The sequence below is a fragment of the Sporolactobacillus terrae DSM 11697 genome, assembly GCF_000648615.1.
Classification (GTDB): Bacteria; Bacillota; Bacilli; order Bacillales; family Sporolactobacillaceae; genus Sporolactobacillus; species Sporolactobacillus terrae.
On the sequence record NZ_JFZC01000063.1, the window covers coordinates 1 to 57,671 of the forward strand.

Annotated in this window: 58 protein-coding genes (1 of these 58 running past the window's edge); 49 read left to right on the forward strand and 9 right to left on the reverse strand. The window is 46.8% G+C overall.

All coding sequences use genetic code 11. The annotated features are described in order from the left end of the window. Positions 1–254: 254 nt before the first annotated feature. The gene (locus AA84_RS0112295; RefSeq protein ID WP_028977448.1) at positions 255–1,802 is read left to right on the forward strand and encodes a glycoside hydrolase family 32 protein; all 1,548 of its coding nucleotides are present in this window, start codon (positions 255–257) and stop codon (positions 1,800–1,802) included. Between the two features lie 123 nt (positions 1,803–1,925). Here AA84_RS0112295 and AA84_RS0112300 read toward each other — a convergent pair whose 3' ends face one another. After that, a complete protein-coding gene (locus AA84_RS0112300) occupies positions 1,926–4,859 on the reverse strand; it encodes an insulinase family protein (RefSeq protein WP_028977449.1) in 2,934 nt (977 codons plus the stop codon). A 213-nt stretch (positions 4,860–5,072) separates the two neighbouring features. On the opposite strand from AA84_RS0112300, the gene AA84_RS0112305 reads away from it, so the two are divergent. The 3 genes from AA84_RS0112305 (at position 5,073) to AA84_RS0112315 (ending at position 7,098) form a co-directional block, all read left to right on the forward strand. Beyond that, on the forward strand, positions 5,073–5,483 hold the full coding sequence (locus tag AA84_RS0112305; RefSeq protein WP_037563621.1) for a DUF1801 domain-containing protein: 411 nt from the start codon (positions 5,073–5,075) through the stop codon (positions 5,481–5,483). A gap of 135 nt (positions 5,484–5,618) precedes the next feature. Then, positions 5,619–6,452 carry an aldo/keto reductase gene (locus AA84_RS0112310; RefSeq protein WP_028977451.1) on the forward strand — a complete coding sequence of 278 codons (834 nt, stop codon included), beginning with the start codon at positions 5,619–5,621 and terminating at the stop codon, positions 6,450–6,452. Between the two features lie 259 nt (positions 6,453–6,711). Next, positions 6,712–7,098, forward strand: coding sequence for a hypothetical protein (locus AA84_RS0112315; protein WP_028977452.1), 387 nt, complete (start codon positions 6,712–6,714; stop codon positions 7,096–7,098). A gap of 319 nt (positions 7,099–7,417) precedes the next feature. Here the strand turns inward: AA84_RS0112315 and hemH are convergent, their stop codons facing one another. Next, positions 7,418–8,404: a ferrochelatase gene (gene hemH / locus AA84_RS0112320; protein WP_028977453.1), complete on the reverse strand. Its 987-nt coding sequence runs from the start codon at positions 8,402–8,404 to the stop codon at positions 7,418–7,420. A gap of 288 nt (positions 8,405–8,692) precedes the next feature. Between hemH and AA84_RS0112325 the strand changes: the two genes are divergently transcribed. From AA84_RS0112325 to AA84_RS0112355, 7 genes are all read left to right on the forward strand, one after another. Beyond that, positions 8,693–8,902, forward strand: a complete 210-nt coding sequence (locus tag AA84_RS0112325; protein WP_028977454.1) for a helix-turn-helix transcriptional regulator — start codon at positions 8,693–8,695, stop codon at positions 8,900–8,902. Then, positions 8,899–9,300, forward strand: coding sequence for a hypothetical protein (locus AA84_RS0112330; RefSeq protein ID WP_028977455.1), 402 nt, complete (start codon positions 8,899–8,901; stop codon positions 9,298–9,300). The genes AA84_RS0112325 and AA84_RS0112330 overlap by 4 nt, the downstream gene beginning before the upstream one ends. A 159-nt stretch (positions 9,301–9,459) precedes the next feature. Further along, complete coding sequence (locus tag AA84_RS0112335) at positions 9,460–9,795, forward strand: winged helix-turn-helix transcriptional regulator (protein ID WP_028977456.1); 336 nt, start codon at positions 9,460–9,462, stop codon at positions 9,793–9,795. Positions 9,796–9,877: 82 nt separating this feature from the next. After that, the gene (locus AA84_RS0112340) at positions 9,878–10,489 is read left to right on the forward strand and encodes a nitroreductase family protein (RefSeq protein ID WP_028977457.1); all 612 of its coding nucleotides are present in this window, start codon (positions 9,878–9,880) and stop codon (positions 10,487–10,489) included. A 687-nt stretch (positions 10,490–11,176) separates the two neighbouring features. Then, a complete protein-coding gene (locus AA84_RS0112345) occupies positions 11,177–11,992 on the forward strand; it encodes a basic amino acid ABC transporter substrate-binding protein (protein ID WP_028977458.1) in 816 nt (271 codons plus the stop codon). A 78-nt stretch (positions 11,993–12,070) separates the two neighbouring features. After that, positions 12,071–12,730 carry an amino acid ABC transporter permease gene (locus tag AA84_RS0112350; RefSeq protein ID WP_028977459.1) on the forward strand — a complete coding sequence of 220 codons (660 nt, stop codon included), beginning with the start codon at positions 12,071–12,073 and terminating at the stop codon, positions 12,728–12,730. Next, positions 12,730–13,452, forward strand: coding sequence for an amino acid ABC transporter ATP-binding protein (locus AA84_RS0112355; protein ID WP_028977460.1), 723 nt, complete (start codon positions 12,730–12,732; stop codon positions 13,450–13,452). The genes AA84_RS0112350 and AA84_RS0112355 overlap by 1 nt, the downstream gene beginning before the upstream one ends. A gap of 71 nt (positions 13,453–13,523) precedes the next feature. On the opposite strand, the gene AA84_RS0112360 is transcribed toward AA84_RS0112355, so the two are convergent. Continuing rightward, complete coding sequence (locus tag AA84_RS0112360) at positions 13,524–14,252, reverse strand: EcsC family protein (RefSeq protein ID WP_028977461.1); 729 nt, start codon at positions 14,250–14,252, stop codon at positions 13,524–13,526. A 408-nt stretch (positions 14,253–14,660) separates the two neighbouring features. Here AA84_RS0112360 and AA84_RS0112370 point away from each other — a divergent pair, with 408 nt between their 5' ends. Further along, on the forward strand, positions 14,661–15,113 hold the full coding sequence (locus tag AA84_RS0112370) for a hypothetical protein (RefSeq protein WP_028977463.1): 453 nt from the start codon (positions 14,661–14,663) through the stop codon (positions 15,111–15,113). 88 nt (positions 15,114–15,201) lie between these two features. Next, the gene (locus AA84_RS0112375) at positions 15,202–15,534 is read left to right on the forward strand and encodes a hypothetical protein (RefSeq protein ID WP_028977464.1); all 333 of its coding nucleotides are present in this window, start codon (positions 15,202–15,204) and stop codon (positions 15,532–15,534) included. Between the two features lie 159 nt (positions 15,535–15,693). Here the strand turns inward: AA84_RS0112375 and AA84_RS0112385 are convergent, their stop codons facing one another. Continuing rightward, a complete protein-coding gene (locus tag AA84_RS0112385; protein ID WP_010026491.1) occupies positions 15,694–16,065 on the reverse strand; it encodes a ParB N-terminal domain-containing protein in 372 nt (123 codons plus the stop codon). Between the two features lie 171 nt (positions 16,066–16,236). On the opposite strand from AA84_RS0112385, the gene AA84_RS0112390 reads away from it, so the two are divergent. The 4 genes from AA84_RS0112390 to AA84_RS17800 all read left to right on the forward strand — a co-directional run bounded on the left by AA84_RS0112390 (position 16,237) and on the right by AA84_RS17800 (position 20,926). Continuing rightward, the gene (locus AA84_RS0112390; RefSeq protein ID WP_028977465.1) at positions 16,237–16,728 is read left to right on the forward strand and encodes a YbaK/EbsC family protein; all 492 of its coding nucleotides are present in this window, start codon (positions 16,237–16,239) and stop codon (positions 16,726–16,728) included. Between the two features lie 156 nt (positions 16,729–16,884). Continuing rightward, on the forward strand, positions 16,885–17,724 hold the full coding sequence (locus AA84_RS0112395; protein ID WP_028977466.1) for a DUF4097 family beta strand repeat-containing protein: 840 nt from the start codon (positions 16,885–16,887) through the stop codon (positions 17,722–17,724). A gap of 269 nt (positions 17,725–17,993) precedes the next feature. Beyond that, positions 17,994–19,406 carry a DHA2 family efflux MFS transporter permease subunit gene (locus AA84_RS0112400; protein ID WP_028977467.1) on the forward strand — a complete coding sequence of 471 codons (1,413 nt, stop codon included), beginning with the start codon at positions 17,994–17,996 and terminating at the stop codon, positions 19,404–19,406. A 293-nt stretch (positions 19,407–19,699) separates the two neighbouring features. Then, positions 19,700–20,926: an AGE family epimerase/isomerase gene (locus AA84_RS17800; protein ID WP_081791782.1), complete on the forward strand. Its 1,227-nt coding sequence runs from the start codon at positions 19,700–19,702 to the stop codon at positions 20,924–20,926. On the opposite strand, the gene AA84_RS0112410 is transcribed toward AA84_RS17800, so the two are convergent. Continuing rightward, complete coding sequence (locus AA84_RS0112410; RefSeq protein ID WP_028977468.1) at positions 20,906–22,252, reverse strand: glycosyltransferase family 2 protein; 1,347 nt, start codon at positions 22,250–22,252, stop codon at positions 20,906–20,908. The genes AA84_RS17800 and AA84_RS0112410 overlap by 21 nt on opposite strands. 410 nt (positions 22,253–22,662) lie before the next feature. Here AA84_RS0112410 and AA84_RS0112415 point away from each other — a divergent pair, with 410 nt between their 5' ends. Both AA84_RS0112415 and AA84_RS0112420 read left to right on the forward strand, forming a co-directional pair. After that, a complete protein-coding gene (locus AA84_RS0112415) occupies positions 22,663–23,109 on the forward strand; it encodes an Rrf2 family transcriptional regulator (protein ID WP_010023362.1) in 447 nt (148 codons plus the stop codon). Positions 23,110–23,136: 27 nt separating this feature from the next. Continuing rightward, the gene (locus AA84_RS0112420) at positions 23,137–23,502 is read left to right on the forward strand and encodes a hypothetical protein (protein WP_028977469.1); all 366 of its coding nucleotides are present in this window, start codon (positions 23,137–23,139) and stop codon (positions 23,500–23,502) included. Positions 23,503–23,690: 188 nt separating this feature from the next. On the opposite strand, the gene AA84_RS18420 is transcribed toward AA84_RS0112420, so the two are convergent. Beyond that, a complete protein-coding gene (locus AA84_RS18420) occupies positions 23,691–24,146 on the reverse strand; it encodes a hypothetical protein (RefSeq protein ID WP_051577991.1) in 456 nt (151 codons plus the stop codon). Then, the gene (locus tag AA84_RS0112430; RefSeq protein ID WP_028977470.1) at positions 24,143–24,448 is read right to left on the reverse strand and encodes a PadR family transcriptional regulator; all 306 of its coding nucleotides are present in this window, start codon (positions 24,446–24,448) and stop codon (positions 24,143–24,145) included. The genes AA84_RS18420 and AA84_RS0112430 overlap by 4 nt, the downstream gene beginning before the upstream one ends. Before the next feature lie 232 nt (positions 24,449–24,680). Here AA84_RS0112430 and AA84_RS0112435 point away from each other — a divergent pair, with 232 nt between their 5' ends. The 19 genes from AA84_RS0112435 to AA84_RS0112535 all read left to right on the forward strand — a co-directional run bounded on the left by AA84_RS0112435 (position 24,681) and on the right by AA84_RS0112535 (position 42,854). After that, positions 24,681–25,508 (forward strand): aldo/keto reductase, encoded by an 828-nt coding sequence (locus AA84_RS0112435; RefSeq protein ID WP_028977471.1) that lies wholly within the window; start codon positions 24,681–24,683, stop codon positions 25,506–25,508. A 104-nt stretch (positions 25,509–25,612) separates the two neighbouring features. After that, positions 25,613–27,031, forward strand: coding sequence for an MDR family MFS transporter (locus AA84_RS0112440; protein WP_152540372.1), 1,419 nt, complete (start codon positions 25,613–25,615; stop codon positions 27,029–27,031). 181 nt (positions 27,032–27,212) lie between these two features. Continuing rightward, complete coding sequence (locus AA84_RS17810; RefSeq protein ID WP_051577998.1) at positions 27,213–27,884, forward strand: YwaF family protein; 672 nt, start codon at positions 27,213–27,215, stop codon at positions 27,882–27,884. 29 nt (positions 27,885–27,913) lie between these two features. Further along, entirely contained in the window at positions 27,914–28,834 is a 921-nt protein-coding gene (locus AA84_RS17815; RefSeq protein ID WP_051577999.1) for an NERD domain-containing protein, read from the forward strand. Positions 28,835–29,096: 262 nt separating this feature from the next. Beyond that, on the forward strand, positions 29,097–29,369 hold the full coding sequence (gene spoIIID / locus AA84_RS0112455) for a sporulation transcriptional regulator SpoIIID (RefSeq protein ID WP_028977473.1): 273 nt from the start codon (positions 29,097–29,099) through the stop codon (positions 29,367–29,369). A gap of 148 nt (positions 29,370–29,517) precedes the next feature. Then, entirely contained in the window at positions 29,518–30,519 is a 1,002-nt protein-coding gene (mreB, locus tag AA84_RS0112460; RefSeq protein ID WP_028977474.1) for a rod shape-determining protein, read from the forward strand. 126 nt (positions 30,520–30,645) lie between these two features. Further along, positions 30,646–31,458 (forward strand): flagellar hook-basal body protein, encoded by an 813-nt coding sequence (locus AA84_RS0112465; protein WP_028977475.1) that lies wholly within the window; start codon positions 30,646–30,648, stop codon positions 31,456–31,458. 22 nt (positions 31,459–31,480) lie between these two features. Further along, complete coding sequence (locus AA84_RS0112470; RefSeq protein WP_028977476.1) at positions 31,481–32,314, forward strand: flagellar hook-basal body protein; 834 nt, start codon at positions 31,481–31,483, stop codon at positions 32,312–32,314. Positions 32,315–32,328: 14 nt separating this feature from the next. Then, entirely contained in the window at positions 32,329–32,661 is a 333-nt protein-coding gene (locus AA84_RS0112475; protein WP_028977477.1) for a DNA-directed RNA polymerase subunit beta, read from the forward strand. Positions 32,662–32,694: 33 nt separating this feature from the next. Beyond that, the gene (gene fabZ / locus AA84_RS0112480; protein WP_028977478.1) at positions 32,695–33,126 is read left to right on the forward strand and encodes a 3-hydroxyacyl-ACP dehydratase FabZ; all 432 of its coding nucleotides are present in this window, start codon (positions 32,695–32,697) and stop codon (positions 33,124–33,126) included. A 168-nt stretch (positions 33,127–33,294) separates the two neighbouring features. Next, entirely contained in the window at positions 33,295–33,801 is a 507-nt protein-coding gene (locus tag AA84_RS0112485) for a thioredoxin domain-containing protein (RefSeq protein ID WP_028977479.1), read from the forward strand. Positions 33,802–33,845: 44 nt separating this feature from the next. Continuing rightward, positions 33,846–34,382 carry a Ger(x)C family spore germination C-terminal domain-containing protein gene (locus AA84_RS0112490; RefSeq protein ID WP_028977480.1) on the forward strand — a complete coding sequence of 179 codons (537 nt, stop codon included), beginning with the start codon at positions 33,846–33,848 and terminating at the stop codon, positions 34,380–34,382. Between the two features lie 216 nt (positions 34,383–34,598). Continuing rightward, a complete protein-coding gene (locus tag AA84_RS0112495) occupies positions 34,599–35,828 on the forward strand; it encodes an MFS transporter (RefSeq protein ID WP_051578000.1) in 1,230 nt (409 codons plus the stop codon). 11 nt (positions 35,829–35,839) lie between these two features. Further along, complete coding sequence (locus AA84_RS0112500) at positions 35,840–36,616, forward strand: IclR family transcriptional regulator (RefSeq protein WP_028977482.1); 777 nt, start codon at positions 35,840–35,842, stop codon at positions 36,614–36,616. 298 nt (positions 36,617–36,914) lie between these two features. Next, positions 36,915–38,183 carry a Zn-dependent hydrolase gene (locus AA84_RS0112510; RefSeq protein ID WP_028977484.1) on the forward strand — a complete coding sequence of 423 codons (1,269 nt, stop codon included), beginning with the start codon at positions 36,915–36,917 and terminating at the stop codon, positions 38,181–38,183. Beyond that, positions 38,180–38,962 (forward strand): dihydroorotate dehydrogenase electron transfer subunit, encoded by a 783-nt coding sequence (locus AA84_RS0112515; RefSeq protein WP_028977485.1) that lies wholly within the window; start codon positions 38,180–38,182, stop codon positions 38,960–38,962. Before AA84_RS0112510 ends, AA84_RS0112515 begins: the two co-directional genes overlap by 4 nt. After that, positions 38,959–39,867, forward strand: a complete 909-nt coding sequence (locus AA84_RS0112520) for a dihydroorotate dehydrogenase (protein ID WP_028977486.1) — start codon at positions 38,959–38,961, stop codon at positions 39,865–39,867. The genes AA84_RS0112515 and AA84_RS0112520 overlap by 4 nt, the downstream gene beginning before the upstream one ends. A gap of 247 nt (positions 39,868–40,114) precedes the next feature. Beyond that, positions 40,115–41,509 (forward strand): allantoinase AllB, encoded by a 1,395-nt coding sequence (gene allB, locus AA84_RS0112530; RefSeq protein WP_028977487.1) that lies wholly within the window; start codon positions 40,115–40,117, stop codon positions 41,507–41,509. Between the two features lie 349 nt (positions 41,510–41,858). After that, complete coding sequence (locus tag AA84_RS0112535; RefSeq protein WP_028977488.1) at positions 41,859–42,854, forward strand: hypothetical protein; 996 nt, start codon at positions 41,859–41,861, stop codon at positions 42,852–42,854. A gap of 309 nt (positions 42,855–43,163) precedes the next feature. Here the strand turns inward: AA84_RS0112535 and AA84_RS0112545 are convergent, their stop codons facing one another. Next, positions 43,164–44,513 (reverse strand): TrkH family potassium uptake protein, encoded by a 1,350-nt coding sequence (locus AA84_RS0112545; protein ID WP_081791784.1) that lies wholly within the window; start codon positions 44,511–44,513, stop codon positions 43,164–43,166. Between the two features lie 58 nt (positions 44,514–44,571). After that, positions 44,572–45,228 carry a potassium channel family protein gene (locus tag AA84_RS0112550; protein ID WP_028977491.1) on the reverse strand — a complete coding sequence of 219 codons (657 nt, stop codon included), beginning with the start codon at positions 45,226–45,228 and terminating at the stop codon, positions 44,572–44,574. Between the two features lie 596 nt (positions 45,229–45,824). Between AA84_RS0112550 and galU the strand changes: the two genes are divergently transcribed. The 11 genes from galU to AA84_RS0112605 all read left to right on the forward strand — a co-directional run. Further along, a complete protein-coding gene (gene galU / locus AA84_RS0112555; protein ID WP_028977492.1) occupies positions 45,825–46,706 on the forward strand; it encodes a UTP--glucose-1-phosphate uridylyltransferase GalU in 882 nt (293 codons plus the stop codon). Positions 46,707–46,780: 74 nt separating this feature from the next. Further along, on the forward strand, positions 46,781–47,422 hold the full coding sequence (locus AA84_RS0112560) for a sugar transferase (protein WP_236628093.1): 642 nt from the start codon (positions 46,781–46,783) through the stop codon (positions 47,420–47,422). Positions 47,423–47,476: 54 nt separating this feature from the next. Then, complete coding sequence (locus tag AA84_RS0112565; RefSeq protein ID WP_028977494.1) at positions 47,477–48,250, forward strand: DUF4422 domain-containing protein; 774 nt, start codon at positions 47,477–47,479, stop codon at positions 48,248–48,250. 12 nt (positions 48,251–48,262) lie between these two features. Beyond that, on the forward strand, positions 48,263–49,219 hold the full coding sequence (locus AA84_RS0112570; RefSeq protein WP_028977495.1) for a glycosyltransferase family 2 protein: 957 nt from the start codon (positions 48,263–48,265) through the stop codon (positions 49,217–49,219). 63 nt (positions 49,220–49,282) lie between these two features. After that, positions 49,283–50,050 (forward strand): glycosyltransferase family 32 protein, encoded by a 768-nt coding sequence (locus tag AA84_RS17820; protein ID WP_051578001.1) that lies wholly within the window; start codon positions 49,283–49,285, stop codon positions 50,048–50,050. A gap of 70 nt (positions 50,051–50,120) precedes the next feature. Next, positions 50,121–51,521, forward strand: coding sequence for an O-antigen ligase family protein (locus tag AA84_RS0112580; protein WP_028977496.1), 1,401 nt, complete (start codon positions 50,121–50,123; stop codon positions 51,519–51,521). A gap of 40 nt (positions 51,522–51,561) precedes the next feature. Next, positions 51,562–52,629, forward strand: coding sequence for a glycosyltransferase (locus AA84_RS17825; RefSeq protein ID WP_051578003.1), 1,068 nt, complete (start codon positions 51,562–51,564; stop codon positions 52,627–52,629). Between the two features lie 35 nt (positions 52,630–52,664). Next, on the forward strand, positions 52,665–53,690 hold the full coding sequence (locus tag AA84_RS0112590) for a sugar transferase (RefSeq protein WP_028977497.1): 1,026 nt from the start codon (positions 52,665–52,667) through the stop codon (positions 53,688–53,690). A 2-nt stretch (positions 53,691–53,692) separates the two neighbouring features. Next, entirely contained in the window at positions 53,693–54,796 is a 1,104-nt protein-coding gene (glf, locus tag AA84_RS0112595; RefSeq protein ID WP_028977498.1) for a UDP-galactopyranose mutase, read from the forward strand. 13 nt (positions 54,797–54,809) lie between these two features. Beyond that, the gene (locus AA84_RS0112600; RefSeq protein ID WP_028977499.1) at positions 54,810–56,249 is read left to right on the forward strand and encodes a flippase; all 1,440 of its coding nucleotides are present in this window, start codon (positions 54,810–54,812) and stop codon (positions 56,247–56,249) included. A 72-nt stretch (positions 56,250–56,321) separates the two neighbouring features. Continuing rightward, positions 56,322–57,671, forward strand: partial view of a GW domain-containing glycosaminoglycan-binding protein gene (locus tag AA84_RS0112605; protein WP_028977500.1) — the 5' portion only. The gene runs 1,656 nt beyond the window's last position; the window shows 1,350 of its 3,006 coding nt (coding positions 1–1,350); it begins with the start codon at positions 56,322–56,324; the stop codon falls past the right edge of the window.

The following is a 57,671-nucleotide window of genomic DNA, read 5'->3' on the forward strand; positions in this document are numbered from 1 at the left end:
TGTCTGAGGAGGCTCGCGGTGCGCCCGCGGCAAGCGAGTAACCGAAGCGGCGATTCAGCACCGAAAAGACAGGAGACCATCATACATGTATGAAGAAACTTTCCTAAAGGAACTTTCGCTAAGTGCGCATACGTCCTGTATGCAACGCGAAAGCCACCGCATCCTGCGGAAGTAAGGACCGGGCGCTTTTTGCCCGGTTTTTCTCATTTTCGGGAAAAATAGACGAGAATAGAAAGCCATAAGGAGCATTATATATGAAAAATTTAAGAACCCGACGGCTCATCATTGCAGGCGCGCTGGTCATGATCGGTTTGCTGCTCCTACAAGTCCTCGCGCCGCTGCAACCGGAAAAGAAGCCGACCGTTGAGACAGAGGAGCATTCCTATCGTCCCGTGTATCACTTTTCCGTACCGGACAAATGGATGAATGATCCACAGCGGCCGCTCTATTTTGATGGAACTTTTCATTATTATTATTTGTACAACCGTGATTACCCGAAAGGGAACGGAACAGAGTGGCGCCAAGCAACGTCAAAAGATCTGGTTCACTGGACGGACAAGGGCGTTGCAATACCGAAATACACGAACAAAAATGGCGACATTTGGACTGGCTCGGTTGTGCGTGATTCGCAGAATACGGCAGGATTTGGGAAAAATGCACTTGTCGCGATCGTGACGCAACCGCCCGATGGCCGCAGCCAGGAACAATTTCTCTGGTACAGCACCGATGGCGGCAAGACTTTTAAACAGGATCACGAACAGCCGGTTCTGCCCAATCCTGGGGTCAAGGACTTCCGTGATCCAAAGGTCATTTGGGATACCGCCCGCAAAAAATGGGTGTTGCTGCTTGCCGAAGGAGCGAAAATCGGTTTCTATGAATCGGAAAATTTGAAGGATTGGCGCTATACGAGCGGGTTTACGTCAGAGAACATCGGTCTGATTGAATGCCCGGATCTGTTTCAGCTGCGCGCCGCCGATGGTACAGTTAAATGGGTACTCGGTGCGAGCGCCAATGGACGAGTGTCGGGCCAACCGAACACCTATGCTTACTGGGTCGGCAATTTTGATGGTGAACAATTTACGGCCGATCAGGCAGCGCCGCAATGGCTCGATTATGGCTTCGATTGGTATGCCGCTGTTACCTTCGAAAACGAGAATCCGACGCACCGTCTAGATTCTCGCTATGCAATTGCCTGGATGAACAACTGGGATTATCCGAACGCCACGCCAACCATGGACGAGGATTTCAATGGCGTTAACTCCATTGTGCGCACGATTCACTTAGCGAAACATGGGCAACAGCATAGCCTCATCTCGAAACCGATTGGCGCGCTCAATGAACGGACAACAGCGACGCAGCAACCGAGAACCATCCGCGTGAACGGAAACAAATCGCTGGGCGCAAGCGGTACCGCCTATCAGATTGAGACCGATATCTCTTGGACGGATGCACGCAACATTGGCTTACGACTGCGCGAATCAAGCAATAAGAAACGGCATATCGACGTCGGCATTCTCACAGAAGACCATGCCCTCTACGTCAATCGCCGCCTCACAAACCATCCGGATGACAAAAAACAGAGCGTCGAAAGCCGCGCGCCCATTTCGCCGAAAGCAAAGAAAATCCATCTAAAAATACTCGTCGACAAAACGAGCATTGAAGTCTTCACCGGCGACGGGCGCACCGTCCTGACCAACGAAGCATTTCCACCGCTCACTGATCAAGGCATCAGCCTGTACGCAGAAGGAGGAACCGCCGTCTTCAGCCATTTCAAGATCGAACAATTCAGACCGATCCAATGAAAAAATGCAGCAAGGACCGCCGCGAGTTAAAGCGAAACGCCGAGAAGTTAAAGCAAAATGCGAATCGACGCGAAAAAAGAGCAGCCCGTTGAAATGGGACTGCTCTTTTCACCTCTTTTTTATTCAGTCAAAGACATTGACGCATTCTTTGAACAAGGCTTGGTTTTCTTTGATCTTTGTTTCACTGCCGAGTACGCAGACGAGTCCTTGATCGGTGACTGCTTTAAGCAGTTTGCCAAAGGCTTGGATGTCGCTTTGGTTCGTATCAAGCACGTTGTCGCGTGTTTCTTGAATATCGGCTTGTGTAATCTTTTTGAAGTACTGCGCGTCTGCAAGGCTGCCTTTGGCTCGCGGCGTCTGCGGTGTCTCCAAATCCGAAAGTGTACCGATGATGTATTTGGTCATTTCGAAATCATCGGCATCGAAGGACTCAGCAAAGGCTGCTGCTTGATCGTAAACGGCTAGTGTTTCCTGCAAGTTCGGATCGCGGTAGGACCAGAATACCATGTTCCCGGCCGACTCAAGCGCAAGCCCGCAGCCGTAGGCACCACCCATGACGCGCACCTGATTCCACAGATAGTCCAGTGACAAGATTTTTTTCAGCACTTGCAGTTTGCCGCTGTAGTCATAGCCGAGCGCTTTGAAGTTTGCACCTTTGGCAGCATATTGGACTTTGCTTGAGGTCATCAAGCCTTCGTTTTTGGCTTCGGGTTCCGGTAGCTTCTGCGCGCTGCGTTCCGGAGCCGCCGCTTGTTCCTGCAAGTCGAGCACTGGGAACGCTTTTTCAACGGCACTGAAAATGGAGCTGTCGCCGGTGACGCTTATAACCAGCCCCGCTTTATTGAACAGCAGCTGGGCGAGTGATGCCAAGCTTTGCGAGAACTCACTGAAGCGGGCGTCCCAGTTCTTGTCCAGATCGGTAATGAAACGGTAAAAATCAAGTCCGCGCAGCCTCTCGCCATAAGCGGCTGCCTGCGAGAAATAGGAGCCGAGCCGGCGAACAACCACCGACTGACCATTTTGGTTGAACGACATTTCAATTCGCGACTTGATTTCTTTGACAATTTCACGAATACGCGCACCATTGTCAAACTTGGTATGGTAGATGATCTCGTGAATCAAACCAAATGCTTGTGCCAGTTTTTCCGTCAGTACTTTGGTCTTCACCGAGAATTTCGGCGCATAGGCATCATCATCGGCCTTGTCGCCAAACGTTTGGTTGTCGAAGTCGATGCCGCCGCTCTGAATGTTGATCTCGCTGACTAGGTCTGCGTATTTGTAGTTTTCCGTATCGACCTTGCCCAGAATTTCCTGAAGCAGCGTCAAGGTTGAGATCTGATCGGCAGGTACGTCCGATGCATCAAAGTACAGGTTCACGTAGGCAATTTTATTGGTCTCCAGTTCGTGTTTGAGCGTTTTGACGCCATCAATCTCCACTTCCTCAATCGGCAGTTCTTCTGCTTTGCGGTCAATATCCGAAAGCGACAGCATCGGAATTTTGCGCAAGTCTTCCGGCTTGTCGGCGCTAGACTGGCGTTCCTTTAGTTTAGTCGTTTCTTCAATAATCTGTTTGACGCCGTCCGCGCTCAGATTTTCTTTGACATCGGCAAGCTTCTTCTCCACCAGCTTCGCTTCTTTGTCCGCGATCGTTTTCGATGGGGCGATGGTGACAAAGGTCTGGTGATTGCTGCGCAGCAAGTACTGATCGATCAACGTTTCGAAATAGTTGCTTGTTAATGCCTGCTTGATTTTTGTCAAGGTGTCTTCGAATTTTAGGTGCATGAATGGGTCTTCATCGTAGAGCCAGCTGTCCATAGCCATGATGCTGTAGATGAGCCCTTTCGGCATCGAGCCATAATCGGCCTCACGTAGCTGGAACTCTTTGACGTTGATCGCCGCTTCGATCTGTTTTTTATCGAGACCATCTTTTACGTATTGGTGCAGCGTGTCGAAGACGACTTTTTTAAAGGCTTCTTTTTGATCTTCATTCGCATTTTTTACATTAATGGAGAAAAACGGCTGGCGGATGCTGTTGTCGTAGGCACCGAACACATCCTGACCGATGCCGGCATCGAGAATCGCTTTTTTGAGCGGCGCTGCCGGACTATCAAGCAGAATATAGTCGAGAATGTCGAAGGCCAGATAGGTTTCCGGGTTCGTCGATTCAGAAACCGCGAAGTTCATGCTCAGGTAGGTTTTGTCCTTCAAGTCGGAGTCAGGCAGAACCGGATACTCCTTGATCGTTTCATTGATTTTGCCGATCGGTTGCTGAACAGCAATCGATGAATCCACGTCAATTCGCTCATACGTACTGAGGTATTCCTTATCGAGAAAGGCAAGCTTTTCTTCAAGATCAAGATTACCGTATAAAAAGATGTAGCTGTTGGCCGGGCTGTAATACTTTTTATGGCAGTCGACAAAGTACGCGTAGGTCAACTCGGGAATGTAGAGCGGATCACCGCCCGATTCGAATCCATAGGCTGTATCCGGGAACAGTGAACTCTGGTTGGCGCGCATCAGCAACCCCTCCGGCGAAGAGAAGGCGCCCTTCATTTCGTTGTAGACAACGCCTTTGTAATGGAGCGGATCGTCGGCATTTTCCAGCTCGTAATGCCAGCCTTCCTGCTGCAGGATTTCCTTGTATTTATAAATGTTCGGATGAAAAACGGCATCGAGATAGACGTCCATCAGATTTTTAAAATCTTTGTCATTTTTACTAGCGACCGGATACATCGTTTTATCGCTGAACGTGAATGCATTCAAAAAGGTATTGAGCGAACCTTTGAGCAGCTCAACGAACGGTTCTTTTACCGGATATTTATCCGATCCGCACAGAACCGAGTGCTCAAGAATGTGAAAAACACCGGTGTTATTTTCCGGAGGCGTACGGAAACTGATCGAGAAAACCTTATTGTCATCGTCATTTTTCAAAAACAATAACCGTGCGCCGCTTTTCTCGTGCTCGAACACATACGCATCAGAGTGAATGTCCTGAATGCTGTCCTTGTGGAGCAGACGAAAACCATGGACAACCTTGTTTTGAGTGAGTGCTTCCATTAAATAACCTCCCGTTTTAACCTGTTTCGTCCCCAAGCTCATTATGCTGAGCGCAAAAAGACAATAGTTTTATTATACAATACGAACTAGAAAAAAATGCCTGTGACAAACTGAAGCTTTTGCAGGCGAGCATCTTTGTTTAAAATGTACAGAAAGACACATTTTCATACGACAAACGAGTTGAGGTGAGCCGAATTGGCTGATGAGGCAAAAATGAAAGAAAATGAAAACAGCGTCATTGCATTTATTGAACACGTGGAACATCCGCGTAAAAAGGCGGATGCCTACAAGCTGCTTGAGTTGTTTACAGAAACCGTCGGTGTTCAAGCGAAAATGTGGGGACCAAGCATCATCGGCTTTGGATCGTATCACTACAAATATGCTTCCGGACACGAAGGAGACGCACCACTGACCGGATTTTCGCCGCGCAAAGCGAAGATCAGCTTGTACCTTATGATGACCGATGAAGCATACGAAAAATTCGCTGCTGATTTTGGAAAACATACACGTGGCAAAGCCTGCATCTATGTGAACAAGCTCGCCGACATCAACTGCGATGTCCTGCAGGAAATGATCCGCACGTCTGTTGCGTTTGCCAAAAAAATGGATCGGCCGAGGGAATGAGCACTAATCGAGCGCGAATCATGAAAACATAAGCAAGGGAACTTTTTGGTAACTACCGCACAATAAGGTGCGTACTGTTCGTCAAAGGCGACATCCGTTACACTGAGTAAAGCATGTATCAGAGGAGGATGATCGATGACACAGACCACGGTTACATTAAATAATGATGTCGAGATGCCGCTTGAAGGACTCGGCGTATTCCGGGTGGAAGACCAAGCGGTTGCGGCTCAATCGGTACAAGCCGCAATACGCGCAGGCTATCGATTGATCGACACGGCTGCGATTTATCAAAATGAACAAGGCGTTGGCGAAGGGATTAAAGCCGCATGCAAAGAAACCGGCTTAAAACGCAAAGACCTGTTCATCACCTCAAAAGTATGGAACGCGGATCAAGGCTACGCATCAACCCTAAAGGCATACCAGGACAGCCTCGACCGGCTCGGTCTTGACTACCTGGATCTGTATCTGATTCACTGGCCGGTTGAAGGAAGGTACAAGGAAACATGGCGCGCCATGGAACATCTCTATAAGGAAGGAAAAGTCCGTGCGATCGGCGTCAGCAACTTCCAGATCCATCATCTCGAAGATTTGCTAGACGGCGCCGAGGTCGTGCCGGTTGTCAATCAAGTTGAACGCCATCCACGCCTGACTCAGCAACCGCTCAAAGACTTCAGCGAGGCGCATGGCATCCGTCTTGAAGCTTGGGCACCGTTGATGGTCGGCGAGCTGCTTCAAGATAAAACGATCGGTGCGATCGCAGAGAAATACGGAAAATCCGCCGCACAAGTCATCCTCAGATGGCATGTCCAAGGCGGGGTCATCGCCATTCCGAAGTCCGTCAACGAAGGCCGCATCAAAGAAAACTTTGCGATCTTCGACTTCGAACTGACCGAGGCAGACATGGCAGCAATCAACGCCCTGAACCAAGACCACCGCACCGGCGCTGACCCGGATAATTTTGATTTCTAATGAATGAGACAGAAACAACGAAAAACGCGAGAGGATTCTTTTCCTCCCGCGTTTTTTATAGATAAAGAATCAAAGTACTCGATAAATCAGTACCAATCACATTGGACGCATGTGGTCAAGTTGAAGCAGTGGGTCTGAGGCAAATTGACAAATTTTTTTCACACATTTTAAAAGAATCGAGAAATCCTTTGTTATACTAGACTTACAAAAATGAACAGGCATCATGACCTGATCAAACGAGATGAAAGGAGGTGAATACATGAGTGAAAAAGTACTCGAGTTAATTCTCGATAAACTGACAAGTATGGACGACCGCATGGGTAACATGGAGATGCGCATGGGTAACATGGAGATGCGCATGGATCATATGGAAGAAAAGCAGGATCTGATGCAGACACAGCTCGATGAAACCAGCCGTATTCTTAAAGCGGTTTATGATCGACAAGAGGTGTCGGATGCGAAACTGACGGCGCTGAGCAGTGATGTCGATAAGCTGCATGGCGACGTGAAAAATATCGATGAGAAAGTCGATCACAATCAGCAATCCATAGACAAAATGATCGAAAATCAAGCAGCAATTTTTGAAATGCTCGGCGAACATGATGTCTCCATTCGCGCGCTGAAAAAGAAAGCAAGATCATCGTAAGCTGCTGCAGCAATAGGTAAAGATCAACCGCGTCAAAGAATTCCTCAAAACACATCCACCGGCAGCGGTGACTCAACTCCAAAGTCAAATAAAGTCAAAAATGCCGGTGCCGCGCAAAGGTTCCGGCCATTTTTATACCTATCTCAAGGTTTCAATTATACTCTTTATCGCCAATTCGGCATTGCGGTTGGATCACCCTTGGGCGGATGGACCGTCGACTTCTTGATCTTTTTTAACATAAATAAGGATAAAAGGTTTAGTGCAATTTAGTGTAAGCGCGACTAAGGTCTCGCCTTCTCCGAAAGTTTAGCGAAGCTAACTAACAGTTGCTCTTTATTTTGACAGGCATTCGCAGCCTTTGCCTCACCAGATCTTCCAGACAATCGATAAAAAACGGATGGTCATTGACGGCCGGAATATAGTCGAACTGCTGTCCGCCGGCTTCATAGAAAGCGCGGGCGTTTTCCTGCTTGAGTTCTTGCAAGGTTTCCAAACAGTCCGCACTAAAACCCGGAGCAATGACGGCAACGTGGCGCACGCCTTGTCGCCCCAGCTGACGCACGGTATCAATCGTTGCCGGCGTCAGCCATTCCTCGCGACCAAACTTGGACTGAAACGCTTGCGTGATCGCCAAATCCGGCAGCCGGCGCTTCAACTGTTCCGTTGTCAAACGGCAGCGCTCCGGGTAGTCGTCGCCAGCTTCGGCATAGCGCACCGGAATGCCATGATAGGAGAGGAGCAGACGGTCAGGCTTGCCGTGGTTGGCAACATAGTGCCGAACACGCGCTACCAAGGCGGCGATGTAATCGGGATGTACCGGGTAGTCGCGAATAAATAGCAGCTCCGGTACATCGCGCCATCTGGTAAGTGACCGCTGCACACCATCCCAAACAGAACCAACCGTTGTCGACGAATACTGCGGATAGAGCGGCAGCACAAGCAGGCGACGGACCTTTTGCCGATGCAGCTGATCCAAAATGTCGCCTAAACCGGGGCGCCCATAGCTCATCGCCAGGACGACATCGATCCCGGTTTCCGATAGCCGTTCTTGCAGCGCCGCTTGTTGCCTGCGGGCATGAAGGATCAGCGGCGAACCCTCTTCCGTCCATATCAATTTGTAAAGCTTGGCCGATCGTCTCGGCCGCACACGCAGAATAATCCCGTGCAGAATCGGCAGCCACTCCCAGCGCGGTAGATCAATGACACGCGGGTCACTGAGGAATTGTGCCAGATAGCGACGTACCGATTGAGTATCGGCAGCCTCCGGAGTCCCCAAATTGACGAGCAGTACCGCAGTTTTTTCCATAGATAAAGCCCCGTTTCGATCAGAATAAGTTAAGTGTACCAAAGATCAGTCGATTCGGATCAACCGCCCCAAAAAAAGATTTCTAATCGAGGCAGGTGCTTGTGAATTCCTGTAGAAAAGGCCCTGTTTCTATATTCTGGATCTCTCTCAGCGGTGCAGCGGTCGTCCGGATGGGCATGATGGCGGAAAGGAGTTCGTGGTCGTGTCGTGTAAAGGTATATTTACATGAGGCGAGGAAACTGATATATTGGGTGTAAAGATATCTTTACTCACTGAAAGGAAATTCCTATGCGTGTTGTCAATCATATTCGTGAACTTCGCCTGAAGAATGGGATCACACAGATAAGAATGGCTCAGGATTTGAAAATCACGCGCCAAACGGTAAACGCAATTGAGAAAAACAAATACAATCCGAGTTTGGAACTTGCTCTGAAATTAATCAAGTATTTTAACGTACCCATCGAAGAATTGTTTTATCTGGAAGGAGACAAGGAATGAAAAAGAAACAGTGGGAGCGGCTCATGATTGCGATAGTCTTGCTTTGCACAATAATTGGAGGATTTATCGGGCTGACCATTGCCGATGTGACCATTGATTTTAGCCTTGCAGCAGCAATCATTTGTGCACCGCTGCTCGGGCTTCTGCCAAGATTTTTCTTAGCCGCCCGACATAAGAAAAAGATGGGGAATATTCCGGAAGCGGATGAACGCACGGCATTAATTTTGAAACGCTATTTTCTTGGTGTTCTGTACGTCGTCTTGTTTGGCAGCGGCGCGGCTCTGCTTGTCCTTTATGCCATGGGCGTCGAATCCATTGAAACCGGGCTGCTGATTGTATCGATGATGGTTCTGTATGTATCGATCGCGATTGGCACACTGATTGCGGCAAAATTGTGAAAAATTTTATGGAAATCACGCAGATTGCGGCGATCATGGCCGTTTATCGGAGTGGAAAAGCGCCTCAGCATGGCTAGAATAACGAAAATCATTTATAATAAATAAAAGTTAGTAGGTGATCTATTGTATGTATAGGACAATAGATGAGGAGGGATGACCATGGAACGAGAAATCTCAGTGTGTCCCAAATTAGAAAAGGCATTTAAAATTTTAGGGAAAAAGTGGAACGGTTTGATTATAGAAGTACTGCTCATTGGGGAAACTCATTTCAGTACGATCTCCTCGGCAATCCCGGAACTCAGTGACCGCATGCTGTCGGCAAGGCTCAGGGAGCTGGAGGAGATGGGCATTGTCGAACGGCTCGTGGATACCGGATACCCAGTCCAGGTGAGCTACCGGCTAACGGAAATGGGCAAAGGCATCAAACCAATCTTAGACGAAGTACACCGCTGGGCGAATAAATGGTATGCCGATGAAGTACCTGAAAAAAAGTGAGTGCATATTACTGGCTTTTTTTTAATCATAAGCTATACTAATGTAAGTAAAGAAAAATTAATTAGTTAAGGAGTGTTTTTTAATGTCTGAAACCTTTATTGATGCAATTAAGAACCGCAGAAGTATTTATGCACTTGATAAAAATGTAAAAGCAAGCAAGGAAGAAATCGTTAAGGCGATCCAAGAAGCGGTAAAATACGCACCATCCGCATTTAACTCTCAATCGGCACATGCCGTTGTCCTGTTCGGCGATGAAAGCGCAAAGATCTGGGGCGAAGGCGGTTTTGCTGAAGCCGCACTGCGCAAGGTTATTCCTGAAGGACAGTCCTTCGAATCAACCGCGCAAAAACTAGCCTCCTTCAATGCCGGTGTCGGCACGGTGCTGTTCTACGAAGATCAGGATGTGGTCAAAGGCCTACAGGAAAAATTCGCGCTGTACGCAGACAATTTCCCGATCTGGTCGGAACACAGCACAGGAATCGCGCAGTTCTCTGTTTGGACCGCACTTTCCGAGCTCGGTGTGGGCGCTTCCCTGCAGCATTACAACCCACTGATTGATGAAGCCGTACAAAAGGAATTCGACATCCCGGCAAGCTGGAAACTGCGCGCACAAATGCCATTCGGCAACATCGCCGCACCAGCAGCGGAAAAAGACTTTGCACCAATCGATGAACGTGTCAAAGTGATCGGCTGATTCATTTCGATCGCTCAAGATCCGAAGAGCCCCCTCTTCGGGTCTTTTTTTTCTAGGTAAAGAAATACATAAGATTTGGCCCCGACTTCAAACCAATAGACCCGTGTCTTGACCGATAATCAAAGCGGAGGTGCTCTGGCGCCTGCGGGATCGCGCATTGGTGATGCGTGCCAACGAGACCCCGCAGGAAAAATGCGTGTCCGAGTAGGTTCGCGGTGCGCCCGCGGCAAGCGAGCAGCTGTAGTGCCCGTGCACAAAGTGATGAATCAAAGGCGCAGCAAAAGGAACTTTCGCTAATTTAAAGGAACTTTCTTAAAGGAACTTTCCTGATTGTAAAGGAACTTTCGCTAAGTGCGCATACGTCCTGTATGCAACGCGAAAGTCATCACATCCTGTGAAAGTACGTCCTGTATGCAACGCGAAAGTCATCACATCCTGTGAAAGTAAGGACTAGGCTTAGCCGGGTTTTTCACAGGTAAAGACGGTATACGATTTGACTTCTGGCACTGCGATCACCGCATACAAGGGGGGGGGAAGCGAGTCACATTTCCTCAATCTGTCAGCAAACACCAGGAACGCTTCAATTTTTTCAAAATTCAACATTTACTTGCTATTTATTTTGCGAAAAGCGTATAATAAATTTATTAAAAATTGTAAAGAGATCTAACATCAGGGGGAACTCGAAAAATGATAAAGAAATTATCCATAGTCTCACTTTTACTCGCATTTATTCTCGTCTTCACAGCCTGTTCTTCAGGCAGCAGCGGTTCTTCTTCTGAAAAGACATCGAATGCGAAGAAAACCTTGCGTATCGTCAATGATGCAACCTATCCGCCGTTTGAAACGCTTGAAAAAGGCAAGATGGTTGGGTTCGATGTTGATGTGATCAAGGCACTTGCCAAAGCAGCCGGCTACAAATACAAACTGGAAAATGTCGGCTGGGATCCGGTCTTTGCCGAGCTGAAATCAAAAACAGCAGACATGAGTATCTCAGCCATTTCAATAACAGAGGATCGCGAGAAAACGTATGACTTCTCGAATCCATATTACCGTTCGATCAACGAAATCATGGTTCCAAAATCAAGCAAAATAAAATCCGCACAGGATCTGAAGGGCAAAACGGTTGCCGTTCAGCAAGGAACAACCGGTCAATATGCGGTAGAAAAAGTACTTGGAAAAAACAATCCGAAGATTAAAAAATTCAAAACCGTCAACCTTGCGATTATGGAAATGCTCAACCATGGTGCAGATGCAGTGGTTGCCGATAATGGCGTGATGGACTATTATGTAAAGAATAACCCGGGCAAGAACTTGAAAACCGTTGGCGATGAAAAGACATTTGACGGCGAGTTCTACGGCATGATGTATCCGAAGGACAGCAAGCTGAAAGCAACGTTTGATAAAGCAATCAAAAAAATTATTGACGACGGCACCTACACAAAGATTTACAAGAAATGGTTTGATAAAGAACCGGATCTGGACAAGCTGCAAGCAAACAATTAATGAATCATAATAACAAGTAACATTCACAGGTTGCTTAACATTTTGTTAAGCAACCTTTTAGGTTAGGGGAGGATTCAGTTGGGCGTAAACCCTTTAGATATCATCAGAGAATATTTGCCCTTTTTAGCAAGCGGTACGCTGTTCACGATCGGATTTTCACTTGGAGGCATTATTTTTGGAACGATTCTCGGCTTGTTCATCTGCTTTGGGAAAAGGATTCGTAACAAGCTGCTTCGTGCTCCGTTTGTCTGTTACATCACATTTTTTCGCGGCACGCCGCTGTATGTGCAGATTCTGATCATTCACTTCGGTCTGGTACCGCTCATCTTCCATCAATCGAATGGAATCCTTGCCGGCGTTATTGCTCTGTCGCTGAACGAGGCTGCCTACATTGCCGAGGTGTTCCGTGCCGGCATTCAATCGATTGACGAAGGGCAGACCGAAGCAGCACGATCGCTCGGCATGGACCGTTTTCAGGCGATGCGTTACGTTATCCTGCCGCAAGCCGTCCGCCGCGTTCTGCCGCCAATGGGCAATGAATTCATCAGTTTGATCAAAGACAGCTCGCTGATCGCAGCCATTGCAGCGCCGGAATTGACCTATTGGGCACAAGCGATGGGCGCGCAGTACGCGATTGTTTGGACACCATATCTGACGATCTCCTTTATCTATCTAATCCTGACGCTGACCATGAGTTATCTCGTAAATCGCCTAGAAAGAAGGATGGCGACAAAATGATGATTAAAGTAGAAAAACTAAAGAAAACCTTTGGTGAAAATGAAGTACTGAAGGACATCAACCTTGACGTTGAGAAACAGGAAGTCGTCGTTGTCATCGGCCCATCCGGTTCTGGAAAATCAACGCTGCTTCGTTGTATTAATCAGCTGGAGACGATAACCTCAGGGCATGTCTTTATTGAAGGCACCGACATTTCAGACAAGAATGCCAACATTAACAAGATTCGCGAAGACGTAGGAATGGTGTTTCAACAATTCAACCTGTTCCCGCATATGACCGTGCTCGACAATATTATGCTGGCACCAACCAAAGTGAAAAAAGTGAACAAAGATAAAGCGAAGATGAAGGCAATGGACTTACTCGGCAAAGTGGGACTGGCAGAGAAGGCAGATGCCTATCCGGATTCATTGTCCGGCGGGCAGAAGCAGCGCATCGCCATTGCGCGAGCGCTTGCCATGGAACCGAAAATGATGCTGTTTGACGAGCCTACTTCGGCGCTTGATCCGGAAATGGTCGGCGAAGTGCTCGACGTCATGAAACAGCTTGCTGAAGACGGCATGACAATGGTTGTCGTCACCCACGAAATGGGTTTCGCCCGCGAAGTCGGCGACCGCGTCGTTTTTATGGACGGCGGCTACATTGTCGAAGAAAATGAACCGAAAAAGCTGTTCGAACAGCCGCAAGAAGAACGAACCAAAGCCTTTTTAAGTAAAGTGTTATGAAAACGAAACAACCCCCAGGCAACCGAGCACAATTGCCTGGGGGTTTTGCTAATTAAGGACGCGGGTGGAACTTAGTCGATCCATTTAGGGGGCGCACTGAGCAGCCGCAGCCGGTAGCAATTTTTCGCCGTTTCACCCAGCCGGTCAAGCAGATTATAATTAACCACAGCGCCAACCGCCGCACCAATACCCGGCATCAGCTGCAGCATTTTGGCAAAATCAAGATAGTCGCGGTATTCCTGCTGGAACTCTTCCCAGTCTAAGTCCAGAAATTCTTGTTTGCGCGTTTCCCAATGTTCAATTACTGCGAGCGTCTCATCCCGTACTTCATCGCTTGAAAAAGCGAGCTTGAACACTTGCAAAATAAAGACGCGTTCCGCATATTCTTTCGTGTCAAAGCCGTAAACCGACGCCGCGTCAAATAGAAATTTCATTTTGATTGAAAGCAGCAGCGGAAAATCAGCGAGCCCAAGCAGAATGCCACCGGCACCGGTGCCGGCGCCTTCAACAACAGCTGTTTTCCGGTAGTTGGACAACTTCTGTGTGAGTAATTGATCTTTTTCCTCAAGAGATAGACCGGCAGCCTGATCTTTTTTCGTGATCCACTGTGAACCATTCAAGCAGGCCTGAACCATATTTTTAATCGCAACCGTAATCGCATTCATGACCTTGTCAGGAATGTAGCCATTAATCTTTGCTTGAACTTTTTTGGACATCCGGTTCAGCAGGTTCGACGGCTTGCGCATTTTTCGCTTCCAAACCATGATTTCATCATAAGCCTTCAACTCATAATCGTTCATCGGAACCCTCCTTGTTTGATTTACGCGCGCCGATCAACGTGCGTTTCACTTAAAAAGCGAAAACCGCAGCAAAACAAGTGAGCCACCGCACCACTTGCCGGCGACGGCAGCCGGTCGAATTCAAAGGATGGACCGAATTTGGGAAGAAGGTGCGGGGAACAAGGCCAAACCCGGAACATGCTGAACCGTTGAATCCCGCGATCAAAATGAATCTCCAGCCAGTTTTCTTGCCGATAAAAGCAGTGAAAAAGCTGATTCAGACGTAAAAATCAAATTTGGCGATTAACGGGTTCGAACATATTCTAAGTCATTACCCCATTTTTCTGCCTGCGGCCTAGGCGCCCGCCCATCCGGATTTGCGCGCTGGGCATACAGTAGTAACAAATACGATAGGCAGGTGTTTCGAAAATGTATGAGGACCAAAATGGGGATGCATATCCGTACGGCGATGCATCGTACGAATTTGAACCGTACCGTTATGTAAACGATTATGACGATATTTATGTTGATGAGCGTGAACAGCCGCAGCCGTTTTTCATTCCGCCGAATGCGATTCAACAAGAGTTGAACCGCGGCCGTCGCGGCCATTTTTACCGCACGCGTCTAGCAAGTTACAATCAGATGATGCTCATTCAGCTCTTGGGGATCAATCAGAACACGGGCATGGTGAGCATGAACGTTTACTTACCCTGGCAGCGACGCTGGGTTCAGCACCAGGAACATTTTTCCGATATGTCCGGACTCACGTATGTCGGCCCGACGCCTCCGCCGGGCGTTCCATTTCCAAGACCCACGCAGCCGCCGCGTCCGCCGCGCCCATGGTGGTGCCCGCAATTCCCATGGCATCCTGCGTGCAGATAAAAAAAGAAAGCTTAACAGAAAGAGATGGCCCATGCGCGGCGCCATCTCTTTCGTTGTTTGATAAACGATTAAACAAGGGGGAGTAGCGATGTCTTTACTAGTTATAGTTTTGAGTTCGCTGTATTTTTGGTCTATGCTGAGCGGCTTGCATCTTGATGCCAGCGAGCGGCAGCATGCAAAGAAGCTTCACTGGAGGCATCTGCATGGGAAGAAGCGGCATCGCTTATACATCGAGATGGCGATCGCTTTTTTGTTTTGGGTCGGCCTCATAAGCTTATCCTTCAGTCTTGACCATCCATGGATGACGGTGGGCGCGATGATCCTGTTTTTAATCGTTGCCGCGATCAATCTCAAACGCACCGCGTGGCCTGCAGAAAGCGCTTCACAGACCGTCAGCGGCAAACGTTGTGGCGACGCTTGATCAAGCAGATGGATCAAGAAAAAGCTGCTGAAACTCCGCTTTCGGGAAACGATTGGCAATATCCATTTGCGGCATGGACCGACGCGTTGAAGCGATGATCATGCCGCGAAGTGCATCGATGTTTTAGAAAAAAACGAGCGCCGTGGCGCTCGTTGTCGATTAGACTTCCTTATAAACAGTGACTTCTTTAATTTCCGGCAGCAGGCTGTAGGCAGTGAGCCGATGCTGGCCGTCGTACAAACTGAGATCTTTGCCTACGATCATCGGCGGAAGCTTGCCGCCTTCGTGCAGGTGGTCAACCATTTGTTTGACGTTATCGGTGTGATAATCGTCGTAGTTTTCCGGATCATTGGCCCATTCTTTGTACGTGATCAAGTTTTTACCATTATTGCTGAACGTGCAAGGGACGTCGTACAGCGCTTCCTTTGCGATTGTCGTAAGCACAAATTGGTGGTCGTCCGTGCCAAACGCGTCGTTTTGCAGATCACTGTATTGGCTGCAAATCGCTTTTCCTGTTAAAACCTCTCCCATATGCAACCCCTTCTAAACGGTTTCCAAGCCGCAAAATGATGGATGCGGCAATCCTTTTACTCATTATAAAATGCCTCATCCTGCAAAGTAAAGACGATTCTGGCGCGATTTGACAGATGGTAACTTTTTGCTAAACTTAACGTTAATATAACCTGAAGCGGAGGCGCGCGTATGTCGGTAGAAGCAGTGAAGGATTATTTCAGGTCGGTCGGTCGTGAAAAGGATGTCATTGAGCTCGAACTTTCCAGCGCGACGGTGCAGCTGGCTGCGGAACATCTGCATGTTGCACCGGAACGAATTGCGAAAACGCTCGCGTTTCGAGGCGAAAACAAGCAAGGGGCCATAGTTGTCGTCATGGCTGGCGATGCCAAGATTGACAACAAGAAATTCCGCCATGAGTTTGGATTCAAGGCACATATGCTTTCGCCGGAAGAGACGCTTGAACGGGTTGGTCACGCGGTGGGCGGTGTTTGCCCGTTTGCCTTGAAGCATGACTGGCCGGTTTATCTGGATGAATCTCTGAAACGATTTGAGACTGTTTTCCCGGCATGCGGCAGCAGCAACTCAGCAATCGAGCTAACGATTGACGATTTGTATCAATTTGGAAACGGCAAGGCGTGGGTTGACGTCTGCAAGGGCTGGCAGGACGAAGCGGAAGCTTAAGCGGCTAAAACGAAAGGCTTAGTGCAGAATAGAGCGTCGGAGGGTTTCGGAACCTCCGGCGTTCTTTTACACTAGAGGAGCAGGTAAAAACAAACGGCCGGTTTCGCTGACTTGAGGCAAATCGGCCGATCGAATACATGAAAAAGGAGTTTTTCGATGAAACGATTTGCGATTGTACTGGTCATTGTTGCGCTTGCCTATTTCATTATTTTTAAGCCGAGTCCGTTGCTGCCGTTCAGCAAGCAGCAAGCATCAGCCCCGGTCACGAAGCAGGTCGATCAGATCAAGCTTGAAGTTGGCAGCATGCACACCGAGGTCAAATTGAGCGATGACGACCAGGTGCACGCGGAGTTGAAGGGAAGCGGAAGCGTGAACGTGGTACGTTCCGGAAACACGGTTCAGGTGAAAACACGTCGGCCGTTCACTTTTTTTAACTGGTGGAACCGTACGCGCCTGACCGTCAGCATCCCGCGCGACTACGAGCGAGCGCTTGACTTTGCCATTGGTTCCGCAAAACTGGATTTCACCGCTGAACCCGAAACAACCTATACCGCACTGACAGCAGATGTCGCCTCAGGATCGATGACGGCTAAAAATGTGACTGCAGAGAAAAGCACGATTACCGTGCATTCCGGAAATGCCCGTTTAAATCACTGGAAGACTGCATCGGCCGATCTGGTTGTGCGGTCGGGGAACCTCAAGGCAACCGGCTATCGCGGTGGATTTAACGCACAAGTAAACTCCGGAAACCTGACAATGGATGTCGCAAAGCTTACCGGATCGGTCAAAACAACCGTACGCTCCGGACGCGCAAGGATCCATTTGCCACGCGACGCCAGCTTCCGCCTGAAAGGCAACGCAAACAGCGGCTTGATTCAATGCACGCTTGCGCTGAAGGAGAAGGGCAAAGGGGAGAACACGATCGAAGGCGTGCATGGCTCGGGCACGTACACGTTTGATGCTACGGTCAACAGCGGCTTGCTGCATATTAATTGAGTAAATTGGAATAGGGGTTCGGCGATCGTGCCGGGCCTTTTTTCCATTAAGGAAGAAAGCTTATGATTTTGCCCCGTCTTCAAACCCATAGACCCATGTCTTGGCCAAGCATCAAGCGCGAAGATGCGCGACGTGGAATGTTGGGATTGTATCATATTTCTACCTTGTCGGTTTGATTCATGATATTATAGTAGAGTTGCCCGATGCTGATGATCGAACGCCAAGCATCAGCAAGGTTATTCATGAAGGTTTGAGAAAGAAGTGGTGGAATGGAAACATTAGAAGAAAAAAAGATTCAAACGCATGAAAATCTCAACGTGATCCCAATTGTGCTCATTTTGCTTTCAGGCGGGTTTGTCACAATATTGAACCAGACGCTGCTAGTCACAGCGCTGCCGAGTATCATGCATGACCTGAATCTTACATCGGTTAGTGTACAGTGGCTTCAGACAGTATTTTTGCTTGTCAACGGGATTATGATTCCCATTACAGCCTTTCTTGAGGGAAGGTTTACCACGCGAAAATTGTTTTTGTTCGCAATGGGATCATTTACTCTTGGTACGCTGATCTGTCTGCTTGGGGACAACTTTCTCCTATTAATTATCGGGCGCATTGTCCAAGCGATGGGCGCCGGCATCATGATGCCGCTGATGATGACGGTTATGTTTATCATTTTTCCAATTGAAAAACGTGGATCGGTGATGGGGATCTTTGGACTCGTGATCGGGTTTGCGCCGGCGATCGGCCCGACCTTGTCCGGCTGGCTGATCAACCACTATTCATGGCGGATTTTGTTCTACGTCGTGCTGCCGGTGGCGCTGCTTGATTTCATTCTTGCTTATTTTATCCTGAAGAATGTCACCAAACTGACTTACCCGAAACTGGATGTGTTATCGATTGTCCTGTCAACGATCGGATTTGGCGGTATCCTGTATGGCTCGAGTATCGCTGGAAGTCGCGGCTGGGGCGATCTTGAAGTTCTAGCCACGTTGGCGATTGGGGCTGCGGCGCTGGCGGTCTTCATCTACAGACAGCTTCATCTCGACCAGCCGATTCTTGAGTTCCGCGTCTTCCGCTATCCGATTTTTACGCTGACAACGGTAATCGGTATGCTGTGCTTCTCGGTGTTCATTGCCGGAGCGACGATGCTGCCAATCTATATGCAGACGATGCTCGGGTTCTCACCGCTCAAATCGGGGCTGATGCTGCTTCCGGGTGCAATCGTGATGGGCGTCATGTCACCGATCACCGGACGCATCTTTGATCGAATCGGCGCGCGCGGACTCTCGATCACCGGTGTATCGATTTTGTTGCTGATGACGCTGCTGCTTGCTCGCGTGGATGCTGAGACGTCGTTTGCCTATTTGGCAATCGTCAATGCCGTGCGCATGATGGGACTTTCGATGGTACTGATGCCGACCACCACGGCCGGCCTCAATCAGCTGCCGCACCATTTGATTCCGCACGGCACGGCGATGAACAACACGATGCGCCAGGTCGCCGGTTCGATTGGTACCGCGATCCTGTTCACCGTCATGGCCTCAACCGCGCTCGATCCGAAAAAATTCGGCGTCAACGGACTAATTCACGGCATCGATATCGCATTCACCATGGCTACACTCTTATGCGGCGTTGCACTGATCTTAACCTTTTTCGTAAAAAAACCAAACGTATCACACTAAAAATAACCCCAAAACCTCCTTTTAGCACACTCTGAAGTGCAGAAGGAGGTTTTTTGCTTTAATTATTGAGCGTTGCGCTTTAACTTTTGCGGGATTCGCTTTAACTTTCGTGAGCTTCCTTTAACCTCGAAAATCTGCTTTCATTCTTGCACAATTCCATTCGATTGTTGTGCATCTCATTGAACGCGATGATTTGCTTCATTAAATAGGAGTGCGCCGGCGAGCGGCGCACGAATGCAGAGCGCCTCCGCAGCATACGCTGATAAAAAAGTAGGCAGTGGGGGCGTTCGCTGATGCCGGATTTATTTGATCAGATGCAGCCGTTTTTTGATCCGCGCTGGCTGCGGAGGCAGATTTTTGAGACGATTGATTTTTACGATCCGCAGTGTGTCGATCAGAAAAACGGCGGCTTTTTTCATTGCTATCTAGATGATGGGACCGTTTGCGACCGGACGACGAAATCGCTGGTCGGTACGGCGCGCTTCATCTACCTATTCAGCGTCGGCACGATGCTTGGCGGTCCGGCGCATTGGAAGACGATCGCAAAACATGGATTGCGCTTTCTCGATGAAGTTATGCGTGACCGAATCAATGGCGGTTACTATTGGCAGGCGGAGGAACGCCAAGTCAGCGACGATGGAAAAGATACCTATGGGCAGGCGTTTGTTCTGCTCGCTTTGACAACGGCGACCAAAGCGGGTGTTGCCGAGGCAGGACCGCAAATCAAGGAGTTGGCGCAAACGATCACTGCCCATTTGTGGGACGACGCGCAGCAACTCTGTGTGGCGAAAAAGAGCCGCAATTGGCACTGGACGGATCCGTACCGGGGACAGAATCCGAATATGCACCTTTGCGAAGCGATGATCACCGCCTACGAAGCGATTGGCGACCGTGCTTATCTCGAAACCGCGCGCACACTCGCACGCACCGTGACGATCACGCTCGCGCAGCAAACGGGTGGTTTGATCTGGGAACAGTACGATCAGAACTGGCGACCGGACTGGGTGCGCCGCGCCGAGTATGCAGGTAATGAGTTCCGCCTCTACGGGTATGTGCTTGGCCACTCGATTGAATGGAGCAAGCTGCTCACAAAAATTTACGCGTATACGCGCGAATCCTGGCTGCTCGCTCGGGCAAAAGCGCTCTATCATCAAGCATGGCAACGTGCCAAAGACGACCGCTACGGTGGTTTGATTTTTTCAATTACGCCGGATGGCCAACCGCTTGACACCTATAAATATTATTGGGTTATGGCAGAAGGGCTCGGCGCATCGGCACGGCTGGCAGCAGCCGATCCGGTGCAGCAGCGCGCATACCTGGATAATTATCAATGGCTGTTTAACTACTGCTGGAATCATCTGATCGACCATCGCTATGGCGCCTGGTATCCGAAGCTGACCCGTTCCAACTTACGCACCGGTTATGAAAAAAGCCCGCTTAACAAAACCGATTATCACCCCATCACGAATGAACAGGAGGCCATGCATGTTTTTGAAAAACTAGTCCCAAACGCGCTTTAAACGAAACAGCGCCTGCGCGTATCCCCAGACAGAAACCGGTGACATGATCAGCTGGTAGCAGAGCAGAAACAGCACCAAGCCAAGCCGATTGCGGCGCACCCTCAAGCCGAGTCTTTTAAAAACACGATTCTTTTGATAGAGGTAGAGTGATCCGAAACTTAGAATGGTCAGCGGCAAAACGAGCAGCGTGGTCAGGCCAACGATCCAGTAAATGCCGAAGAATGCCAAAATCAGCCCAGGAATCCAGCACACAGTGTAAACGATGTCCAAGTACGGCATCATCAGATTAATTCCGGTTAGATATTTCGTATAGACGAGGCGATGCTGCCACGGCTTAATTTCCGTCAGACCTTCAATCATACCGCGCGCCCAGCGTGAACGCTGTTTGGCAAAATGGGCCAGCGTTTCCGGTGCATCGGTGAAAGCGACAGCCAGCGGTTCAAAATAGACGCGCCATTTTTTATGAAGCAACCGCCAGGTCAGGACAATGTCCTCGCCAATCGCATTCGGCCAGCCGCCAACCGCTTGGACGCATTCGGTTTTATAGAGACTGAACGCGCCTTGGGCAACCAGCGTACCTTGATAAAGCCCTTGCAGCCGTTTGACCGAAGCAATGCCGAGGAAATAATCCCATTCCTGCATGCGCGTGCAAAGCGAAGCGCGGCTATTGCGCACCAGCATCGATCCGGCAACCGCACCTACATCATCTGGACTGCTGACCATACGCGCAACAAGCGCACGCACCGCCGAAGGATGAAGCAGCGTGTCGGCATCGAGTGTAATCACATAAGGGGTGGTGACATGTTGCAGCCCCTTGTTCAACGCGTGAAATTTGCCCGGACGTTTCTCATGGAGCAACGTAACGTCCAAATCCAGCGCTTTGGCTGCACGAGTAACCGCGCCCTCCGTATCGTCATGCGAATGATTGTCGATCACAATCACATGCAGATGCGCCCGATAATCTTGCCGGGACACATAGCGAAGGGTCTGCTCAATCGACGCCTCTTCGTTGTAGGCGGCGATCAACAGGGTCACCGGAACCGACGGATGTGCCTGTTTCCAGCGCGGCTGCCGGTCAAAGAACAGACTAATAATCAAGAAGGCATTCAAATAGCCCGGGATATAGGCAATGGCACTGATCAGAATCAAGGCAAGCGGAAAGGAAACCACCGCGGAGAAATCAAGCAACCACGGCAGCGATATATAAATAGAAAAGAGCAGCCAGGCAAAAGCAAAACCATGGCTGATCCAGAATTTTATCGAAACGGGTACATACAACTTACGAGATTGCCTATTTGGCTCAAGCGGAGGGATAAGCAAATTCATAGCAGACTCCTAGAAAAATAGTATGACGGATGATCCGCGAGCACATGGCACAAGCATGAGCGTTTAAGTGATGTTTTTAGAAAACTTGGCTTTGCCAAGCCTCTGGCGAAGGCAAAGTCGCCGCCCGCGACGGCCATGGACGGCCTAGTGTTCGGTGAGCCGCAGGACGCGGCGTTCTACCGAACCACTTACACTCGTTTCCTTAAATCTTTTATTTTCTATACTTTCTTACCCGTGCAAAAAAGATATTCGAGGAAAAACAGGGGTTATGACGCGTTTTTCGATGCCAATAATCGCCAGCAAATTTCGTGAGTAAAATACTGGAATCGACCATTTCTGCAGGAAAATGAATTGATTTTATAAACTGTATCTATTATAATTACACTAATCTCCGAAAAGGGGAATCAAAGATGAATAGTCAGTTTACCATTGCGGTTCATTGTCTGATTGTACTCGCAAGAAATCCCGAACAAGTCTGGAATAGTGAGTCACTGTCACGGAAAGTGCACACGCATCCGGCCCGAATTCGCAAGATTATGAGTGTGCTGCGTAAGAGCGGCTTTGTCGAAACGAAGGAAGGTCTGGGCGGCGGCTATCGGATCTGCTGTGATCCCGGCACATGCACACTGGCACGAATCTATCAATCTATAGCCTGCGAGGCGCTGAAGCTCAGCTGGTGCTCGGCAGGCTGCGAGGACGATCCGGAATTCGATCGCATTCGCTCAGCGGTAGACTTTGCCTTTACCGGAGCCGAACGCGGACTCGAAGAATATCTGGAACAATGGTCGATCGCCTCACTGATGAAGCGAACGACTGGCTCTGTTGCACCAATCTCAGAAGACATGCATAACACATAAACTAAACAGGATCGGTGGTGAAGGTTAATGCAACATGAAACGATTTGGAAAAAAGGCGAATGGGTCAAAGGCAGAACGGTCAATGGCGAACTCATGCACGGTTTTGTCGTCGACTACAACCACGAAGACGGCACCGTCAAAATTAATGTTGTTGCGTGTGACCGCGAATCAACGGTGGGTAAAGTCATCGAAACACTCAGCTACCTAATCAAACCGTTCCCGGTGTCGCCGCTTGGCGGTCAGGAACTGCGCAGCATGACCGATCTCGCACTGATCACATCAGACCGCGACTGGTTCATGGATCTGACTGAACAACTTTCGGACCGTGCCGGCAAAACCACCGGTGACGCCCAGAAACAAAACAGCTCATGGTACTGGTCGGCGCAGCGTTAATCCAATCGCATAAAAAAGTAAGCAAAGGTGCCTTCGGGTGCCTTTTTTCTGTTTTGACCGTTCATTCATACGCAAGCATTCCCGTTGTCGTCACGACAAAAAACACCCAAGCGTATTCGTGCACGAACGGACAATCCTATCCCGCCACGACTTTTATACGTCTAAGGTGTTGTCATTCATTAATGTACTTAGTGCCTTGATTTATCGAACTTTAATTTGCCGGTGGGAAGGAGGACATCCTTTTTTTGCGTCACGTGAACGACGCGCATGATCCCTCTTACAACACCGATAACATAGCCAATGAAAAGGCCCAAGCCGACACCAATGAGCAGTAATAATTTAGGTGATAGCTCCAAAATTGAGGGCGTAACCGTTCCTAGCCAATAACCGCCGAACGTACCTAAAAAGAGTGCCGAACCAATGATCAAGAAACGATTTAAAAGAGAAGCAAGCATAACATCACGCATTTTTTTATCCAAATGAATCATCGCCTCTACAAAAATTAAAAATCGAGCATCCATGGCATTGATACATAGATCGACGACCTCTTTAAAAGAAAGCTTCTTGTTTTCCAGAATATATAAGCATTCATCGCCATAGCGTTCTCTCCACTTTTTAGGATACAGATGGATGAGCCATTTCATTGTAGACCCAACCTTTTAAATCCTAATTGGGTAACCGTATCGATTTCGCGTAACTTTTCTTGTAGATAGGCGCGACCTGCAGAAGTGATTTGATAAGGTTTTCTCCTGTCCTTTGAGGGAATTGCCTCAATGAATTTTAGTTTCTCCATGCGGCTAATGGCGCCATATAAGGTACCGGGTCCGATTTTGACGGCATAGCATTTCTCAATATCTTCCATGATTGCATAACCATGTTTGTTCCCCTCGGCTAAACTAATTAAGATAAATAAAACGGGTTCAGAAAATCGTTCAAAGGAATTCACGGCTGTTCGTCATCTCCATTCGGTTGTTACGTTTTGTGATATAACGTATAGCGTAATAATAAATCATGAATGCTTCGCTGTCAATTCATTTTTTAAAGAATAGCACGAAAACAGGGCGATCCTTTCCCTTATACAAAGCGTTTTTTTCGTCAATGCTTTTGGCAGAGTAAATTTCTTTTCTTGGCTGGAAAGATGTGAGAAAATGATAGAAACAAAGGGGGCGGACGTTTTGATTCATTCATTGAAGGATACGGTTCAATTGAATAATGGCTTGGAGATGCCGGGTTTCGGACTTGGCGTCTGGAAAGTCAAGGATGGTGAAGAAGTCATTCACTCGGTTCGTTCTGCGCTGAATGCGGGTTACACGATGATCGATACAGCGGCCATCTATCGCAACGAGGCAGGTGTCGGCGAGGCGCTGCGCCAATCGGCGGTTCAGCGCGAGGATGTATTTATCACCACCAAGGTATGGAATGCCGACCAAGGCTACGACACGACGCTGAAGGCATTCGAGACCAGCACGAAAAAGCTCGGGATCAATACGGTTGATCTGTACCTGATTCACTGGCCGACCGCCGGCAAGTACAAGGAAACATGGCGGGCGATGGAAAAGTTGTACAAAGACGGCCGCGTGCGTGCGATCGGTGTTTGCAACTTCCATATTCATCATCTTAAAGATCTGATGGAGGGCGCCGAAATCAAACCGGCCGTGAATCAGATCGAACTGCACCCGCTGCTTTCTCAAGTACCGTTGCGCAACTACTGCTACAAGGAAGGGATTGCGGTCGAAGCTTACTCGCCGCTCGGCAGCGGCGGACTGATCAATCATCCGCTCCTAAGCGAGATCGGCAAGAAGTACGGTAAAACCGCTGCACAAGTCATGCTGCGCTGGGATGTTGACAGCGAGATCATCACGATTCCACGCTCAACGAAAGAGGCGCATATCATCAGCAATGCCGATATTTTCGATTTTGAACTTTCTCCGGAAGACATTGATCAGATCGATACATTAAATGAAGACAAGCGTTTCGGCGCCGATCCGGACAACTTCAATTTCTAATCGATAGGGCTTGCTGCATGCATGAAGAGCCTGACGGAATCAAGGATTTCGTCAGACTCTTTTTCTGACTGAAAAAATAAATGAACCAGACAGGGAGTTTTTTAATGACCACACAAGAAATCAAACGCGGCCCGATTACTGTGGCACTCATCATCGGCGCGTTTGTCGCAATTTTAAATGAGACGCTGCTGAACATCGCACTTTCCGATTTGATTACCTACTTTCACGTAAACGAAACCACCGTTCAGTGGCTGACCACAGCTTATCTGCTCGTGATCGGCATCTTGATGCCGGTGACCGCACTCTTAACCGGCTGGTTCACCACGCGCCAGATGTTTCTCGGGGCGATGACCTTGTTCCTGATCGGCACCGCGATCTGCGGCTTTGCCCCAACGTTCTCACTGCTGCTCGTCGGCCGCATGATTCAAGCTGCCGGATCCGGACTTATTTTACCGGTCATGATGAACACGATTCTGTTTATCTATCCGCCGGAAAAGCGTGGCGGTGCGATGGGATTGATCGGACTGGTCATCATGTTTGCCCCGGCACTCGGACCAACCGTCTCAGGCTTGATCATCGCGTCACTGTCCTGGCGCTGGCTGTTTTACCTCGTGTTGCCGCTGGCGCTGTTCTCAATTCTGTTTGCTGCCCGTTATCTGACAAACGTTTCGGAAGTGACTAAGCCTAAAGTAGACGTTTTGTCGGTGATTTTGTCTACGGTTGGTTTTGGCGGGATTGTCTTCGGTGCCGGAACCGGTGCTGAAGGCGGTGCGCTCGGCATCACAGTCGTGGCGCTCGGGCTTGTCAGCATCGTTCTGTTTGTCTGGCGCCAGCTCGTAATCAACAATCCAATTCTTGATTTTCGCGCCTTCAAATACCCGATGTATACACTGTCAACGCTGATCATGATTATGGTGATGATGACGTTGTTCGCAACGATGATTCTGCTGCCGCTCTATTTGCAGCGGGCGTTGCTTCTGTCCTCGTTCGCCGCAGGATTGGTTTTGCTTCCCGGCGGGCTGATCAACGGGTTGCTGTCGCCGGTGATGGGCAAACTGTTCGATAAATTCGGTCCGCGCCGACTCGTTATTCCCGGGCTGCTGATCATGTGCATCGTCGTCTGGCTCATGACGCGATTAACCGTTTCTGAAAGCATGCTCTATGTCATTATTTTGTATGCTGCGCTCTTGATCGGCATGTCGATGGTGATGATGCCGGTGTCGACGACCGGCCTTAACCAGCTGCCGAAAGCGATGTACCCACACGGCACAGCGATCATGAACACGCTGCAGCAAGTCGCAGGCGGGATCGGCACCGCGCTGTTCGTCGGCATCATGGCCGCCGGACAGAGGGCCTATCTTGCGACTGCTTCCGATCCGAAAGCACCGGCCGAACTGCTGCATGCCATGGTTGCCGGCATGAGCCGCGCTTTCTTTGTCGCCCTGCTGATCGGGATTGTCTCGCTCGTGCTCGCCTTTTTCCTGAGACGATCAATCGCCCCCGAACAGCAGCCGCACGGGTGATGCTTGATTGAGGCATGTGCCAAGCTTAGGCGCAACGTTAATGTTTTGGGCGGATTCGTTATAAGTTTAGCGGTCCTTGTTCCGATTTTTACGCGCATCGTTACATTTGGAAATCCAATCGTTTAATCGAACAACACTTGCGCATACTAAGCTCATCTTTGACTTCAAAGAGGTGACTTAAATGACTGCATTTTCGATTGAACATCTCAGCACGCTATACATCATTCTCCTACTTGAGGTCGGTCTGATTCTATTCAGACAGGCCTCTTTTGCGCGCACCAAGCTTCGTTTTTGGCTCGCCGCCATCTTAATCCTTGGCGAGGTCGGCTATCAGATTGGGATCGCGCTTGTCGGGAAATGGACGCTGCGCAATTCACTGCCGCTCGAAGTCAGCGATCTGTCGGCCTTGCTCACCGCAATCGCGCTGCTGACTCGAAAACGCCCACTCGCCGCGATCCTGTATTTTGTCGGCATCGCGAGCGCACTTCAAGCCTTGCTCACGCCGGACTTGAATGCGTCCTTCCCGGATCTGCGCTACATTCAGTTTTTCGCCACACACGGCGCGACCATCCTTGGCTGCACCTACCTGATTGCCGTCGCCGGTATCCGTCCAACTTATCGAGCGCTTTGGTTTGCTGCCGCTTGGCTGAATGGATACGCCGTGCTCATGTTCATTGTCAATCGGCTGCTTAACGCGAATTACATGTACCTGACGTACAAACCGAAACTGTCCGTGCTGAACTTATTCGGACCATGGCCGTGGTATCTGCTCTGGGCAGAGCTCGCGATGCTGATCGAATTTCATCTGCTTTACTGGATCAGCAGGAAATTTGCCGGACGGCGTCGGAAATAGTAACCATTCGATGAAAAGGAAGGTGCCTTGTGATTAGCAAAAAGTTAACCCCACCACTGCGCCTGTTCGTGGACCAAGCGCTGCTCAACCATCTGCCGATCAGTCATCCGGCACGTCCCAGAATTGAGGATGCCCTTGGCAGCTATCGCAGCGGATTCATCGGCCAGCAGAACCTCGCGTATTTCCTCGACCTAAGTGATCTCGGCAAAAAAGCACGCATTTTTTACGATCTTCATCCCGAAGGATTCCAGATGGACACGCTGATCCTCGCCCCCACATTCATTTCAATTATCGAATGCAAAAATTATTCCGGTACCCTTATTTTTATCAGTGAGAACGGACAGATAATCCGCTGCATCGGTGGCCGGCGCGACGGATTCGCAAATCCGCTGCTTCAAGTCGGACGTCATCGCAAGCTGCTCAAGCGATGGCTCGCCGCCTGCGGCAATCCACCGCTGCCAATCGAAACTGACGTAGTCATCGCCAGCCCGAGCACGATCATCGAAAATCAGGCACGATCACGCCGCGTCCAGAACCACGTCTTTCACGCCGAACAAGCGCCGCATAAGCTCCGAGCAATGATGGAAAAGCACAGCCGCGACCGCGATTACAGCCTGATCCTACAAAAAATTGAAGAAAAATTGCTCCAAGACCACATCGCTCCCTTCACCGACGTCCTGAAAAAAATTTCCATTTATCCTTCCGAACTGTTGCGCGGCGTCCAATGCCCGAGCTGCCACCGATTCACCATGCAGCGCATCTACGCCGGCTGGCATTGCCCAAGCTGCAACGGCAAATTCAAGTCTGCCCACGAACCCATGATCAAATGCGCGCCCCAAAGTAAAACCGGGGACGCGCTCACTATTCTTGATACTTTTTTCACAAACCGCTGCCTGCTCAATCATGGATCTAGACAATCATCTCGATTCAGCCAATTTTTTCTCTTTTAGATTGATTTGTCCTCAGCAGAAAAAGAACGCGCTCATGCGTGTGTTCCCTGCGATGCACTCCGCTTAGTTTTCCCTGTAAACCCTTGTCCCCATTGACTTTTTGGCATATAACCGTAGGTCGTTTAATAAGATGTTACAAACTCACATACGGGGTTTCGAGGTGAGCGCGGCGGGCTTGGAACGAGTATGATACGTTACTTGAGTTCCGTTTCTCCAAAGATTGTCTCATTTCGCATCTTCATAAATACAGGAGGCGAGTGGTGTGCACGATTACATCAAAGAGCGTACGATCAAGATTGGAAAGCATATCGTGGAGACAAAGAAGACGGTTCGAGTCATCGCCAAAGAATTTGGCGTTTCGAAAAGTACCGTTCACAAAGACCTGACGGAGCGGCTGCCCAGTATTAATCCGGAACTTGCTAACGCAGTCAAAAATGTACTCGACTATCACAAGTCAATCCGCCATCTTCGAGGAGGGGAAGCGACGCGTCTGAAGTATCAAAAAGATACGGAAGAAAAAGCAGTTCAGCACTGAGGCCGTCAGAAGCGCGCGAACATAATCGACGTATTCGTTTATTTTTCGACATACTCCCTGTTTTGTTTGAATTTATGATAAAATGGAATAATGATTGATAAATATTCTGGCAGAACTGCGAATATTTATGCGACAGGGAGGATTAAGCGTGTTTTCAAGAGATATCGGAATTGATCTCGGAACAGCCAATGTACTGATCTACGTAAAAGGACAGGGCGTCGTACTGAATGAACCTTCAGTCATCGCAATGGATACAGACACAAAGCAAGTGCTTGCAGTCGGTGAGGAAGCAAGACGGATGGTTGGTCGTACACCGGGAAATATCATCGCCACACGGCCGCTACGTGATGGAGTTATTGCAGACTTTGAAGTAACCGAACTCATGCTCACGCACTTTATTGATAAAATAAATGTAAAAGGTTTCTTAAAAAAGCCAAGAATCCTAATCTGTACGCCGACACATATTACATCGGTGGAACAAAAAGCGATTCGCCAGGCAGCCGAACGAAGCGGTGGAAAGCAAGTTTATCTGGAAGAAGAGCCTAAGGTAGCTGCAGTTGGCGCCGGTATGGATATTTTTCAGCCAAGCGGCAACATGGTCATCGACATTGGCGGCGGAACAACCGACATCGCCGTACTTTCAATGGGCAATATTGTCACCTCTCAGTCGATCAAATTGGCAGGGGATACCTTTGATCGCGAAATTTTAAACTTTATTAAAAAGAAGTACAAATTGTTGATTGGTGAACGCACGGCCGAACAAATCAAGATTACCGTCGGCACAGTTTACAAGAATTCGCGCGATGAAAGCATGGACATCCGCGGACGCGATATGGTCACAGGACTGCCGAAAACAATGACGGTGCATTCCAACGAAATTGAAGAAGCACTGTCGGATTCGGTCAATGTAATCGTTAGTTCGGCAAAAGCCGTACTCGAACAAACACCGCCGGAACTTTCCGCAGACATCATTGACCGCGGCGTGATCATGACCGGCGGCGGTGCGCAGCTGCACGGAATCGACCAATTGCTTGCAAGCCAATTGAAAGTGCCGGTTGTTGTCGCAGACAATCCGATGACCTGCGTTGTTGAAGGCGCCGGCAAAATGCTGGAACATCTGGATAAACTGCCGAAGCGCAAAGCAAATTAACTGCTCTGCGCTTTCGTGTAGCCCAGGATGCGGACAAGTCCATCGAAAAAGTGCGCACCCGCTGCACCGGGCAGCGAAAAATCAGATTCGAAAAGCACACAAATAAAACTGGGCAGGTGAATGATCGTGATTCGAGGCATCTATACTTCAGCAGCCGGAATGATTGCGCAGCAAAGACGGCAGCAAACATTATCGAACAACTTGAACAATCTTGACACCCCGGGTTATAAAAGTGATCGAAGCAGCTTGAGGACTTTTCCGGAGCAGCTGATCGAACGGCTCGGCGGGGACAATGAAGCCAATCGTGAAGTAGGTTCACTGGCAACCGGCGTCTATCAGGACGAGATGAACCCGGACTTTACACAAGGAACGGTGACGGAAACCGGAAAAGCGACTGATGTGGCACTGATCACATCAAGCCTGCCCGTCAATCCGCAGACCGGCGTGCAGGAAGGCGCTCTGCTATTCAATGTCCGCACAACCGGCGGCGATCTGCGCTACACGCGTAACGGGCACTTTACCTTGAGTCCGGAAGGTTATCTGACCGACAGCTCCGGCAATCAAGTGCTCAGTTCCGCCGGACAGCCGATCCAGCTGCCGTCCGATGATTTTCAAGTTGCGGCAGACGGCACGATTCAGGCCGATGGCAACAACTATGGACAAATTGGTGTCAGCTACGCGGCCGATACGAATCAGCTGGTCAAGGAAGGGACTGGGCTGTTCCGCAGCACGACCGGCGACTTGCCACAAGGCGCAGCGAACGCTCAAATCAACTATAATGTGAATCAAGGATTCGTTGAAGGATCGAATGTACAGGCTGATCAGACCGTAACGGACATGATGGAAGCCTACCGATCCTTTGAAGCAAACCAGAAAGTGCTGCAAATCATTGATGGTACACTGGATAAAGCGGTCAATCAAGTCGGCCGCGTGAACTAATCGGAAAAGGCGGGTGAGTCGCGTGCAGCAGCAAATGATGGCTTCAGGGGTCACACTGGGGCAGATACAGCAGCAACTGGATACCGTGGCCAACAATATAGCAAATGTCGGAACGAACGGCTACAAAAGCCGCGATGCCAAATTTGTTGATCTTCTATTTCAGCAAATTGACAATTTGAATCCGGCCGATCAGGATCAAACCGATACGGAAAATCGGCTGACGCCGAACGGCATTCGCAGCGGTTCGGGCGTTAAGGTCGGCGACACATCGCTGGATTTGTCTGCAGGCGCGATTAAAGAAACCGACAATCCGCTTGACCTTGCTTTAACGGATGCGCACCAATTTTTTACCGTTGACGGAGGCGGTGCAACCGCCTATACGCGTGACGGCGCCTTTAACACTCAGCCCGATCCGGGAAATGCGAACCAGTTGCGGCTTCTGACGAAAAGCGGAGCGGCTGTGCTTGACGCAGGCGGGCAGCCAATAACAATCCCCGCACATTATCGGGACATCCAGATCGATCAAACCGGACAGATCAATGTGATCTTGAACAACGGCACAACCGTTAATGCCGGTCAGCTAGGCATCGTAACGATTAATCGCCCGCAGCTTCTCGAGAGCAGCGGCAATAACCAGTACACCTTGCCGAATTTGGCTTCGCTTGGCATTGGCCTCAACCAAGTTGTTCAGCCGGCCGCAGGCAGTGTCACCCAAGGCAGTCTGGAAAATTCCAATGTTGATCTGACCAAAGAAATGGCCGATCTTATTAATTTGCAGCACAACTACCAGCTGAACGCGCGATCCGTGACCATCGGCGACCAGATGGCCGGATTGGTCAACGGTCTGCTGCGCTAAGCGAGGAACAAAGCATGGAACCGAACGAAAAGATACATAATAAAACCAATCCACCGGGAACGAGAAAAGCTGCCCGCGATCAGCGCAAAGCTGCGCAAAAAGCAGAACGCAAAACGGGGAAAAAACGTCCAACTCAAGAACAAAAGCCGCTTTATAATCCGTTTTTCGCTTATAAAAAGCGCCGTTTTCCAATTTGGCAGCGTTTGATTGCCTTAATCGCACTTTGCTGCATTGCCCTGGCTGCCGGAGCAATGCTCGGTTACGGCGGGTTCGGACACCGCAACCCATTCGCCGTTTTCGCTCCGGATACGTGGCAGCACATTTTTGATTTTTTCCGAACCCATTGAGTGAAAGGGGGAGAGGCGCAGCTGCGCCATCCTATGCTAACCATTGACGAGATAAAAAAGATTTTGCCACACCGTTATCCATTCCTGCTCGTTGACAAAGTGCTCGAAGTCGAAGACGGGAAGAAAGCGGTCGGCATTAAAAACGTAACCGTAAACGAACCGTTTTTCCAAGGCCATTTTCCTGATTATCCGGTCATGCCCGGCGTCCTCATCGTTGAAGCACTCGCACAAATCAGCGGCATCGCCGTCCTCAGCAAAGGCCAACAAGAAAACATGCTGACCCTGTACGCCGGAATCGACAAGTGCCGTTTTAAGCGCCAAGTACGCCCCGGAGATCAACTTAAACTAGAAGCAGAAATCCTCCGATTCCGCGGCGGATTCGCCAAAGCCAAAGGCACCGCCAGCGTCGACGGCGAAATCGCCTGCGAAGCAGAAATGATGTTCGCACTCAAAGCAGCAGAATAAAAAAGATCGCAGAGCACACATCTGCGATCTTTTTAATCAAGGAAGAATCGGTAGAGCGAAAACCCGAAGTTAAAGCAAAACGCATCGCAACACGACAAGCATGAAATTAGACAGCCAAAAATCGAGGAATTATGATAAAGAATAAGAAACAATAAGGGGGAATCATCCATGACACAACTCTCCGACACCGGATTTCATTTCGGCGATCCGGCAGCACCGATCAAATTGACCGTGTTCACCAACTTGGCTTGCCCACATTGCGCCGCATTTTTCACGAACAACGACCTGACTCCGTACTTTGAGAACAAACAGCTTGAACTCGTACTGAAATTCTTCGACAAGCCAAAAATCGGCCTGCTCAAAGGCAACCTCGTTCATCTGTTCTTGGACTACAATCAACAGGAAAAAATCAACCCAATTATTTTACAACTGTTCAAGGATCAATCCGAGTGGAAAAAGCTGAGCGATGACGCATTGAAAACCACGCTCAAAGAAAAATATGGACTGGATGTCCATCCCGAAAATACAGATTATAGCTTGACGATTGCCAAAGAAGCGATCGACTTCAACGCAACCTCGGTACCAACCGCGTTGATCAGCATCAATGGAGAAGCACCAAAAAAAATCAATCAAGACGAATTGAAAGAGACCCTTGAATCTGTTCCCGCAAACTAAATAAAGAAGCAAGATAAAGGCTGAGCTACGATGCTCAGCCTTTATTGGTTCTGTCCACTGAAGAAACTTCAAACCCGGAAAGTCGTATCAAACGGACCGAATTTCGTATCAAACCATCCAAAATTTGTATCAAACTTGAAAACGGCCATACCGGCGAATACAGAGACAACACGTTCACATTCAAACCGAAAGGGAACCGAGGCAGACTTTCTATGAATATCCAAGACATTCAACTGCGAGCCGTTCCAACCATCAATCACGGGCGCTGGCATCTCTCCATCCATCTGAGCGGCAAGGGCATACTGCAGGAAAACACAACTGCACTCAATCCGCTGAACGCGCGCGACCGGCGCCGGATTGAGCAGCAAACCGAAGCATATCTCGCATCACTGATTACCAAGGGCTTTAAACAAAGCCAATGCGTTGGCAGCGATGTCTACATGACGTACGAAGTGTTCGAGCGCAGCTATCCGCATGAATGCCAACGCGCCCGAGCGCATTGGGCGACCGTATATCCGAACATTCATCTCTCGGTCCATCCGCAGATTCAACTGATGCATTCCGGAGCGAGCAACAGCTGACCCTAAGGAAACATCGAACAAGGACACTTTATGCAGAAAAACAAAAAACGTTGTCAGAATATCTGACAAATCTATTTCCCAAATCCTAAATTCCAGATAGAATAAGAACGTACTTTTTATTTTTCTTTGTTAAAAAAAGAAACACAGTTCCACTCAGTGGAACAAAAGAGCGCACAGTTTAGACAAACACATTTTGGGGTGAAGGGTGAGAAACGAATGACAGAGACAACCAGCAAGTTGCAAGAAGAGGAAAAGGTGGGCCCTTATCAACACCAGACGCTTTGGGCATCGATCGTCGGCTATGCGATGGACGGTCTGGATATGATGATTCTTTCCTTTGTTCTGCCATTAATTATTGCGTATTACAGTTTGAACCCCGCGCAGGCGGGAAGTATTTCAACCATTACAATGCTAGGGGTTGTGGTCGGCGGTTATTTGTTCGGGATCCTCGCCGACAGCTACGGACGTGTGCGCGTGTTTACATGGACGATCCTCATTTTCTCCGTGTTTACCGGTCTTTGCGCGTTTGCACCGAATTTTGAAACGTTTAACATCTTCCGCTTTCTCTCCGGACTTGGGCTCGGCGGAGAATTCGGAATCGGGATGACCCTGGTTACAGAGACATGGCCGAAGAAACTGCGGACACGCGCAACCTCCTATGTCGCGCTTGGCTATCAGGGCGGGACGATTCTCGCCACATTGATGGCCGCATTCATTGCGCCGCATTTCGGCTGGAAAGGCGTATTCCTTGTCGGCGTCGTTCCCGCACTGCTTGCTTGGTGGTCGCGTCGCAATTTGAAAGAACCGGAAATCTGGCTGAAGTCAAAGGGTGAAAAGAAATCATCCATTTCGATTGTTGAACTGTTCAAGGGCTGGCGCATTACCGGAACAACGCTCGGCTTGATTATCATTTGCAGCGTGCAGAACTTCGGCTATTTCGGCATCATGAACTGGATGCCGACCATGCTTGCTCAACAGCACCACTACACGATTAACGGAACCGTGGTTTGGACCATTTCCACCGTTATCGGCATGGTGCTGGGCATCATTGTTTTCGCTTGGCTTGCCGATACATGGGGACGCAAACCGGCCTACATGACGTTCCAAATCTGCGCCGCGCTGATCGTCTGGATTTATTTCCAGATCGGCACCCCAACGTTACTGGTTGCACTTGGATCGGTACTCGGGTTCTTCGTTAACGGCATGATGGGCGGCTACGGCGCGCTGCTTGCCGAGCATTATGCGACAAGCGCTCGCTCCACAGCGGAAAATATTATTTTCAACACCGGGCGCTTTTTCGGCAGCTTCGGGCCGCTGATCATCGGATTCATGGCCCTCAATCACTCACTTAGTGCGGCGCTCGGTACGATCTCCGTTGTTTATATCCTGGCCGCCGTATCGATGTTCCTGCTTGTCCCGGAAACAAAGGGTAAGGATCTTGCTTAATAAAGGACGTGATGACCATCGAATGGATGGACCGCTTTGTTAAATTGATGGATGTAATCAGCGACTGTCCGGCCGGCGGTATCGGCATTACCGAGCTTTCCAAACAAACGCTGCTCAGCAAAGGGAGCTTACACCGCATGCTGCAGAACATGTGCGGCTATCACTTGGTGGTTCAGAGCGCGGAAACAAAGAAATATATGCTGGGACCTAAAGCAATGAGTTGGGGCAGTACGTTTTTGCAAAACCGCGATCCGGTTGGACTGTTGGCGCAGTATTGCAAGCAGGTTGGCGATGAAACCGGCCTCTATGCCTTCATTTGCCGCTATCAGGCCAATGAAGTGTTCTGCACGCATACGCATCAACCGCTAAGCACCGGCGCGAACTTCTTTGTCCATGTCGGTCAACGCATGCCGCTGAATGCGGCGGCTGCCGCGCAGATTATTCTCGCTTATCAGCCCGATTCGGTCATTGACGGGATGCTGGAGAAAGAAGTGCTCCATCCGTACACGCCGTATACATTGACGGATCCGGACCAGCTGCGCCGCAAGATTGACCAAGCGCGGCAAACGGGCGAAGCCTACTGCAAGCAAGAACTAGAGCTTGGCACGTCAGCACTATCCGTACCGATTTTTCATAGCAAAAATCAAGCGCTGCTCAGCTTGAGCCTTGTCGGCAAGCAGCATTATTTTGACGAAAATAAAGATCAAATAGGCAAAGTCTTGCATCAAGCCGCAGACCAAGCCAGTGATCATCTGAGCGCGATGCAGGCGCTAAGCTCACTTTTTTAATAGGTTAAGACAGAATGTGATTTTTGGTCGCGCAAAAAGCCAGTGCGTCAAACGCGCAGATGCTCTGACGCCCGCGGCAAGCGAGCAACCGAAGCGACGATTCAGCACCGAAAAGACACGAGCCCATTACATATGGCTGGAGATTAAGGACCGGACGCTTTTTGCCCGTTTTTTCTTAAAACAACAAAATGAAAAAAGTGCCGGATGTTTAAGCGATTCGTCTCGCAGGACACCGGTACTTTTTCCTTCACAAGATAGAGAAAGATTCTGAAGCAACAAATAAGGATGGCGATGGTTAATGGTTGACACGCAGCGCGTGAAACAAACAATGCGCGAACTTGCACAGATCGGACGAACAGACCGCGGGATGATGCGGCTTGCTTACAGCAAAGCAGAAGAGCAGGCGACAAATGTTTTGATTGAACAGTGCCAAGCGGCAGGATTAGCGGTACACGTCGATTCGGTCGGCAATGTGACCGCCCGCAGGCAAGGTCGTTGTCCGGAACTTCCGGCAATTGGGATCGGCTCACATCTGGATACCGTCTATGAAGGCGGGACTTACGACGGCACCCTCGGCGTATTGGCCGCACTGGAAGTCCTGCGCGACTTGAATGCGCGCAGGATCGAAACGATACGCCCGATCGAGCTGTTTTCCTTCGCATGCGAGGAGTCGGCGCGATTCGGCTTCTCGCAAATCGGCAGCAAAGCGATTGCCGGCCTCATTGAGCAAAAGGACATTGCCGCGCTCACTGATAAAGAGGGGACGCCGATTCAAACGGTTTTTGCCAAGCGCGGCCTTGACTTCAGCAAGCTCGGGGAGGCACGTCTGCCAAAGCATAGATTGGCAGCCTTTCTGGAAATGCATATTGAGCAAGGACCAATACTCGAGGCGAAAAATCTGTCAATTGGCGTGGTAAGCGGCATCGCGGCACCGACGCGTTTCAGCATCTGCGTCAAAGGCCATGCGGCTCATTCCGGTTCAACACCGATGAATCAACGCCATGATGCGTTGATCGGTGCCGCTGAAATCACCTTGGAGCTGGAAAAAGAGGCACGCCGTGAGATGGCGCATGGTACGGTGGCCACCGTCGGCGATATTGAAATTGCACCGGGGGCGATGAACGTCGTGCCGGGCGAGACCCATATCAAGGTCGACATTCGCAGCATTTCACGCGCGTCGAAAGCCCGTGTCGTGCAATTCCTGTATGAGCTCATGGAGCATCTGCGCCAAACGCGCCGGCTGGACATTACCTGCAGGATGCTGAGTGATGAAACGCCGGTGCAGATGGATGAAGCCTTAATCGAAACGGTTGAGTCGGTCTGCCGCAGCAAGAACATTGCGTCGATGCGGATGCCAAGCGGGGCCGGGCACGACACGATGAACATGGCTGCGCTCTGCCCGGTCGGCATGATTTTCGTTCCCTCAACCGGCGGCATCAGCCATCATCCCGACGAACACACCAACTTAAGCGACATTATCACCGGCATTGACGTGCTCGAATCGGCCGTGCTCGAATGCGCCGGCAATGCCGCTGAGCAGAAAGCAGGTGCAGTAAAAGACCAATGAAACTCTTTAATGCGAAAATTATTGCCAACCATCCGATCAATGCCCGCTACTGGCATATGATCCTCGATGCGTCGATGCTGGATGAACACGTCGCACCCGGTCAATTCTTTCATCTTCAATGCGGCGATGCGCAGCAGAATCCGCTGCGCCGTCCGCTCAGCGTCTTCCATTATCATCAAGCATCGGCGACTTTGGAATTTCTCTATCTTGTAAAAGGAAGCGGGACGCAGCAGATGACCCAGCGCCGCCCCGGCGACTACATGAACTTGATTGGCCCGCTCGGACGCGGGTTCACGCTTCCGGAACAAGGTGCGCTGCTGCTGATCGCCCGCGGTGTCGGTGTCGCCACCTTGCATGCGCTGGCACGCGAGGCACGCGCGCAAAACAAAGCGGTTCATGTTTTGCTCAGCGCGCGAACAGCAAACGATCTACTGACAGCCACCGCCTTGGCGGAAATCGGTGCCAACGTCTACACGGTGACCGATCAGGAGGGCACGAGCAACTTGGAACAGGTGCGGCCGCGTTTGGAGCAGTTAATCCATGCCGAGAAAATCGGTGCGCTGTACAGCTGCGGCTCGCGCCGGTTGAGCAAGCTGGCTCAAGACTTAGCGGAAAAGTATCACTTGAAAGGAGAGCTGGCAACCGAAGCGCACATGGCTTGCGGCATCGGTGACTGCTACGCCTGCGCATGCACGATCCGCAGCCATGGCCAGTTGAAAACAGCCCGCGTCTGCAGCGACGGACCGGTCTTTCCAATCGAACAGGTGGTGATCCAATGAGCGATCTGTCTGTGCACATTGGAAAGCTGATTTTGAAAAATCCGATCATGCCCGCTTCCGGCACGTTCGGTGCAGAGCTCACGCCGCTGCTTGACATCAATCGGCTCGGTGCGCTTGTACCCAAAAGTGTCACCGTCTCTGCCCGCGACGGGAATCCGGTGCCGCGAGTTTGTGAAACAAGCGGAAGCATGATCAACTCGATCGGCATTCAAAGCAAAGGGATTGACGACTACGTGACGCATCAGTTGCCGGCATACCGCAAATTCAGCCCGCCGCTGATCGCCAGCATCTCCGGTGAAACGATTGATGAATTTGAAACCTTAGCAGCACGGCTTGACGCGCAGCCGGACGTTGCAGCACTTGAGCTCAACATCTCTTGTCCGAACTTGCGTGCGAATGGACAAGCGTTCGGCATGAGTGCTGAAGCAACCGCTCAGCTTGTGCGCACCGTTCGCGCAATAACCGATAAAACGGTGATCGTAAAATTAACGCCCAATGTGACCCGGATCCAAGACATCGCCCAAGCCGCAGAACATGCCGGAGCCGATGCGCTGACCGTGGCCAATACCTTTCTGGCCATGGCGATCGATAGCGAAACGCGCAAACCACGCATCGGCAACATTATGGGCGGCCTATCCGGGGCAGCGGTCAAACCGCTTGTCGTCCGCCTGATTTATCAAGTCCATCAAGCGACCCGTCTGCCGATTATTGGCAGCGGCGGCGTCATGAACGGACAAGACGCGATCGAGATGATCCTCGCCGGCGCATCCGCCGTGCAGGTCGGCACCGCAACGTTTCTCCAACCGAACGCCATGACCACAATCATCGACGACATCGACGATTATTTGAACCGTCATCAGATTGAGCATCTGACCGATCTCATCGGGCAGGTAGATCTCAGTTAACGACCGTCGCACCTAAAAAAGGCAGCCCGCAATCGCATAGGCGAAACATGGCACGCAGTCAAGCCGCACTGAAACGGGCTCAAATTGCAGCGAATTGCCCGCTGTTGATGCGAGCAAGCCAAACACGCACAATGCGCCGTGCCAAAACGGTGGTCGCTCAATTTCTGTGAATCAACAACAAACACTTTTGCCATCGTACCGTAAAATCCCGTATAATTTAAGCAGACATATAGACGGAGGCGAAATCATGCACTGGGATCATCTCATCAAAAACGGAACCATCGCCACACCAAGCGAAACGTATCAAGCCAATCTCTATATAAAAGAAGGAAAAATTTCCGCGATCTCCAAAACGGCGCTTGAAGGAACGGCCGAACAGGAAACCGACGCGCGCGGCCAATACATACTGCCCGGGCTGATCGACGTCCATGTTCATTCGCGTGATCCGGGGCCAACCTACAAAGAGGATTTCTTCACCTCAACCCAAGCGGCGGCTGCCGGAGGGATCACCACGATCTTCGACATGCCGAACACGACACCGCCGACACGCGATGCCGCCAGCTACCAAGCACAGGTGGCCAACCTGACGCCGAAAGCCCATGTCGACTTCGGACTTTGGGGCATCGCGCTCGGACCGATGAACAACGCCGGCTTGCCCGAACTCCATGACGCCGGCGTGATCGGCATCAAGTATTTCTGGGGCTACGCGGTCAACAAGAACACATTCCAGCTCACCTACAACTACGAACCGGGCATGACCGACGTGCTGCCGCCGCTGTCTGACGGCGAGGTCTACCAAATTTTCCAAGACGTCGCCAAGACCGGCAATGTTCTCGCCATCCACGGCGAAGACAGCAGCTTGATCCAAACCTTGACCGAGCAGGTGAAAAAGAGCGGACGTGACGATTACGAGGCGCTGCTCGACGGACGCCCGAATCTGGCCGAAGAAGTTACCGTACAAATGGGCACGGCCTTCTCACGCGCATCCGGCGCCAAACTGCATGTGCTCCATGTGACCACTGCCGAGGCAGCAGACGCGATTCGCCGCGCACAAGCCCAAGGCGCGCCGGTCAGCGCTGAAACCTGCCCGCATTACCTGTTCCTCAGCAACGAGGACTACCCAACCGTCGGCGCAGTAATGAAAATCTACCCGCCGGTTAAGTACAAAAAGGATCAACAAGCGCTGTGGCAGGCAATCAATGATGGCACGATCACGATCATTTCATCCGACCACGCGCCGCATACAGCCGAAGAAAAATCCGGCAGCCTCTGGAAAATACCGGCCGGCATGCCGGGCACCGAAACGATGGCGCCACTGATGCTGAATGCCGTTAACGAAGGCAAGCTTAGCCTGCAAAAACTGACGGCACTGATGTCGGAAAACCCGGCCAAACGCTTCGGCATCTACCCGCAGAAAGGTTCGCTCGAAGTCGGCACCGACGCCGACATCACGATTGTCGATCTAAACAAGGAAACAACGATCAAAGCGACGAACCTGCACAGCAAAAGCAAAGTCACCGCCTATGACGGCTGGCACATCAAAGGCGTTCCGGTGCAAACCATCGTCCGCGGCGTAACAGTCATGAAAAATGGCGAAATCGTCCACGGCCCAATCGGACACGTTGTAAAACCAAGCAAATAAGAGAAAAACGAAGGCAAGCGCGCGCAACACAAGACGCTTTTGCCTTTTTTTACACTGGTAAGAAAGTATAGAAAATAAAAAGATTTAAGGAAACGAGTGTAAGTGCAACTAAGCCTTTGCCTTCGCCAGAGGCTTGGCAAAGCCAAGTTTTCTAATCATTGAAGCAAAGATTCCGCATTCCGCAACAGCTCATCCGCAAATGTAGCAGCCAAAAAGAGAGCGTTGACCAAGCGCCCCCGCAAAAAAGAGTAGAGCGATTAAAAAGAACCACGGCGCGCCTTCTGAGTGTACGCGGCAGTGTCTGTCCGTTTATAATGCATGTATCACACAAAAATCGAGGGGAGACCTTTTGAAAAAAGTAATCCGTGTATGCGTAGCCGCAGTTCTGGCTCTGTCACTGACCGCTTGCGGCGGAGCAGATTCAGAACCAAACAGCCCGCACTCCGAAAGCGAGCCCATAAAAAAAGCAGCACCAGAACAACCCAAAAATCAACCAAGCGATGCAGACTCGTCTTCATCCGCACAAACGCCGGAAAAAGATACAAAGCAGACCCCTTACAGCGGCTATTGGATATCGACGAAAAATGCACGTTATTCCATAACGGTCAGGGCGAACCGGATCCTGTACAATGACGGGATCGGCAGCTATGGACAAATTAAGCGGAACGATAAATGGACAGTAAAAGCGAATCAAATCAGCCTAAATAATGCGGCACTGATTGCAAACGACGGTCAGGTCACCGGCTACGTCACGCAAACTCTGACACTATCGCACGATAAAAAGACGCTCCGCATATCTAAAAATAGCGCACGCGGCAACAAGAACGCCGATGCAGCTCAGTTCGACAAAGCATTCAACACGCATTACAGCGGCACGTTTAAAAAGGTAGAACCAACGAACACTAAAGGAAAAACGCCAATACATACGCCGTCTGCTGATGCGAGCAGCACGTCGACGCCTCAAACAAGCCGATATACGGGCGTTTGGTCGAATACAACCCAGAACTTTACCGCGTACTACAAAGACCAATTTACCGATCATGGCCCTACAGAACCGATCCAAAAGGTCACGATTGATATGCCGTCCTATAACCTTATCAAAATCTCAATCGAGCATATCCTGGGCAACAGGCAGATGCCGGGAACAATGAAACACATCGTCCCGATTGATCTCGACGGCAAAGGATCATTCACGTTCACCGACAGCTTTCACAACAAAGGCGGCGTCGCCAAGATTCAATTAAAAGACAACAAAGTTTATTATGACCTTCACTACACCGTAAAACCAAAAGAAGCAGCACTGCAGGAAGGCAGCCATAGCCTTCATATGAAAAAAGTTGAGTAAAGATGTAGTTTTATAGGACGATGTTACGATGCGTGCGAAAACAAGCTAGACGAAAGATCTCTTCATTGATCAGACTGGCACGCAAACAAACAAATTTAGGGGAAAACGAAAATGCAAATGCGCATTAAACGTATTGTTTTCCTTTTTGTGGAAGATAGGGTACATGGAATTGAAGTATAATTTGCATGATCATGATATAACTAAACGATTTACCCAACAACAAAGCCACGATCGGATCACTCAGAATCGTGGCTTTTATCTTTATAGTAACAGGTGCAACGCTTGCGGGCGACGGATCCACAGGAATGCTCACCCCGTATAAATCTCCCCATCCGGATAGCGGATGTCAACATGTGAACGTTTGGTCACCGAGAAGGCCAGCGTCAGCGGCCCGACCTTGCCGAAGAACATCAGGCACATAATCACGACTTTGCCGAACGGCGACAGTTGTGCGGTTGCGCCGATCGTTTCGCCGGCGGTTCCAAACGCGGAAATCACCTCAAACAAGATCACGAGAAACGGCTGATCCTCCGATAAGCAGAGCAGAAACAATCCGACCAGGATGACGATCAGCGAAATCGAGATGATTGATACGGCGCGAATGATCACTTGGTGACGGATTGTCCGCTTATTAATCACCACCTCGCGCCGCCCTTTCAGAAACGTCAGCATCTGCGCAAGCACGATCATGAACGTGGTCAGCTTAATCCCGCCGCTGGTCGACGTGCTGCCGGCACCGATGAACATCATCAGCATCGTCAGCAGCAGCGATGCTTGGCTAAGGCCGGCGGGATCAAGCGTTGTAATCCCGGCGGTTCGCGGCGAGACGCCTTGAAAGAAGGCCGCCCACAGCTTGTCCACGAAGCTGAGCGGGCCGAGCGAATGCGGGTTGCCATATTCAATCACAAAAATGGCCAGTACCATGATGACGTTGATCACCAGCGTACCGGAAAGCATCACCTGTGCGTGAATGGACAGCTTGCGGAACCGGTGGGTGGACAGCAACTCGGCCAGTACCGTAAAGCCGATGCCGCCAATCGTAATCATTGTAATCATCGTCAGATTGACAATCGGATCACCGAGGTAGCGATTCATGCTGCCGGGAAATAGCGAGAACCCGGCTTGGTTGAACCCGCTAATCGAATGAAAAAGGCTGTAATACAGCCCTATACCCCAGCCGAAATCCGGCACGAAGCGGAAGGCAAGGAAGAACATCCCGACCAGCTCAATCGCAAACGAAACGATCAGAATCCAGCTAACGAGCCGAATCACGCCGCCGAGCGACGGCGCGTTCAACGCCTCCTGCATCAGCTGACGCTGACGAATCGAGACTTTCTTGCCAAGCAAAATGACGAAGAAGACGGCAAAGGCCATCACACCGATCCCACCGATCTGAATCAGCACCATCAGCACGACCTGTCCGAACAGCGTAAACGTCTCCGAAGGCTCAAACGGCGTCAATCCGGTCACGGTTGATGCCGATGTGGAAAAGAACAGCGCATCGAGCCAGGATAAGTGCCCGCGCGCCGCAATCGGCAGCTTCAGCAGCAGCGTCCCGACCAGAATCAGCACGACCAGCAGCATCGACAAGAGCAGCGGCGGGTTCGTCGAGATCGCCCGCACATCCAATTTTTTCATCAAACGCTCAAACAGCACCATAGCCAATCTCCTTATAAATAAAAAATCAACCGCCTCATCACGAAACGGTTCATCCCAATCAGACCCCTTGCTTCTCAAAACGTTCCAAATCTTCACTCTTACCGATAATCAGCAACACATCGCCGTGCTTCAATTTCAGTTCGCCAATGTTGCGTACGACGACCGAACGATCGCGACGGATCGCGATCACATTGCAGCCATAGTTGGCGCGCACATCAATTTCCATGATCGACTTGCCGATCAGCCGGTCGGTCACTTCAATTTCAATGATGCTGTAATCTTTAGAAAGCTCGATGTAATCCAGAATCTTATTGGCCGTCGCCAGATGAGCAATGCGGAAGCCGATTTCCACTTCCGGACGGATAATCTTATCAGCCCCGAGCTTCTTCAGAATCTTCTCGTGGTAATCATTCTGAGCCTTCGCCCAAATTTCCTTAACTCCGGCTTCCTTGAGCAGCAGCGTTGTCAAAATGCTCGCCTGAATGTTGCGGCCGATTGCGACAATCACATGATCGAAATTGCGAACGCCAAGCGCCTGCAGCACCTTCTCATCGGTCGAATCCGCCTGCACCGCCTGCGTGACCACATCCGCGTAATCATTCACTTTATCCAGATCAATATCAATCGCCAGAACCTCGCAGCCCATATTCGTCAGCTCAATGCTGATGCTGGAGCCAAGCTGCCCCAGCCCTATTACTGCAAATTGTTTATTCATCGAAATCGTTCCTTTATATACAGAATGCACGAAATGCAAAAAAACAATACCAAATGATTTCCATATAACTGTATGGGAAAGCACGGAGCGTGTCAAATCGATTTCGGGCAATAACAACTTGCAAGAGGACAGCTTGAGATGCATAGACCAAAACGAGGGAGCAACGTTCAATGAACCAAGATTAATACGAAGCAAAATCAATAAGAATTGTATAGTCAATCACGACCAACGACAAAAAATGACACATTCAGCACTTGACTTTGAAATCTTTCTGTAAAAAAAACGTAAATGAACCGCAATCAATTGTAACAAAAGCCGATGCAGCAACGACCCATGACCATCTGCCCATAACTTCCACTTTGCACAAGAAAAAAATATGCTATAATGCTTGTAGCTTGGCGTGTAAAAAATGTCGAGATTTAGAGCAAAGAAGCAGGTGAATGGGGTATAATGGAAGAATCGTTTGCTTTATCCGTTCATTAACTCCTATTCGATTACAAAGATATAGTACACTATTTCCTCAAAATTACGCGAGACTGCAGCAGAGAATAAGCAACCGAGATAATGTGCGTCTCCACGACTCAGGGGGTCTTTTCATGAAGAAAGTCAGAAAAGCAGTCATTCCGGCTGCAGGTTTAGGAACACGCTTCTTACCGGCAACGAAGGCATTGCCTAAGGAAATGCTTCCCATTGTCAACAATCCGACTATTCAGTATATTGTTGAGGAAGCTGTGGAAGCCGGCATTGAAGACATCATCATTGTGACCGGTAAAGGAAAACGGGCCATCGAAGATCACTTCGATACGGCATACGAACTCGAACAAAATTTGATCAAAAAAAATAAACTCGATCTGCTTGAAAAAGTACGTGAACCATCTAAGATTGATATTCACTATATCCGTCAAAAGTCGCCGCAAGGGCTGGGTCACGCGGTTTGGTGTGCCCGCAAGTTCATCGGTGACGAACCATTCGCCGTTCTGCTTGGCGACGATATTGTTCAGGCAGAAACACCATGCATTAAACAATTAATCAACCAATACGAAAAAACCGGATGCTCCTGCATCGGGGTTAAAGAAGTGCCGGAAAACCAGACGCATCGCTATGGCATCATTGATCCGAAAGCGCAAGACGGACGCTTATTTGATGTGCGCAAGTTCGTTGAGAAACCGGAAAGCAACCCACCGTCGAACATGGCGATCATCGGACGCTACGTGCTCACCCCGGAAATCTTTGACTTCCTTGATAAGAAGGAAATCGGTGCCGGCGGCGAGATCCAATTGACCGATGCGATTCAGAAATTAAATGAACTGCAAGGCGTTTTCGCGTATCAATTCGAGGGCAAACGATTCGATGTCGGCGAAACGCTAGGCTTTGTGCTAACCAACATCGAAATGGCGCTTCAAGATAAAACGATTCAGAAGGATGTTCTTAAAGGCATTGAGCAAATCCTTCACGACAACAAACTACCACTCGAATGATGGAGGATAAGACAATGGCGATGCCTAAATCGGAAATCAATGCACGCTACATTGAAGAGACACAACGTACTGTCATGACAAACGCTTATGAACATGACAGTGCTTCATATATGTTTTTCAAAAGAGCCCTTGATTTGTTTGGCGCAGTCATTGGTCTCGTACTCACTTCACCAATTTTTCTCGTTATTTCGTTACTTTATTTGAGAGGAAGCCAGAAAGGTCCGGTATTTTTTAGGCAAAAAAGAATCGGACAGAATGGGATACCTTTTCATATATATAAATTTCGATCGATGGTCGTTGATGCAGAGAATGTGCTCAAGGCCAACCGAAATTTGTACCATAAGTACTTGGAGAATAGTTATAAGTTGGAACCGGAAGAAGATCCCCGTATTACAAAGATTGGAAGATTTCTGCGGAAAACGAGCCTTGATGAGCTTCCACAATTAATTAATGTTATTAAAGGTGAGATGAGTCTCGTTGGTCCGCGACCTGTTGTATCCGAAGAATTGAATGAATATGGTGAAGACAAAGATCTCTTTCTCTCCGCAAAGCCGGGTCTAACAGGTAATTGGCAGGTTTGCGGACGAAGTGAAATTGAGTACCCTGAGCGTTGTAATGTAGAGTTATATTATGTGCGTCATAAGTCATTTGCCTTTGACCTTAAGATACTATTTAAAACAGTCATGACTGTTTTAGCAAAAAAAGGTGCATACTAATAATATCATTTGTAAGGGCAAATACTACTTGTGATATTTGAGGAGCTTGGACAAGTGAGTATTAAAATTATTGTTGCAACACATAAGAAATATAGGATGCCAAAAGATTCAATGTATATTCCAATTCACGTAGGACGCGAAGGAAAAGACGATTTGGGGTACATTGGGGATAATACTGGCGATCATATTTCAATGAAAAACCCTAATTACTGCGAATTGACCGCAGTATATTGGGCATGGAAAAATTTAAATGCAGATTTCATTGGATTGGTCCACTATAGAAGACACTTCTGTGACCAATCTTTTTTTACAGGGTCTACTAAATCTAAGTGGAGTCATATTTTATCTGAAGAAAAAGTTCGTGAATTGCTTGATAGATATGATGTCATCTTGCCTAAGAAGCGTCACTATTGGATTGAAACGAGCCAATCCCATTATGAACATGCACATAATGGGGAAGATCTTCTCCAAACAAGAAAAATTATTGAGAAAAAATATCCTGAGTATATTAAGTACTTTGATGAAGAAATGAATAAAACAGCATCCCATCGCTTTAACATGTTTATTATGAAAGAACATTTGTTTCATAATTACTGTGAGTGGATGTTTGATATATTATTTCAACTTGAAAAAGATATCGATATCTCAAATTATTCTCCAAAGGAAGCTCGGGTTTTTGGATATATCAGTGAACGTTTGCTCGATGTTTGGATCAGTAAGAATTCAATTAATTACGTGGAATTGCCTGTTATGTTTATGGAAAAGCAAAATTGGGGCAAAAAAATTTATGGATTTTTACAAAGAAAATTCTTATCAAATCAAGAGTGAGAGGTTTTTCCTTTGGTATCAATAAGTATCATAATCCCTGCTTACAATGCTGCTGAACAAATTTCAAAGTGTTTAGACAGCATTATTTTTCAAACGAATCGTCCTGATATTGAAATTATTATTATAGATGATGGCTCTACGGATTCCACCTTATCTATATTAAATAGGTACGCAAAGCAGTATAAGTATATTACTGTTTACCGACAGAGGAATCAAAAACAATCAGCAGCAAGAAATAATGGTCTAAAACATGCAAACGGTAAATATATCATGTTTATAGACAGCGATGATTTTCTTGAAGACAATATGCTCTCATCAATGTACCAAGCAGTCGAAAAAGAAAAAAATGATTTATGCATTTGCGGCATTAAGAAAATCTTTAATAATAGAATTGAGTTTGAAACGGAAAGCTGTCTAAAAAGCAGTAACGATTATCTTGCTGACTACTTGACTCATCATAAAGAAATGGATGTTGGACTGTGGAATAAAATTTTCAAAAAGAATATTATTGATGAAAATAATATTCTTTTAGAAAATGGCAATTTTTTTGAAGACACACTCTTTGTCTTTAAATATTTATGCCATGTGAGAAGTGAAATTGTTTTCATTGAAAAACCATTATATAATTTAATGAAGAGAGAAAACTCAACAACTACAAATTATACTCCAGAGATTGAATACTTTTCGTGTCTACTTGTCAAGAAAATAAGTTCTTATCTAAATAAAATGCAGCTAAATAATTATCAAGATTATTTAGACACACTATTCACAAGGAACATAATTCACGTTATTCACCACAATATGAAGTTCAATCAAGTGGATAAAAATAAAAATATAAATCGTTTAGTATCTGAGATTAATTTAAAATCATTTAAATATTTGCCAAGAAATTACAAAATTGCACTATTAGCATTGAAAATTAATTGGCCACTTTATGAAAAATTTTACCTGAGAAAAAAAGGTATATAGTGTGTATACATTAGCTTTCTTATCTAATGTATACTGGTGAGATAAGATTTAGGAGTGAAATTAATGATACCCAAGATAATACACTATATTTGGATTGGTGGGAAAGAGAAACCTAAAAAAGTCTTAGACTGTATTGAATCTTGGAAGCAGATCTTGTCAGGATATGAGATCAAAGAATGGAACGAACATAATTGGCCAATTGATAGTAATCGGTTCGCACATGAAAGCTTTTTAAAAGGAAAGTACGCATTTGTATCGGATGTGATTAGATTGGATGTGCTAGCTAAGTATGGCGGCATATATTTGGATAGTGATGTTCTTGTACATAAAAACTTTGATAGCTTACTGAATAATCCGATCTTTCTAGGCATGATGTATAGCGATGCGCTGAGCACTGCGGTAATCGGTGCTGAACCCGGGAAAAATCTTATTAAAGGTTTACTTAAACTTTATGAAGATCGATCATATGATGACATGTTCAATGGAAAGTTTGATACGAATAATAATGGCACTTTTACTCGCTTTCTTATCGACAATTATCCTGAATTTCAATTGAAAAACAAAATTCAAACATTAAACGATGGAACAGTAATTTATCCAAAGGAGTATTTTGAGTATCCATCCATGAAGAAGTCAATAAATTATTGTGAACATTTATTCATGAAAAGCTGGGCATTTGAGAAACAAAGTCAGCGAGTAGACAGAATAAAAATGATGATTCAAAAATTACTTGGGCACTATCTATTTGGAAAGATAAGCAGTTATCGAGGTCAAAAAAGATATCAATTCTTAAAGGACTATTACAGATTGAAAAATGAAAGAGATAGATGATTAATAGGTAATGTGTGGACAAAGTAGTTGATAGGTTGTTTTACAAATAATTTAGTAATGAGGTAAAATTATGGCTTATTTACTAATTCCGATAAGTTTATTCTACAAGCAAATAATCCCAAATATATACATATATTATGTCCCAGAACTTTCACTTTATGTCTATTCCATTTTAATTGGGCTAGCATATTATAACGATTTGCGTAATAAGAGACGTATAGAGATATGGAGTGCGTTTAACAAGCGTGTGATGTTATGCTTTGTAAGCATAATGATATTTCAATTAATTGCAATGAAAATCAGCTCGATGACAATAGGTCACAGTGTATTTAATAAGTCCCCGCTAAGTGAGTTTATTAAGCTGCTTGTTGTTGGTGGCTGTGTGTTTATTCATTATTTAGTTGTTAAAAAAACGATAGTGACAAAACAATCCTTGGTAAACTTTATTAAAGGAAATGGGGTTGCCTTGGTAATCCTATTATGCATTTGTTACTTACAATTCTTGTTTCTCTTATTTCCAAATGCTTTTTCAAGTATTGTTCGTGTGATCGGTATATTTGAATATCGATATAACAGAGATTGGTACACGGCTGGGAGTTATGTTCAAACGTTAAGAAGAATTAATGGATTAAATCCTGAGCCAGGATATTTAGCCGCTCAGTTATTAGTTGTCTTTGTTCCATTTGTTATGGCATCAATAAAAAATAAAGTGAATGTATTCTCTTTTCATTCGAAATACTACCATTTGCCATTCTTCTTGCTCCTATTCAGTATTATTATCCTGTTATTTTTTGCAAAGACGACTACAGGAATTGCAGCAATCTTGGTAATTCTCATTTCATTATGGTTTTTACTACCTAATAAACAAAAACTGATCACTATTCTTTTATTGCCGATTGCTGGGGCAATCGTATTTATTGTTGCGAAAAGCAATCCTGTATTTATGGGAGTTATAAGTACAACTTTTATCGATAAATTAGGCGGAGATTCGTTTACAAATAGAGCGGGAAGTACCATTGGGTTGATCACTACTTGGCTCCATCATCCAGTATTTGGTGTTGGGTATAACTTCCATAATTTTTATATGTTTAAATATGTACCAGAATGGGCTATGTCAAATTTTGAATATAACACAGTATTTAAACCACAGAATTATTATCCAATTTTAAGTATCTTTTTTGGGTGGTTAGCAGAATTCGGGACACTATTTATTATTTTTATCGTTACATATAGTGTGAAATTATTAAATGATTTACGCCGATTAGCAAAATCTGTTGAGGAGAATCAAGATGAAAGAAGTATGGTGAATGCGATTAAAGATGCGGCCTTCTTCTTCTTTATTTATTATTTTGTGTGTTCATTAGTAAGCTTCAACTGGTATGAGAGTATTTATCTGATCATGATTTTCTATTTTGTTGTTGCCCGTCAAATCCTTAAGCAAAAATATCAAAACGAACTAAGATATAGCTGATTGGAATAAATATAAGTGGTAATTGAGAAGAGGGAGACCTTTGAAGAAAATTGTTTTTGTGATATGGCATGTATCTGGAAGAGGCGGTACTGAAACGGTACTTAAAACAGTAACGCATATGTTAACGGGATCTGAGTTTAAACCCCAAATATTTATTTTAGGCGATACAGAGGACACAACTTGGTTAAAGGGGATAACATATGATGCTTGCCCTTATATAAAAAACAAATATATTAGAATTATCCCCTATTTAATTTCTCTGTTTAAGTATCTTCATAAAGAAAAGCCTGACATTGTTGTAGGGCTTAGTCCAATGATTTGCCAGTTATTATACTCATTGAGAGCAATATTAAAGAAAAAATATCCGATTATTTCTTGGATACACTTTTCACTTAATGCAAATAATATGAATAAAAATCTACTAAAGAATGCTGATTACCATCTGGCAATAAGCAGTGGCATCAAAAAACAATATAAGGAATTAGGGATAGATGAAGATTCGATTTTTATGGTCTATAATCCAGTTATCAATGTAGATCAAATGGTTGAGCGACCAAAAAATAAAGCGATCTTTGTATATATGGGTAGAGTACTTTTTGAAGAGCAGAAAAGACTTAAAGATCTGTTCGATGCCTTATCAAACATTTCTGGAGAATGGCTATTGTATATTATTGGAGACGGAAAAGATTATAATAAATGCCAGACGTATTCACTAGAAAAAGGCATTGATAGTCATGTCAAATGGTTTGGTTGGCAAGATGATCCCTGGTCTGTTGTGAATGAAGCTACAGCTTTAGTGTTAACTTCAGAGTACGAGGGATTCCCGATGGTATTAACAGAGGCAATTGCACGTGGTATTTATTGTGTTAGTTCGGATTGTCCAACAGGGCCGAATGATATCATTATTAAAAAAGTAAATGGTGAACTTTTCGATACTGGGAACCTTAATGCATTGACAGAAGTTTTGCAAAATGTGATTGATACTCAAAATCTACCAGATCAAATGACTATAAAAAATTCAATTAATAAATATTACATTAAAAATTATAATCAAAATTTATATAATGCATTTTCTTGTGTAATAAGTAAATGGGATAACAGGGGCTAAAATAGAATAGAACTTAACTATTTAGGGAGAAGATCATGAAAAAATATATCCTAACCATCACAGAAACCGAGAAAGAACACGCAGGTTCAAAAGCCAAAAATGATTGTTCCTTCTTTTTACATAGCTTAGGATACCTAAGTATATATTTAGATAAAGACATGGGACGACTTGAAAAATATTTATTTGCTAATGAAACATTGAATAGAAAACTATCGGTATTAGATGCAGGTGATCTATTGTTAATTCAGTATCCGACTTATATAGGCAAAATGTATATGAAGATACTTTTAAACAAATTAAAGAAAAGAAATGTAAGAACTGTGTTGCTTATTCACGATGTTGAAACGCTTAGAGAGCATTTCTATGATGAGAAGTTGATTAAGGAAGAAATTGATAGTTTAAATAAGTTTAACATCATTATCTCTCACAATGATAAAATGACAGAGTGGTTGCGCAGGTATGGAATAACAAGTGAAATTATTGAGTTGGAAATCTTTGATTATCAAACATCAAATAGAATTGATCGCAGCATTACTCAGGAAAATCAGATTGTTTTCGCAGGAAATTTAAATAAGTCATTATTTCTGACTAGAATGAGCACACGAAAAACAAGGCTCAACCTTTATGGACCGAATCCACAGAAAAAAGTTCTTAATGATCGCATAAGGTACATAGGTTCATTTTCCCCAGATGAGTTACCGGTATATTTAACAGGCAAGTACGGACTAGTTTGGGATGGGGATACGCTTAGCTCATGCAAAGGAAAATATGGCAATTATCTTCGCTTTAATAATCCTCATAAAGCATCTTTGTATATAAGCAGTGAAATGCCGGTGATTATCTGGAAGGAAGCCGCTATAGCAGATTTTATTGTGAATAATCACCTTGGATTAGCAATTGATTCATTAGCGGATGTTGATCGAGTGATGGAGAGTGTGAGTGACGATGAATATAAAGAATTTATGGTAGCTGTTAAATCAATGTCTGAGAAGTTGAGATCCGGTTATTTTGTAAAAAAAGCAATGAAAAAAGCTGAAAATATTTTAATGGAGGGGCAATAATTATGTATGACTATTTAGTGGTGGGTTCAGGCCTTTTCGGCAGTACTTTTGCCTATGAAGCAGCAAAAAGAGGAAAAAGGATAAAAGTGATTGAAAAAAGATCACATATTGGTGGCAATATCTTTACAGAAAAAGTTCAAGATATCAATGTACATAAATATGGCGCACATATTTTTCATACCAACAATAAAGAAATTTGGGATTATGTAAACCAATTTGCAGAATTTAATCGCTATACCAATAGTCCCATTGCGAATTATAAAGGTGAGATTTATAATCTTCCTTTTAACATGAACACATTTAATAAACTGTGGGGGGTCGTGACTCCCGAAGCAGCTAAGAAGAAAATTGAGGAACAAAAGAATGTATTAGCAGGGAAAACCCCAGTTAATCTCGAGGAACAAGCAATCGCGTTGATCGGAACAGATATTTATCAGAAATTAATAAAAGGATATACAGAAAAGCAGTGGGGAAGAAAAGCGACTGAATTACCGCCATTTATTATTAAACGTTTACCTGTCCGTTTTACTTACGATAACAATTACTTTAATGATAAATATCAAGGAATTCCTATTGGTGGCTATACACAAATTATTGAAAAAATGCTAAATAATGAGCTAATTGATGTTGAAGTTAATACAGACTTTTTTAATCAAAAAGAAGAATATATGAATGAATTCCCAAAAATAATTTATTCCGGAATGATTGATCAATTCTTTGACTATAGCCTAGGCACTTTAGAATACAGAAGCCTAAAGTTTGAGAATAAGACTTTGGATCTTCAAAATTATCAAGGTAACGCTGTAGTCAACTATACGGATGCTGAGACACCATACACGCGTATCATTGAGCATAAACATTTTGAATTTGGCAATCAGAAAAAAACAGTAGTTACTAAAGAATATCCAAGTACTTGGAATAAAGGTGATGAACCCTATTATCCTTTAAATGATAAAAGAAATAATGAGTTATATCAGCAATACAAGGACTTAGCATCTAAATTTCCTAATGTGATTTTTGGCGGACGTCTTGGGATGTATAAATACTTTGACATGCATCAAGTCATTGGAGCGGCTTTGGCAACAGTAAAACAAGAATTCGAATAAAGTAGGATAAAAGATGAGCGTTGCAAAAAACTATATCTATAATGTCATTTACCAAATATTTATTATATTAGTTCCGTTAATTACTGTACCTTATATTTCGAGGATTCTGGGAAGTAATGGAGTTGGCACCTATGCATACACGAATTCAGTTATCCAATATTTTGTTTTACTTGGGACGATAGGTGTCGCAATTTATGGCAACAGAGCAATCGCATATGATCGAGAAAATAAAGAAGATTTGAGCCGCACATTTTGGGGCATATTTCTAATGAAGTTGATAACAACACTTTGCAGTTACGGTGTATTTATCATCTTTTTATTAATGGTCAGTGAATATAAAACAATCTTCGTTCTTCAATCCATTTACATTCTTTCTGCAGCTATTGATATCTCATGGTTGTATATGGGGCTTGAGGATTTTAAGAAAACTGTTGTAAGAAATATAATAGTTAAATTAATTGGTGTTCTTTCAATCTTTATTTTCGTTAAAACGGGAACTGATCTGTGGAAATATGTGCTAATCCTGGGATCATCGGAACTCTTTGGCCAATTAACGATGTGGATGTATCTTCCAAAAACTGTGAACAAAATAAAATTGAAATGGGAGGATATAAAGATTCATTTTTTACCCTCCTTATCTCTATTTATTCCTCAAATTGCTATTCAAATATATTTGGTATTAAATAAAACAATGCTTGGCTTTCTCTCTAATGTGAATGAAGTAGGTTATTTTGATAATGCAGATAAAATTGTGAAATTAGTTCTCGCTATCGTTACCTCAATGGGTATTGTAATGCTTCCAAGAATTTCGAGTACTTTTGCGAAAGGTGAAAAAAATAAGGTTCATCAATATATTTATAAATCTTTTGAGTTTGCCTCCTACCTATCCATACCTATGATGTTTGGTATCGCTGGTATTGCTCATGAGTTCACTCCTTGGTTCTTTGGTATGGAATTTGAGAAGACCGGTACACTAATTTGGATAATCAGTCCCATTATTGTATTTATTGCGTGGAGTAATGTTTTAGGACAACAATATCTAATTTCAGTGGGTCGAACGACTGGTTATACAGTCTCAGTCATTTCCGGGGCGCTGGTTAACTTTATTCTAAATTTATCTTTAATTGGCCGCTTCCATTCAATCGGTGCGGCAATAGCTACCCTAGTTGCAGAATTCATTGTTACAGGCGTACAATTAATTTATATTCATAAAAGTTTGGAAATAAGAAGACTATTTTGTTCCACATGGAAATTTCTTATTGCGGGATTTATTATGTATGTACTTACACGAATCATCGGAATACGATTAGGAATTTCCGCAATGACCACATTTATACAAATATTTTCTGGGATGACCATTTATATTATTCTTTTATTTGGTTTGAAATCGGAGATCAATAAAAATATTTTTATAAAAGCCTGTCAAATAGTTATAAAAATCAAACAAAGATAAAAGTTTAAGATTATATTAGGGCAACAGGTGGGAGAAATCCGGTCAAAATTGGAAACTGGGGGGAGTAATTTAATGTTTAAAAGGAAAAAACAATACAATCTTATCACTTCAATTGTTTTTGGACTCTTTTTAACCTTGGTAATCATCTTAGTTTATCCACATAATGTTTCCGCTAATACATACGACAGTGAAATCAATAAAACAGCACATATTCAGACGGGTGATGATAATGCAGTATGGGATGCTCCTTATGGAACGGAGGGTGCCTCCTGGATTTCGTCAGGTTCAAAGTATAATGGCAATCTTGCGCAATTAATTCGTGAAGCTCACATTGATGACCGTGTCTACTATCAATTTAAAGTAGATGACAAACTAGTCGGTTGGATGGATAAGCGGGCCTTTCAGAACTTTGGAGATGGTTTTGATTACGATAAATCCGTATTCAAGACTGGATATGTTCAATCCGGAGATGAAAATTCGGTGTGGAGCGATCCATATGCTGTATCAGGGACGCAATGGTTGGCTTCCGGTGGCCAGTACAATTGGAGTTATGTAGAAATTGTTCGTGAAGCTAAAGTCGAGGGACGGATCTATTGCCAATTTAAAGTAAATGGCAAATTGATAGGCTGGATGGATCAGCATGCATTTTGGGTATTTAATGACACACCGCATTATGATAAAGAAGTTAAAATGACTGCCCAGATTACGGCTGGGAATCAAAATGGTATCTGGACGAAGCCGTTTGCAGAGAACGGAACACAATTTCTTGGTTATGGAGGTCAATATAACGGGAAGCGGGTAGAGATTGTACGAGAAGCAGAGACAAACCATGGTAGTTACTATCAATTTAAAATAGATGGCAAATTAATTGGGTGGATGAACACAAAAGCCTTTAGCAAATTTGGCGATATAACCGATTATGAAAAAGATTTCTATAAAACTGCATATGTCCAAACAGGCAATGAAAATTCGGTGTGGAGCGATCCGTATGCTGTATCAGGGACGCAATGGTTGGCTTCCGGTGGCCAGTACAATTGGAGTTATGTAGAAATTGTTAAAGAAGCAAAAGTTGAAGGAAGAATCTATTATCAATTTAAAGTAAATGGCAAATTGATAGGCTGGATGGATCAGCATGCATTTTGGGTATTTAATGACACACCGCATTATGATAAAGAAGTTAAAATGACTGCCCAGATTACGGCTGGGGATCAAAATGGTATCTGGACGAAGCCGTTTGCAGAGAACGGAACACAATTTCTTGGTTATGGAGGTCAATATAACGGAAAGCGAGCGGAGATCATCCGTGAAGCAGAAACGAACCATGAAACGTATTATCAGTTTAAAGTGAATGGAAATTTGATAGGCTGGATGAATACGTCAGCTTTTAGTAATTTTGGGGACGGAATTGACAATGATAAATCC

Coding starts and splice junctions, on each gene's coding strand:
- AA84_RS0112440 (WP_152540372.1), top strand. CDS start 25,613: ATGACCACACAAGAAATCAAACGCGGCCCGATTACTGTGGCACTCATC.
- AA84_RS0112305 (WP_037563621.1), top strand. CDS start 5,073: ATGAAAGAAAATGAAAACAGCGTCATTGCATTTATTGAACACGTGGAA.
- fabZ (WP_028977478.1), top strand. CDS start 32,695: ATGCTAACCATTGACGAGATAAAAAAGATTTTGCCACACCGTTATCCA.
- AA84_RS0112415 (WP_010023362.1), top strand. CDS start 22,663: ATGAATAGTCAGTTTACCATTGCGGTTCATTGTCTGATTGTACTCGCA.
- AA84_RS0112600 (WP_028977499.1), top strand. CDS start 54,810: ATGAGCGTTGCAAAAAACTATATCTATAATGTCATTTACCAAATATTT.
- galU (WP_028977492.1), top strand. CDS start 45,825: ATGAAGAAAGTCAGAAAAGCAGTCATTCCGGCTGCAGGTTTAGGAACA.
- AA84_RS17800 (WP_081791782.1), top strand. CDS start 19,700: ATGCCGGATTTATTTGATCAGATGCAGCCGTTTTTTGATCCGCGCTGG.
- AA84_RS0112375 (WP_028977464.1), top strand. CDS start 15,202: ATGTCTTTACTAGTTATAGTTTTGAGTTCGCTGTATTTTTGGTCTATG.
- AA84_RS0112325 (WP_028977454.1), top strand. CDS start 8,693: ATGCGTGTTGTCAATCATATTCGTGAACTTCGCCTGAAGAATGGGATC.
- AA84_RS0112315 (WP_028977452.1), top strand. CDS start 6,712: ATGAGTGAAAAAGTACTCGAGTTAATTCTCGATAAACTGACAAGTATG.
- AA84_RS0112370 (WP_028977463.1), top strand. CDS start 14,661: ATGTATGAGGACCAAAATGGGGATGCATATCCGTACGGCGATGCATCG.
- AA84_RS0112355 (WP_028977460.1), top strand. CDS start 12,730: ATGATTAAAGTAGAAAAACTAAAGAAAACCTTTGGTGAAAATGAAGTA.
- AA84_RS0112300 (WP_028977449.1), bottom strand. CDS start 4,859: ATGGAAGCACTCACTCAAAACAAGGTTGTCCATGGTTTTCGTCTGCTC.
- AA84_RS0112395 (WP_028977466.1), top strand. CDS start 16,885: ATGAAACGATTTGCGATTGTACTGGTCATTGTTGCGCTTGCCTATTTC.
- AA84_RS0112335 (WP_028977456.1), top strand. CDS start 9,460: ATGGAACGAGAAATCTCAGTGTGTCCCAAATTAGAAAAGGCATTTAAA.
- AA84_RS0112385 (WP_010026491.1), bottom strand. CDS start 16,065: ATGGGAGAGGTTTTAACAGGAAAAGCGATTTGCAGCCAATACAGTGAT.
- AA84_RS0112495 (WP_051578000.1), top strand. CDS start 34,599: ATGACAGAGACAACCAGCAAGTTGCAAGAAGAGGAAAAGGTGGGCCCT.
- hemH (WP_028977453.1), bottom strand. CDS start 8,404: ATGGAAAAAACTGCGGTACTGCTCGTCAATTTGGGGACTCCGGAGGCT.
- AA84_RS0112475 (WP_028977477.1), top strand. CDS start 32,329: ATGGAACCGAACGAAAAGATACATAATAAAACCAATCCACCGGGAACG.
- AA84_RS0112545 (WP_081791784.1), bottom strand. CDS start 44,513: ATGGTGCTGTTTGAGCGTTTGATGAAAAAATTGGATGTGCGGGCGATC.
- AA84_RS0112410 (WP_028977468.1), bottom strand. CDS start 22,252: ATGAATTTGCTTATCCCTCCGCTTGAGCCAAATAGGCAATCTCGTAAG.
- AA84_RS17810 (WP_051577998.1), top strand. CDS start 27,213: ATGACTGCATTTTCGATTGAACATCTCAGCACGCTATACATCATTCTC.
- AA84_RS0112485 (WP_028977479.1), top strand. CDS start 33,295: ATGACACAACTCTCCGACACCGGATTTCATTTCGGCGATCCGGCAGCA.
- AA84_RS0112340 (WP_028977457.1), top strand. CDS start 9,878: ATGTCTGAAACCTTTATTGATGCAATTAAGAACCGCAGAAGTATTTAT.
- AA84_RS0112295 (WP_028977448.1), top strand. CDS start 255: ATGAAAAATTTAAGAACCCGACGGCTCATCATTGCAGGCGCGCTGGTC.
- AA84_RS0112500 (WP_028977482.1), top strand. CDS start 35,840: ATGACCATCGAATGGATGGACCGCTTTGTTAAATTGATGGATGTAATC.
- AA84_RS0112580 (WP_028977496.1), top strand. CDS start 50,121: ATGGCTTATTTACTAATTCCGATAAGTTTATTCTACAAGCAAATAATC.
- AA84_RS0112345 (WP_028977458.1), top strand. CDS start 11,177: ATGATAAAGAAATTATCCATAGTCTCACTTTTACTCGCATTTATTCTC.
- AA84_RS0112400 (WP_028977467.1), top strand. CDS start 17,994: ATGGAAACATTAGAAGAAAAAAAGATTCAAACGCATGAAAATCTCAAC.
- glf (WP_028977498.1), top strand. CDS start 53,693: ATGTATGACTATTTAGTGGTGGGTTCAGGCCTTTTCGGCAGTACTTTT.
- AA84_RS0112310 (WP_028977451.1), top strand. CDS start 5,619: ATGACACAGACCACGGTTACATTAAATAATGATGTCGAGATGCCGCTT.
- allB (WP_028977487.1), top strand. CDS start 40,115: ATGCACTGGGATCATCTCATCAAAAACGGAACCATCGCCACACCAAGC.
- AA84_RS18420 (WP_051577991.1), bottom strand. CDS start 24,146: ATGAAATGGCTCATCCATCTGTATCCTAAAAAGTGGAGAGAACGCTAT.
- AA84_RS0112330 (WP_028977455.1), top strand. CDS start 8,899: ATGAAAAAGAAACAGTGGGAGCGGCTCATGATTGCGATAGTCTTGCTT.
- AA84_RS0112560 (WP_236628093.1), top strand. CDS start 46,781: ATGACAAACGCTTATGAACATGACAGTGCTTCATATATGTTTTTCAAA.
- AA84_RS0112515 (WP_028977485.1), top strand. CDS start 38,180: ATGAAACTCTTTAATGCGAAAATTATTGCCAACCATCCGATCAATGCC.
- AA84_RS0112590 (WP_028977497.1), top strand. CDS start 52,665: ATGAAAAAATATATCCTAACCATCACAGAAACCGAGAAAGAACACGCA.
- AA84_RS0112390 (WP_028977465.1), top strand. CDS start 16,237: ATGTCGGTAGAAGCAGTGAAGGATTATTTCAGGTCGGTCGGTCGTGAA.
- AA84_RS17820 (WP_051578001.1), top strand. CDS start 49,283: ATGATACCCAAGATAATACACTATATTTGGATTGGTGGGAAAGAGAAA.
- AA84_RS0112360 (WP_028977461.1), bottom strand. CDS start 14,252: ATGAACGATTATGAGTTGAAGGCTTATGATGAAATCATGGTTTGGAAG.
- AA84_RS0112520 (WP_028977486.1), top strand. CDS start 38,959: ATGAGCGATCTGTCTGTGCACATTGGAAAGCTGATTTTGAAAAATCCG.
- AA84_RS0112420 (WP_028977469.1), top strand. CDS start 23,137: ATGCAACATGAAACGATTTGGAAAAAAGGCGAATGGGTCAAAGGCAGA.
- AA84_RS0112510 (WP_028977484.1), top strand. CDS start 36,915: ATGGTTGACACGCAGCGCGTGAAACAAACAATGCGCGAACTTGCACAG.
- AA84_RS0112550 (WP_028977491.1), bottom strand. CDS start 45,228: ATGAATAAACAATTTGCAGTAATAGGGCTGGGGCAGCTTGGCTCCAGC.